The following is a 57,671-nucleotide window of genomic DNA, read 5'->3' on the forward strand; positions in this document are numbered from 1 at the left end:
CTCGTGCTTCCACGTAGAGAAAACCGAGGGGATTGCCCGTGTTCTGGAGATGATCGCGTACTTGTTCCGTGAGAACCCCCCGAACCGCGACCGGCTGATCGACCTGAACGCGATGGAGCTGCTCATCCAGATGCTCCAAACCGCCTCGCGTCCCCTCCTGATCGGCGAGTTTCCCCGCAACACGTCCGCCGGTGGGTTGGCCGCAGCGGTGCAGTACATCCAAGACAACCTGGACCGGCACATTTCAATCGATGAGCTGGTGGAAGAGGCCTGCATGAGCAAGTCCAGCTTCTATCGGCACTTCAGCGACGAATTCGACATGTCTCCGCTGGAGTACATCACAAGGGAACGGGTCGTTCGGGCCCGAGAGTTGTTGGCGGACGCGGAGAACACCGTGACCAACGTAAGCCATGCCCTGGGCTTCAGTAGCACGAGCCATTTCATCGACATGTTTAAAGAACATGAGGGCGTTACCCCGAAGCAATATCAGATGGATCTCCTAGGTTAACCTTTACGTCTAGCAGGAAGCGCTTCCGCGGTCCGTTGTGATCGAGGGGCCTTCACCCCATCTCACCCGTCATTTCCTGATCTATGTCCTCCATTACGCTGTTCGGTGCCGGAAGCTGGGGCACGGCCCTGTCCGTGCATCTCGCCTCGGCGGGGCGCGACGTCGTGCTGTGGGCGCGCCGCCCGGAAGTGGCCGAAGAAATTCGTCGTACCTCCCACAACCCCACCTACCTGCCCGAGCTCCTCATTCCGTCCTCTGTATACATCACTACCGACTTGAAGACGGCTGCGGGGGCCTCCGATCTCTGGGGCATGGCCGTGCCGTCTCAGCAGCTTCGAGCGCGGGCCGAGCACCTCCGTCCGCACGTGCACGAGGACGTGCAACTCGTGGCTCTGTCAAAGGGCATCGAGAACGAGACGTTGCTCACGATGTCGCAGGTTCTCGACGATGTGTTCGAGTCGGTGCCGTCGAGCCAGATCGGGGCGTTGTACGGGCCTAGTCACGCGGAGGAGGTTGCCGAAGGGCGTCCCACGGCTGTTGTGGCGGCTGCACCGGACAAGGAAGAGGCCCGGCGCATCCAGAAGGTGTTCATGACTGAGCGCCTGCGCGTATACATGAACACCGATGTGCTCGGGGTCGAAATTGGAGGCTCCGCCAAAAACGTGCTTGCGATCGCGGCGGGGATTGCCGACGGGGTCAGCTACGGTGACAACGCCAAGGCAGCACTCATCACGCGTGGGCTGGCTGAGATCCGGCGCCTGGGCCAAGCACTGGGGGCCGATCCGCAGACCTTCTCGGGCCTGGCGGGCATCGGCGACCTTGTCGTGACGTGCATGAGCGAGCACAGCCGCAACCGGTACCTGGGGGAGCAGATCAGCACGGGAAAGAGCCTCGATAAGGTGCTCAACGAAATGGCGATGGTGGCCGAGGGGGTGCGAACGACGCGCTCCGTCTACAACCTGGCAAAGCATCATGGGGTTGAGATGCCCATCACGGAAGCGGTGCACGCCATACTGTTCGACGACAAGAGTCCCCGAAAAATGGTAAAGCGCCTCATGACCCGATCGGCCAAGCACGAAAACTGGCTGCCGACCACCCTGGAGCAGTAGGGCGTCGCGTCAGGGGGGGCGTTTCTAGGTTCACTTCTTTTTTGACAGACCGTTCGTTCCATGTCGCACGCACTGTCGGACGCCCCAGCGTCGTCTGGTGCCCTGGCGTCGGTCATGACGCTTGAGCAGTTCATTCTCGACCGCCGTGACCGCTTTCCACAGTCCACGAGGGCGTTTGCGCGGCTTCTGCGCGATGTGAGCGTGGCGGCCAAGATCATTAACCACAACATTCGTCGGGCGGGCATCCTCGACGTCATGGGGGAAACCGGTACCGTGAACGTGCAGGACGAGAAGCAGAAGAAGCTCGACGAAATTGCCGACCGGGAGCTCGAGCGTGCCCTCCGCCGCGGCGGTGAATGTTGCCTGATTGGCTCGGAGGAGCAGCCGGAAACGGTGTCGCTTTCGCCGCACGGGAATTTTCAGGAGCGCTTTGCGGTGTTCTTTGACCCGCTCGACGGATCGAGCAACACGGACGTCAACGCGTCGGTGGGGACGATCTTTAGCGTCTATACCCTTCCTGAAGACATCGACGAGGAAGACTCCCTCGACGTCACCCTTCGACCCGGGGCTGAGCAGGTGGCGGCCGGGTACGTGGCCTACGGCTCGTCTACCATGTTTGTCTTCACGACCGGGAATGGGGTCAATGGCTTCACCCTGGATCCCGGCATCGGAGAATTTTTGCTGACGCATCCGGATCTCCAGATTCCGCAAGAGCGGGCCATGTACTCGATCAACGAGGCGGATATTGAGGACTTTTCCCCGAAGCTTCGTGCCTTTCTGCAGTGGCTGAAGACAAAGGACCCGGACACCGGAGCACGCATCCGGGCCCGCTACATCGGCTCGTTTGTGTCCGACTTCCACCGGAATTTACTGACGGGCGGGCTCTACATGTATCCCGCGCGGACGAACTACCCAAACGGGAAGCTGCGCCTGATGTACGAAGCCAACCCCATGGCTTTTCTCGTAGAGCAGGCTGGGGGACGGGCCTCCACCGGCCACCAACGTGTCCTCGATCTTCAACCCGAGGGGGTGCATCAGCGCACCCCGCTGTTCATTGGGAGCGCACCGCTGGTGGAGGCGGCGGAGGCCTACCTGCAGGACCGAGAAGAAGAGGTTCCCCGTGTGGCCTGAACGTTGCCCAAGACGGGGCGTACGGACAAAATGCGCCCATCTTACGACCGTGCTCCGCCTCGCATGTCCAACGAGCCGCCTGCCCCGGCGATTGACCCGCCGCAGAAGCCCCTCGACGCCATGCATACTCCCGAGGACCTCGACCGCTCCTTCGAGGGGTGGTCCGAAGACGTCTTCAGGATGCTAGATCGGCTCCGCGCCGAGCCGCACATCAACCAGTACAAGGCGGAGAAGCCGGGCGTCACGGAGTTCCTGAAGGATCCCTTTCGGCGCTATCGGGACGACTTGGTGGTCAACTGGGTCCTCCCAAACCGTCTTGGATTCGAGACCGAGAAGTACGTTTTCAGCCGCCTGCTCAAAAATGACTTTGGCGCCGGGGGCTGCAACGACAACCTATGGATGTCCTTCTACCGGCCGGAGACGCGCCGCCTCGAAGATGTTCAGATCACCCACCGCGTGTCCCCGGATGGATTCGCAGTGGGAATTTATGTGGGGGCTCACGCCACAGACCTCTTGACGCAGGCGACGTCGCGAATCCACGACGCCCCCGGGATGTACCTTGACCTTGTAAACCCGTTATTGCAAAATAAAAACTGGCGGTTTCATACGCACGGCAGGGCGGGCGGAAGCAAGACGAAGACCGTGTTCGACGCCCCACTGGACCAAGTCCCGGACAGTGTGGAGGGGGCCGATGGGATCCACGTGCGTCACTACATTGGCCGCGAGGAGACGCTCCACCTCGGCGCGGAATTGGTCGACCGTGCGCTCGATCTGATCCTCGACGTGTGGCCGATCTATCGGTTTTACTTGGCAGAGGGAATGGGAAGAGGGAGCCCTGCTGAGAAGTAGGGGGAGGTTTGGGTTGTACATTGCCTAGTTGTGTACCGCGCACCCGTTCATCCCCCGTGCGCTACGCGAAATTCGTTCTTCCATTGGCAATCGTCCGGTTCTGCTTCGTACGTTCTGGCCGAAACGTGCCACCGCCAATTCAACGCCCCCTATGTCCACCCTCCTCCAGGTCACCACCGACGGTCCCGTTCGCACTCTCTGTCTGAACCGACCGAACAAGCGCAACGCCCTGAACGCAGAGCTCGTGACGGCTCTGCTGTCTGCGCTGGACGAGGCGGAGCAGGAAGAGTCTGTCCGGGTCATCGTTCTTACCGGGGCTGGCTCGGCCTTTTCCGCCGGGGCGGATTTGTCTTCGCTCCGGGCCATGCGCGACGCCGGGCTCAGGGAAAACCAGGAGGACTCTCGCCACCTCGCGGAGCTCTTTCGACGGGTCTATCAGCACCCAATGCCCGTTATTGCAAAAACAAACGGGCACGCTATTGGAGGCGGGTGTGGACTCGCGGCCGTCTGTGACTTTGCATACGTGTCGAGGGATGCAAAGCTCGGGTTTACGGAGGTGCGCATCGGGTTTGTGCCGGCCATCGTGATGGTCTTTTTGCGGCGCAAGCTGGGGGAGACGCAGACCCGAGATTTGCTGCTTCGGGGACGTTTGGTGGAGGCGCTTGAGGCGGTGGAGATGGGGCTCGTGACCCGAGCTGTTCCCGGGGAAGAGCTGGACGGGGCGGTGGACGACCTTGCCCACGAGCTGGCGCGGGAAACGAGCGGCTCAGCGGTGGCCCTGACGAAACAGATGCTTGCGCGAGTGCCGGGCATGGGACTCGATGAGGCGCTCGATTATGCTGCCCAGATGAACGCCTTCGCCCGCGGTACAGACGACTGCCAGGCCGGCATCGAGGCCTTCCTCAACGACGAGGCTCCTCCCTGGACACAGGCAGCCCAAGACTGAGGAACGGGCCATGGGGCGACAGGTACGTATTCGTCCGTCCGGTTGCTATCTTGGGGCAGGCACACAATTTTTTTATGCGCAGGGGTACGAACTTCAGGGTGGAGGCATTACCTTCGGTAGGTAGAAGGGGTTGACCCACCGATCCGTGACCACTTTGCTTGACCACTACTGCTTAGACTTATGGGTAAAAATGTTGCAGAAAAGCTCATTGACAGCCACCTCGCCAGCGGAAGCTTTGATGGCCTAGAGGTGGGGGAGGAAATTGAGCTCGAGATGGACCAGACCCTCACCCAAGACGCCACCGGCACGATGGTGATGCTGGAGTTTGAGGCGATGGGAATCCCTCGTGTCCAGACCGAGCTTTCGGCCCAGTACGTTGACCACAACCTCATTCAGTCCGACTTTAAAAATCCGGACGATCATCTCTTCCTCCGCAGTGCGTGCAAAAAGTTCGGCGCGTGGTACAGCCGTCCGGGCAATGGCGTAAGCCACCCGGTGCACCAGGAGCGATTTGGAAAGCCCGGCAGGACGCTCATTGGATCGGACAGCCACTCGCCCGCCGCCGGAGCCATCGGTATGCTCGCCATCGGAGCTGGGGGGCTCGACGTTGCCATGGCCATGGCCGGTAAGCCGTACACCATCAACATGCCGGAGGTCTGGGGCGTGAAGCTGACTGGCGAGCTGCCCGACTGGGTGAGTGCGAAGGATGTCATTCTGACCATGCTGGAGCGGCACGACGTGGACGGGGGCGTGGGGCAGATCATTGAGTACTACGGTCCAGGGCTCGACAGCCTCAGCTGCATGGACCGTCACGTAATCGCCAACATGGGAACGGAGCTGGGCGCGACCAGCACCGTCTTCCCTTCCGACGATGAGGTCCGAGCCTTTCTCCGTCGTCAGGGCCGCGAAGACGCCTTTCAGGAGATCAAGGCCGACGCGGACGCCACGTACGACGAGCACGAGGAAATCGACCTTTCGAAGGTGGAACCGAAAATCGCAAAGCCCAGTAGTCCGGGCAATGTGGTGTCGGTCCGAGAGGTCGAAGGCAAAGAGATCTATCAAAGCTATGTTGGATCGTCGGCCAATCCTGGCTTCCGTGACTTCGCCAGCGCCGCTGAGATTGTAGACGACCACCAGGTGCACGACCGGGTGTCGTTCGACGTGAATCCGACCTCGCGGCAGATCCTGGAGAACCTGATGAACTCGGGGCATCTCCAGATGCTCACCCGCGCGGGTGCTCGCATCCACCAGGCGGGTTGCAACGGATGCATCGGCATGGGGCAGGCCCCCGCCACCGGCCAGATCTCGGTGCGCACGGTCCCACGCAACTTCCCAGGCCGCTCCGGCACGAAGGAGGATGCAGTGCACCTCGTGAGTCCCGAGACGGCCGCTGCCTCGGCGCTCACGGGCAAGATTACCGACCCGCGTGACCTGGCGGACCTCTACGACATGGAGTACCCGGACGCGGAGACGCCGGATCAAATCCGCGTCAACACCGACCAGCTCGTCGAGCCCCTCTCCGCGGAGGAGGCAAAAGACGTGGAGCTTGAGAAGGGGCCGAATGTTGTCTCGCTCCCCGAGTTCGAGCCGCTCCAGGATTCGTTCGACCTGCCGGTGCTTCTGAAGGTGGGCGACGATATTTCCACCGACGAAATTATGCCGGCCGGCTCGCGCATTCTGCCATACCGCTCCAATATTCCGAAGATCTCGGAGTTCGTCTTCACCCAGGTCGACGAGAGCTTCTTTGACCGCGCCATGGAGCACCAGGACAACGGCTTCGCCGTGGTTGGGGGCACGAACTACGGGCAGGGCTCCAGCCGAGAGCACGCTGCCATCGCGCCGCGGTGGCTCGGCACCCGCGTCAAGATCGCCAAGAGCTACGCCCGGATTCACCGGCAGAATCTGGCGAACTTTGGCATCCTGCCGCTCCTGTTCAAGGACGACGAGTCGTATGACAGCATCGAGCAGGGCGACACGCTGCAGTTCCGCGATCTGCGGGACCAGGTACAGTCTGGGACGGACGTGGAGCTCGCGAACGCCGACAAGGAGGAAACCTACACTGTGGAGCACGACCTGTCCGACCGAGAGCTCCAGATGGTGCTCGAAGGCAGCCAGATTAGCGTCGTGAAGAAAGAGTTTGCCGGGGTCGAGGCGTAACGCCCTTTTGGCCTGGCTTTGAGACGAACGGGGAAGCCCGCGGTGGCTTCCCCGTTCCGTATTCGGGGGGCCGTTCGTAGCTTTTGGGCTGATGGGATTCTCGGTCTCGAATGGGTGACGACACGCACACATCGGACTTGCCCCGCCCATTCCATGACGACTGGTCCCGCCGTCACCGACCCGCGGCGCGGGCGCTCTGGCACTGGCACTCGGCCCTCGTAGCCCCAACCGTCCCCCAAGACCGAGACCCTGAGTCCTTCTTCGACGAAGAGCGCGCACGGGCCGAGGCGGGCACGTTGCTCTGCGGGGTGCCCGACGAGACGGCCTCGGCCGCCTACGAGGCGTGCGAGATGCACAGCCTGCCTCTCGACTGGCTCGGGGCGCAGGTCGAAGCGGCTCGACTCCTCGCGGGAGAGACGCGCTTCGAGCAGGCCGACCAGCTGGACACGTTCGTTCGGCTCTGGGCCGTGCCACACGCCCGCCTTCTCGCGCACCTGGCGGACGTGACCAACTCGGTGCAGATTGGCTGGGTCGACGAATTGGCCCGCGGGTTTTTCCATCTGGGGCACCTGTTGCGGTTGCCCGTCGACCTGGAGCACGGGTGCCTCTTTGTGCCCCTAGAAGAACTCCGCCAGTACGATGTGTCGGTGGAGCGACTCCGAACGGGCCCGGTCAGCGAGGGCGCTCGTCGGTTGCTCTGGAAGCAGTGCGTTCGGGTGCGCGACGCCCTGCAGCGCGGACGGGCCCTGGCCGATGACCTTGGGATTCGTCAGCGCTACGCCCTTCTTCGATACTGGCACGGGGCCCTTGCCCTACTGGACGAGCTCGACCGGCGCGACTACGACCTCTGGTCGGCCCCTATCGAACTGTCGCGGGTCCGCCGGTTGGAGGTGTATCTGCTTATGCTCTTTGGCCGCCGGTAGGGGGCGGTCCACCATTTTTCCCCAATCACAGCACGGACGATCATGACGACCTATAAAGAGGCAGGTGTTGATGTCGAGGCCGGTGAAGAGACGGTCGATCGCATTCGGTCAAGTGTCCAGGATACATTTACCCCCGGTGTGTTGGCGGACATTGGGGCCTTCGGGTCGCTTTTCGAACCGGACCTGGAGGGGATGGACGCGCCGGTGCTCGTTTCGTCCATCGACGGGGTCGGCACCAAGCTGAAGGTGGCGTCGCGTGCCGGGCGCTACGATACCGTGGGGCAGGACCTGGTGAACCACTGTGTGAACGATGTGGCTGCGTGCGGAGCCCGGCCGTTGTACTTCCTGGATTACTATGGGGTGGGGACCCTGGAGCCCGACACGGCGGAGGCGGTCGTGGGGGGCTTCGCGACGGCCTGTGACGAAACCGAGTGTGCACTGGTGGGGGGCGAGATTGCAGAGATGCCGGATGTGTACGGCGAGGGGGATTTCGATCTCGTGGGAACGGTCGTTGGGCTGGTGGACAAGGGAAAGATCGTCACGGGCGAAGAGGTAGGCCCCGGAGACGTGCTGCTCGGGCTGCCGTCGACGGGCATCCACACCAATGGCTACACCTTGGCCCGGAGTGTCCTCTTCGACGCGTACACCGTGAATGATTGTCCCTCCGAACTGGGAGGGAGATCGGTGGGAGAGGCACTGCTTCGTGTCCATCGCTCGTACCTGCGCCCGATCCGCTCCCTCGTGGAGTCCGGCTTGGCCAAGGGGCTCGCCCACATTACCGGCGGCGGGCTTCCGAACAACCTCGGGCGAGTGGTGCCGGAGGGGAGCACAGCGGTGGTCGACTACGACGCCTGGGACCGCCCGTCCATCTTCTCGTTGATCCAAGAGCTCGGGGACGTGCCGGAGGCCGACATGCGACAGACCTTCAACCTTGGGGTGGGTTTGGTGGCTGTGGTGCGGGCAGATGACGCCGCCGACGCTGTCGGGCAGCTCAAGTCCATGGGCGAATCACCGATTCGGATCGGTCGAATCGAAGCCGCGGCGGAGTCGTCCTAGTCGCCTTGGGAGGCGCCACCGCGCCGTCCGGGCCGGCTTCACCGGAACACTTGGCGCCAAAAACGAGGTACGATAGGCACTAAATTACGGAGGCGCACCGACGCCGATGTCGTCCTGGATGCGCGTCCCGTTCTCAATTCGCTCAACCGCCATCGGGGTGTCAACATGTGGTCGCTGATTGTCATCCTGCTTATCAGCTATTTTCTCGGGTCCGTTCCCGGAGCATTGTGGTCCAGCAAGGCCCTGCACGGGGTCGACATCCGCAATCACGGCAGCCACAACTGTGGGGCCACCAATGCCTTTCGCGTGGTGGGCTGGCAGGCCGGCGCGCTGGCGACGGTCGTAGACTTCGGAAAAGGCTTCCTCGCGGCGGGGGTCGTGGCGTCGGTGATTCGCATTGACCCGATTCCGACGGGCCTGTCCCTGTTCGGATGGGACTCGTTCGTGGTCTTGGGGCTGCTTGCCGGAATCGGAGCGGTGATCGGTCACATGTATCCCATCTTTGCGCGGTTTGAGGGAGGAAAGGGCGTGAACACCGCGGCCGGGATGCTCTTTGCGCTCACGCCCCTCACGATGGCAATCACACTCGCGGTCTTTGTGACGATCCTGCTCACCTCGCGGTACGTGTCGCTGTCCTCCATCACCGCTGCCGTCGCGTTCCCGACCGTTGTGGCCCTTCGTCGCTTCGGGTTGGGGGCGGACCTCGATCCGAGCCTGTTCGTCTTCGGAGGGCTTCTTGCCCTGGCCATCGTCGTGGCGCACCGGTCCAACATTCGGCGCCTTCTGAACGGCTCCGAGAGTCAGATTAGCTCCTTCGAGCCGGCCCAGGGCATGCTGGGGCGTGGAGAGCTCTAGCGGGCGCGCTGCGTTCCTGCCGGGCTCTCTACGGTGAGAAGATCGCCATCGGGACTTGCTGCCCGGCCCGGGCTTCGCCCCAGTGTCCATGTCTTTGCATTCAGACGTCTTCCCATGTCGACTTCGATTACGCTCTTCGGGGCCGGAAGCTGGGGAACGGCCCTTGCCGTGCACCTGGCTGCCGCGGGGCGCGACGTGACCCTCTGGGCCCGTCGCGAAGAGGCGGTCGAGCAGATGCGGACAACTCGCCGCAACCCGACGTACCTCTCGGACATTGAGATTCCGTCGTCCGTGGATGTGACCTCGGACCTTGAGGCCGCCGCGAGCGCCTCGTCCCTCTGGGCCGTGGCGGTGCCCTCGCAGAGCCTGCGCAGCGTGGCCACCCGAATTGCGCCGCTCACCCGTCCCGGGACGACCGTGGTTTCGTTGGCCAAAGGAATTGAAAACGATACCCTGCGAACGATGTCGCAGGTCTTGGCCGAAGAGCTGACAGGGATAGAGGCTCAGCAAATTGGAGTGCTTTACGGGCCCAGCCACGCGGAGGAAGTGGCCGCAAGTCAGCCGACTACGCTCGTCGCGTCCGCCCCCACCGAGCCGCGCGCAGAATGGGTCCAGGACGCCTTCATGACCGAGCGGCTTCGGGTCTACGTAAATACCGACGTGGTGGGGGTTGAGATTGGAGGCTCCGCGAAGAACGTCCTCGCGATTGCGGCGGGCATGGGGGATGGAGTGGGGTACGGGGACAACGCCAAGGCGGCCCTCGTTACCCGTGGCCTCGCCGAGATGCGGCGTCTCGGGGTCGCGATGGGGGCCAAGCCTCAAACCTTTGCTGGGCTGGCGGGCATCGGTGACCTGCTCGTGACCTGCATGAGTCAGCACAGTCGCAACCGGCACCTGGGGGAGCAGATTGGAACCGGCAAGACGCTCGACGAGATTGAGTCGACGATGGACATGGTGGCGGAAGGGGTTCGCACGACCCAATCGGTCCGGGGGCTGGCCGAGCACTACGACGTCGAGATGCCCGTCACAGAGGCGGTGCATCGCGTTCTGTTTGAAGACCAGCGTCCCGAAGACATGGTCGACGAACTCATGACACGCTCGGCCAAACGGGAGCATGGGCTGTCACGTAGCCCCCAGGGGGCCTCTTGACTCTTCTGATCCTGGCCGTGTCGAACCGTTGTGCAAATTTTGAGCGATTGGTGCGGTCAGAAGATGGGGGGCATCAACTCTGGTCTCTCGTCCCGTTCACGGATGCACTGGCCTGATCCCAACCCCGACTGTACCTACTCATAGTTCGTCTGCACAACTGGTATGACGCGTCGGGAACTGGAACAGCTCGTCGATTTGGGGGAGGGCATCAGTGTCGAGTTCAAGCGTCGGGCCCCCCGGCCTCAGCGCATTGCGAAAGAGGTAGTCGCGCTGGCCAATACCAATGGCGGACGCATCGTACTCGGGGTGAACGACGACGGGACCATCACGGGCGTCGAACATACATCTGAACAAGAGTTCCTTTTCCGCCAGGCCGTGACCGCCCACTCCCGGCCTGTTGTAGAGTATCGAACCGAGCGGATTGTCGTGGAGCCCCGGTGCGACGTGCTCGTCGTCACGATCCCGGAGAGCAGCACCAAGCCTCACGTGGTGGTGGAGGACGAAGAGACCCCCGCCGAAGAGGGGCGGACGTACGTGCGGGTGGAGGCGAGTAGCGTCGCGGCCAGTCCCGAGACCATCCAGGAGCTTCGCGAGCAGGAAGACCAGGCGGGAGTAACCTTCGAATTTGGGGAGACGGAGTCACTACTCATGCGGTACCTGGATGACTATGGCCGCATTTCTGTGTCACAGCTGGCTCAGCTGGCCGACATCCCGCGGGAACGGGCATCTCAGACGCTGCTCCGTCTCACAGAGGCCGACCTTCTGCATCTTCATCCCAATGAGGACGGCGATTACTTCACCCTTAACTACTGATTGTAAGACATCCAGCGGTGCGCCACTCTAGACAAGGCACTGTCCCTGAATTCCTTCTAAAAGGTTCCGTTATTGCATAGAAAAATGATGTTTTTAGAGATGAACAAGAGGGCCTCCCTTGCACGCTTCCCCACGTGTCCTTTGGAGAAGCGATTGGCGGATGAACGCTCGTCTGCGTGCTGATCATCTGCGCAGTGAGGCCTGTTAGCTCCGGTGGCCCGATGGAAAACGCTCAAATCTTCCGAAACGCCAGTCAGTGGGAGTTGTATCTCCGAAAACGTGTGAGTAAACTATGTGTGCGCCGTCAACATCCGTTATTGAACGCCGCTGATGCCTGTTACCGAGACCATTCCACTTCACGAGACCGCCCGCGAGCGGTACCTGAACTACGCCTTGTCCGTCATCACCAGCCGGGCACTGCCGGACATCCGCGACGGCCTGAAGCCGGTGCAGCGACGCATCCTCTTTGCGATGTTCGACAGTTTGAATCTGTATCCGTCTAAGCGCCACCGCAAGAGCGCGACGGTTGTGGGAGAGACGATGGGAAAGTACCACCCCCACGGCGACAAGGCCATCTACGACGCCATGGTGCGCATGGCCCAGTCGTTCTCTCTGCGGGCGCCGCTGGTCGATGGGCACGGCAACTTTGGCTCGCTCGACGGCGACAGTGCGGCGGCGATGCGCTACACGGAGGCCAAGCTGCAGCCCCTGGCCATGGAGATGCTGGAGGGGCTCCGCGACGAGACGGTCGACTACCGCGACAACTTTGACGGTTCCTTGGAGGAGCCGGTCGTGCTCCCCGCCCGCGTCCCCAATCTCTTGGTGAATGGAGCAAGTGGCATCGCGGTGGGAATGGCCACCAACATTCCGCCCCATAATCTCGGCGAGGTGGTCGACGCGGCCCTCCACATGATCGAGGCGCCCGACGTGACGACCTCGACGCTCGTCCGCGAGCACATTCAGGGGCCGGACTTTCCCACGGGGGAACGCATCCTGAACACGCAGGACGAACTCGCAGAGATCTACGAGACGGGCTCCGGGACGATCGAGATGCGCGGGGCCTACCGGACGAAGGGGAAGACCCGCGCCATTATCGAGTCGGTGCCCTATGGCGTAGACAAGAGCAAGATCGTCGAGGAGATTGCTGACCATATCGCCGAGGAGAACGTTCCGCAGCTGTCGAATGTGCGCGACGAGTCGACCGACGATGTGCGCATTGTGCTGGAGCTCAAGCGTGGCTCCGATACAGAGGCGGCGATGGCCTACCTCTTCAAGCACACGAAGCTCCAGAAACGATTCCACGTCAACCTCACCTGCCTCGTGCCGACCGAGAGCACGGACGTGAAGGCCCCGAAGCAGGTAGACCTCCGCGCCATTCTTCGGTACTTCCTCGACTTTCGACTGGACGTCGTGACCCGGCGTCTACAGAACGAACTGGAGGACCTGGAGGCGCGGATCCACATCCTAGAGGGCTTCGAGACGATCTTCGACGCCCTGGACGAGGCCATCGAGATCATCCGAGCCTCAAAGAACAAGGCCGATGCCGCCCAGCGGCTCATGCATCGCTTCCAACTCGACGAGGAGCAGACCGACGCGATTCTGGAGACGCAGCTCTACAAGCTCTCGCAGATGGAGGTTGAGGCGATTCGGGACGAACTGGGGGAGAAGCGGGCCCGGGCGGAGGAGATCCGTCGCCTGCTCGACGACGAAGATGCACGCTGGGGCATCGTTCAAGACGAGCTTCAAGACATTCGTGACGAGTACACGGACGAGCGCCGCAGTACCATTGCCGGCCCGGAGGCGACCATGGAGTATACCGAAGAAGACTACATCGTCGACGAGGACGTCCACGTCATTGTCACGCGGGACGGCTGGGTGAAGCGGCAGGGCACGTATTCGGACTTGGAGGCCATCCGCACCCGAGACGGGGACGAGGTGGGCTGGGCCCTGGCCGGGTCGACCCGCGCCACCGTCGGCTTCTTTACGAACTACGGCACGTGCTATACCACCCGCATCACGGAAATTCCGAGCACGACTGGGTACGGCGACCCGGTCCAAAAGCTGTTCTCGTTCGACGACGGGGAGCACGTGGTCGGCGTCATCAGTTTCGAGGGCCGGGCACTTCCGGACCCGGTGCCGCCCGAGCCGAGTGAACAGGGGGATCTCTTCGATCCGGACGACCCCGAGGCACCGGATCAACCCTATGTCGTCGCCATCAGCAAGGGCGGGCAAGCCACCCGCTTCACCCTGGATGGCTACCTGGAGCCCTCGATTAGTACGGGCCGCAAGTACATGCGACTGGAAGACGGGGACGAGGTGGCCCGTGTCCACTGTGCCCGTGGCGACGAGAACATCTGCCTTGCCTCGCACGACGGGCGGGCGCTGGTCTTTCCTGTGCATCAGGTCTCGGTCTACAAGGGCCCTGCTAAAGGCGTGCGTGCCATCCGTCTTGAGGACAACGACCGTGTGCTCGACTTCAGCCTCAGCACCCGGGCTCGGGAGGGGCTCAGGGTAGAGACGAACAACGGGCGGGACGAGATCGTGCGCACAACGAAGTTTGACGTCACGAATCGGGGGGGCAAAGGCACGCTCGTGATCAAGCGGGGCTACTTCGCGGAGGTGTTTCCGAAGCCTGTGGAGGTGTCCCTGAGTGAGGCCGCATAGACGTAGGAATCACGATTACGAGAGACCCGCTCACGAAGCACGACGAATTCTAGCATATGCCAACGACGTACACCGGCGAAGACATCGACGTCCTCGAAGGCCTCGAACCGGTCCGCAAGCGGCCGGGCATGTACATTGGAGGCACGGGGCGCCCCGGCCTTCATCACATCCTGTGGGAGGTGGTGGACAACGCCGTCGACGAGGCCACCAACGGGTACGCTTCCCGGATTGAGGTCGTCTTGCACGAGGATGGGGAGAGCATCTCCGTGTCCGACAACGGGCGCGGCATTCCGGTGGACGACCACCCCGAGAAGGGCGTCCCTACCGTCCAGCTGATTCTTACGACGCTCCACTCGGGCGGCAAATTTGACGCCAGCAACTACATCACGTCCGGCGGCCTGCACGGGGTGGGTGTCTCGGTCGTCAATGCCCTCTCGGAGGAGCTCATCGCGACCGTCAAGCGCGATGGGCAGGAGTACCAGCAGCGCTTTCGGCAAGGCACACCGGTGACGGGGCTGGACGTCACCGACGGGGATGCGCGCGGGACCGGAACAGAAATTTACTTCTGTCCCGACCCGGACATCTTTGAGTCCGTCGAGTTTGACCCGTCCTGGATTCGGGAGCACCTGGAGGTGAAGACCTATCTGAACCGGGACCTGAAAATTATCTTCCGGGACGAGACGAGTGGCGAGCGGCACCGTCTGCACCACGAGGGGGGCATCCAGGAGTACCTCACGCACCTCGTGGAGGATCTTCAGGTGAGTCCGATTCACGACGATGTCTTCATGATGGAGGACGATGACCTGGACGGGGACGGCCGCCTTGAGGTTGCGCTCCAGTGGACCGACGCGCCGAAGGAACAGCTCCATACGTTCGTCAACGGCATTCCGACGGAGGACGGCGGGACCCACGAGCAGGGGCTCAAAAGCGGCATCCGGTCGGTGGTCCGGTCGTTCATGGACACGCACGACCTCGTGCCGCACCGGTTGGAGATTAAGGGCGACGACACCCGAGAGGGGCTCGTGGCGATCGTGAACCTGTTTCACGTGGACCCACAGTTTCAGGGGCAGACGAAGGACAAGCTCAACAACCCCTCGGTTCGGTCGCAGGTCTCGGGGGCCCTTCGCACCGAGCTGGAGCAGTACCTGAACGACCACTCGTCGACGGGGGAGGCCATTGCATCGCGGGTTGTGCAGGCGGCGAAGGCCCGGCGGGCTCGTCGATCGGCATCAGGGGGAAGCGGCGGGCGGTCGGGCTCCACGTCGCGTCTGCAGCTGCCCGGCAAGCTGGCCGACTGCTCGTCGAGCACCCCGAGCGAGTGTGAGCTCTTTATCGTGGAGGGCGACTCGGCCGGTGGGTCGGCCAAGCAGGCGCGCGACCGGAAGACGCAGGCGGTCTTGCCCCTTCGTGGGAAGGTCCTGAACGCCGAGCAGGCCACCCTCGACCGGGTGCAAAGCAATAAGGAACTGTCCAACATCGTGCAGGCACTGGGCTGTGGCATCGGCGATGCGCTGGACCTGTCCGACCTGCGTTACCGAAAGGTCATCCTCCTGATGGACGCGGACTCGGACGGGCATCACATCGCTACGCTCCTGCTCACGTTCTTCTACCGGTACATGCGGCCGCTCATTGAGGGGGGGTTCGTGCATATTGCCCAGCCGCCGCTCTACCGCATCGAGGCGGGCAAGGAGACCCACTGGGCGCTCGACGAATCCGACAAGGAGCAGGTCCTGGATAAGGTCCGGAGCGACGGCCGCAATCCCAATGTCGACATTCAACGCTTTAAGGGACTGGGGGAGATGATGCCCAATACACTGAACGAGACGACCCTCTCGCCCGAGGGCCGCCGCCTGCTTGAGGTAAGCATTCCCGACACCGAGCGGATGGTCACGGAGCAGACGATCACCGAACTGATGGGGCGGGACAGCTCGGCCCGGTTCAAGTTCATCATGCAGCACGCCGCGGAGGCGGACGACCTGGACGTGTAGTCTTCCCTCATGGTGTGCTGGGGACGGGCGATGTGCTTGGAGGAATGGCCTGTCGAATGCGCCCCGGCATAACGAGCGTGTCAGAGGCTGGAGATTGGACGCCGCGGCTGACCCTACGTAGCATCAGGGTGCCTCGTACCTGTTTTGAGAGCACGTGGCGAAATCCAGTTCCTACATATAGAGTACGAGAGAAAATACGCGGGGAGGGAACACAGAAATGAATGTGGACGTGACCGCCACAGAGCCATCTCGACATTCCGAATCTGTGAAGCCCAGTGGAAAGCCGCCCGTGTGGCGTTGGGCCACAGGAATCTGCTGAACTTCTTTCGCTGTGCAAGGTACTGTTGTAGCGGAAATTGAAACAATAGGCTCGTAGCTCAACCTGGTAGAGCAACGGACTCTTAATCCGTGAGCTGAGGGTTCGAATCCCTCCGGGCCTACCTCCAAGTGAACGTTGAACCGGTCCCATGATGGAGCCCCTGCCGTCTCGAACAGCGTCGAGACGGCTTTCGTGTTGGGACCTGGTCGCGTGTGTTTAAGCCTCTCTGGCCTTTCGCCCGTCCTTGACGCCGGGTGTTTTGAGTGCGAGATGAAAGTTGCGATCTTTCAGAGGGATCGGCAAGGTGCCTCAATGTCCGCCGATTTTTGACTCTGTCCATCAATGTTACGGCTTCATGAGACCAATTTCGGCCTGAAGCTCGTGGCACACACACAATACTCTTCCAACCAACCCGAAATCGCATGCGCAACCGGTCTGCTCGAGCCCACACCGATGAAAAATTCAGTAGCAGCAAGGACAAATCCCTGCGAGAGTATGGTGGCTTTTACACCGGGATGGCAACTACCTTCGCCGGGGCACTCCAAACCTCCCGCGATGCTGTCGTTGAGGCGGTAGATGGTTCGGATCCCGTTGACACGTTTATTTCGGTCAATGGCAACAGGGGAACGGACGCACCCGGTGGGAGCACCAATCGAATTAAGTCTGACGAGCACGACCTGACAGGTGTAGACCGGGTGTTTATTGCCGTTACGAAGGAGCAGTTCGAGGTGCTCGCGGACCGAGTTGGGGCCGATGTAAATATCGAGTAGGAGGCCCTACGAAAGATAAATCTGCGAGGCGAACTGAGACTGCCAAGGGCAATTCCCGCCCGACGCTCGCCTGCTGCGTTCAAGAGCTCTGTTCCGCGGTGTCTCTCGCCGGGGTTGTACTGAGGTCTCCCTGTATGGTGTGTTCTTAACGCCACCTTGCAGCTACACTGAGTCTCCGTCTCGATAGTTGTTCTGGCCGGAGGGGGGCAGTGCCTCTCAAACACAGTGCCCCTTCAGACCACGGTTGTCCGATAAGAGGCTTCTCGTGGGTTGCTTTGCTGACTGGTCTGCGATTGGGACAAGACGAGTCTCCTTCTTGCTTTGTCTGCATAAGAAGCTCGAATCCGCAGCCTGAGCCAATCTGGCCCTTGCTTGTGGGTCGGAGAAGCGTCGGAAGACAAAAAGCTTTCACTGGGTGTTGGGAAAAGGCCCCGATCACCAGTGCATCGGCCTTTTCCTTTCTGGTTTGCAGCAAATGTGTCAGGAACCACGGTCTTCCTCGTGGCAAAGCTCGTTTAGCATGGTCGCCCACTGGTGGAGACGATGAATCTGTCCGCGTTCGACACCCTGATCGAGTGCGCGCTGGATGCTCTCCTGAGCAGCGGACTCAGGCGAGTTGGTGACATCCAAATCAGGCGTCTTATTGGTTGCTTCCATGTCGGCGTTGAAATCGATGAATGGGGATCGAGGTTGCTCACTGTGCACAATGACATATTCTCACCTTCCCTAATTCTCTGGACCCGTGACGAGTTGTGATCCCAGCGTCACGTAAACGCTTCCTCCGAAGAGACTTCATCTTGGGGGTGTCGCATTCACATATCCATCACTTCCAGGGTCTTCCTCTGTTGGGCATCAGAGGCTTTTGACTGCTTGTGTGCGGCGGGGCAATGCTCCAAAAGTGGGCGGGCAACGCCTGCTTTGAGAAAACGAGTACGGGTCAAGAGCTTGCTGCACGACAAAAATTCAAAGGGCCAGTGCCCTGCGTCAATCACAGGCAAGACGGGTCATTCTGACGGAGCCTGCGACGAAAGAATCTCTTCGAAGAGCGCGGAATCTGCAGAAAAAGGCACGTCGTCCCGGGGCTTGTCTCCGCTGATGCCAAAGAGGTCCTTCGACGTTGCTCCGTTCCGCTCGAAGACTGCCCCGCTCGCTTTTTCTCTTCTGGCAGACCCTAAGGAAAACAGGGGTGAGCACTTTTGATATCTGTTATTGCAAAGAGCATATTTAATCGTTTACCGTTAGCAGCTCTGTGTACGAGGTAGAGCTCCGACAACCGGGCACACCTCCACTCGGTCTTCCGACCAATCGGGTCTTTGCTACCTCGGTGCTAGGTAGATCAGCATAAGTATGTTAACCGGAAGTCGATTCTGAGCGACCGACGAATAAAAGAAGGAGGGAGTCAAAGGGGCTTGCAGGGTCATCTTCCGGGAACCTCTTCGGACCAAGCGGAAGCCACCTGCAGAGGCCGGTTCTGACAGTGTGCGAAGAGATTCACTCCAGGTTAACTGGCTCACAACGTCGAGCTTCAAAGTCAAGATCAAGCCTGTTCAGTCGGCCTTTCGAAGGGATCAACCGTTGGGACTGGTCGTAGCACGTGACTAGTGTATCCTCCGGGCCGCCGCTGGAGGCTCGTGTCGTTCCTGCAACGAATAAGTGCTTTCCATGCCGTATCCGAAGCAGATGGTTCAGCCGATGCGTCAAGAGCTGACCCAGTTGGGCGTCGAGGAGTTGCGTACGCCCGATGAGGTCGATGCTGCCTTTGATCAGGCCGACGATGAGACGCTGCTGCTCGTGATCAACTCAGTCTGTGGCTGTGCTGCGGGCAACGCCCGGCCGGCTGTGTCCAAGGCGAAGGAGGCGACAGAGCAGCACCCAGACCACTACGTTACGGTGTTCGCCGGCCAAGACCTTGAGGCGACGGAGCGGGCCCGGGAGTACCTCCCAGGGATTCCTCCGTCTTCCCCGTTCTTTGCCCTCTTCCGAGAGGGTCAGCCCGTATATGTGGTGGAACGGAAGCACATCGAGGGCCGAAACGCCGAGGTCATTGCACAGGATCTGCTGGAGGCATTTGACGCATATTGTGGCGAGGAAGTCCCTCCCGCAGACGCCCCTTCGCGTCCCGACCCGTCTAGCTCCGGAGACGGACTTCCCTCCACCTTTCAATCTATTACCTAGGCACACGAACCGGAACGTGTCAGGGAAAGGACGGAGCGCTCTGTTTGGTCGATTTGCCGCCCCCCTATGCCCGACGACCACACGCTCGAAGAGGCAGCAGAGGCGATTCTCTTCGCTGCCGATGAACCCGTGTCGGCGTCCCACATCGCCAGGATCATGGCCGACGTAACGGGGCACTCAGAGCCGTCGGAAGACGATATCGATGCGGCGATCGACCGGCTCAATGCGGCCTACGAAGAGCACGGACGCACCTTTGTGGTAGAGGCGTGGGCAGGAGGGTACCGGATGGTCACTCGTGCCTCCTTCTCTTCATTTGCAAAGGCCTTTTACGTGGAGGAGCAGGAGACGAACCTCTCGCGCTCCCTCATGGAAACCCTTGCGGTTATTGCCTACCGCCAGCCGGCCACGCGGCCAGAGGTAGACTTCGTGCGCGGTGTGAACTCGGACTACGCGATCCGGAAGCTGTTAAAGATGGATCTCGCGAGTGTGGAGGGACGAGCTGACTCTGTGGGACGGCCGCTTCTTTACGGCACCACCGACCGTTTCCTCGAGCAGTTTGGGCTCGATGCCCTCGACGACCTTCCCACCCTCCGAGAGGTCGAAGACCTGCTCGACGACCCGGCCTTCGACGACGAACGGGCCAAGCTTTTGCAACTTGATCGGGAAGAAGGCATCTCGGTCGATATGATAGACGCCGAGGGCATTGATGCCTCCGACGACGAAGACTCGTCCGGATAGGCCCGCCCCGGCACGCCGATTTACCGTGAATCAGTCTCTGTGTCATGGCCACCGATTCCTCCAACCGAGAAGGCATGCGGATCAACAAGTACATCGCGCATGCGGGCGTCTGTTCTCGTCGAGACGCGGACGACCTGGTGGAGCAGGGACGGGTTCAAATCAATGGGGAGAGGGTAACCCAGCACGGCACTCGGGTACAAGAGGGACAAACCGTGAGTGTGGACGGGGAGGAAGTTTATCCCCTCGAATTTGAGTACGTGCTCCTCAACAAACCGAAGGATACGATAAGTACCACCGATGATCCACGAGATCGCCAGACGGTCCTTGATGTGATCGGGGTGCCCAGTGACAACCCGTCTGGCCTTTTTCCGGTGGGGCGGCTGGACCGAAATACGACCGGGGTGCTCTTGGTGAGCAACGATGGCGACCTCGCCCACCGGCTGATGCACCCTCGGTACGAGATTCCCAAAATTTACTACATGCGTCTCCAGGATCAGGTAAAGCCCCATCAGCTCGATTCGCTGAGGCGGGGGCTGGAGCTTTCCGATGGACAGGCAGCGGCCGATCAGGCCGCGTACCTCGATCCGCAGCGCAAGACCGATGTCGCTCTCGAATTGCACGAGGGCCGCAACCGTCAAATTCGTCGCATGATGGAGGCGCTCGGGCACACCATTGTGCAACTGGAACGGTCCAAGTACGCTACCCTTGTCACCGGCCGCCTGCAGCGTGGGGAGTGGCGCCGACTGGACCCCGAGGAAGTTCGCGAGCTCTACCAACGCGTTGATCTTCAATAATCCTCCCAATTCCCTTCTACCAATGTCCAAACCGGTTACAAACGGCGTCTCCGACACGGCCCCCGATGATAAGATCAAAACCGAAGGCCTGACCTACGACGACGTGCTTCTCGTCCCAGGCCACTCCGAGGTCATGCCTCGAGAGACGGACACCTCCGCCTGGCTGACCCAAAACATCAAGCTCAACGTTCCGGTCCTGTCCGCGGCCATGGACACGGTCACAGAGGCGGACATGGCGATTGCGTTGGCCCGTCAGGGAGGGGCTGGAGTGCTTCACAAGAGCATGTCGATCGAGGATCAGGCCGCTGAGGTTCGCCGGGTGAAGCGGTCGGAGAACGGAATGATTCTCGATCCGATCACGATCTCGCCCCACGATACGGTGGGGGACGCCCGAACCATGATGGCCCACTATTCCATCGGGGGCATCCCGGTCGTGAACGAATCGGACAAGCTCGTGGGCATTGTGACAAACCGAGACGTTCGGTTTGAGCTAGATGGCGACACGCCCATCCATGAGATGATGACGGCCGATGATTTGGTCACGGTGCCGGTAGGAACGACCCTGGATGAGGCCATCGACATCCTGCAGGAGCACAAGGTTGAAAAGCTCCCGGTCGTGGACGAGGAGGGCTACCTGAAAGGGCTCATTACATTCAAGGACATCCGCAAGCGACGAAAGCATCCCCATGCGTGCAAGGATGAGCACGGCCGGCTGCGCGTTGGGGCGGCCGTGGGCGTGACGCCCGACGTGATGGACCGCGTGGCGGCCTTGGTGGAGGTAGGGGTGGACTTTGTGGTTGTTGACACGGCGCACGGCCATGCCGAAGGGGTCCTGGAGACGGTCCGGCAGATCTCGGCCCGGTTTGAGGAGGAGGTTGAGATCGTGGCGGGCAACGTGGGGACGGCCGATGGCACCCGTGCGCTCATTGAGGCAGGGGTGGACTGTGTCAAGGTCGGCATCGGCCCTGGATCAATCTGCACAACCCGCGTGGTCGCTGGGGTTGGGGTGCCCCAGCTGACCGCGATCATGGAGTGTGCCGAGGAGGCTCGTCCCGACGGCGTGCCCGTAATCGCTGACGGGGGGATCAAACAGACCGGCGACATTCCAAAGGCCATGGCGGCCGGGGCCAGCGCCGTCATGATTGGAAGCCTCTTCGCCAGCGTTGAAGAAAGCCCTGGCGAGACGATCATATACGAGGGGCGTAAGTACAAGAGCTACCGCGGCATGGGCTCGGTAGAAGCCATGCAGGACGGAAGCAAAGATCGGTACTTCCAAGACGCCGAAGACGAACTCCGCAAGTTGGTGCCCGAGGGGGTCGAGGGCCGTGTGCCATACAGCGGAAGATTGAGTGAGGTGCTACACCAGATGAAGGGCGGGCTCCAAGCCGCGATGGGGTACTGTGGCTGCGAAGAGGTTCGAGAGTTGTACGAATCGGCCCAGTTTGTTCGGACCACCGCCGCGGGCCTTCGGGAAAGCCACCCACACGACGTGGAGATCACGAAGGAGTCTCCCAACTACTACTCGGGACCGTCCACGCGAAACGAGTAGGAGCAGTCCTTTTCACGTCTCTGGGTTCATCTTCTTGGTCTGCCTCAAATGCCTAGTCGCATCTCTCGTGTTCGTGACCGCCTCCATGGCCTTGAGGTGGACGCTGCCCTCCTCACATTCCTGCCGAATGTTCGATGGGCCTGTGGGTTTACAGGGTCCAGTGGCCTCCTGATTGTTGGTTCTGAATCGGCGTCGTTCGTGACGGATGGGCGCTATACAGATCAGGCCCAGGCCGAGGTGGAAGGCGCCGATGTCTACATTGCACAGAAAGGGCTCTCGGAGTGCGTGGTGGAGGAAAGACTACTAGAGCCGTTTTCGCGTGTGGCCTTTCAGGCAGATCACGTCAGCGTTGCTCGCCGAGATGCCCTTGTAGAAGACCACGAGGACGTACAGTGGATCCCGGAGACGAGTCTGCTAACTCGCCTCGTCGCATCCAAAACTCAGCGCGAGGTCTCTCGTGTTCAGGCGGCGCAGGCAATCACCGACGAGGTGTTTCGCGAGGTTGTCGACCTCATCGAGCCAGGGATGACGGAGCGGGAAGTTGGGGCAGAAATTGTCTACCGCCACCGAGCGAAGGGGGCCGAGTCGATGTCGTTTGACCCCATCGTGGCCTCGGGACCCAACGGCGCCCGACCTCACGCCCACCCCACAGGCCGGACGCTGCGAGAGGGAGAGATGATTGTGATCGACATGGGGGGGGTTCGGGAGGGATACGCCTCCGACATGACAAGAACGGTGGCCCTGGGTGATCCGGGCGACCCGGCGAGGCACGGATACAATGCGGTACTGTCGGCTCAAAATGCCGCGCTTGACGCTGCACAGGCGGGCATGACAGGAAAAGAACTGGATGCGGTGGCCCGAGCGTCTCTCGAAGAGGCCGGACTGGCAGAATATTTCACGCATGGGCTTGGCCATGGGCTCGGGCTTGAGGTGCACGAATGGCCCCGTGTCTCGCACACAGCGGACGACGAACTCCCGTCTGGGGCGTGTGTGACGATCGAGCCCGGCGTATACGTCCCCGAGCAGCAGTATGGCGTTCGGATCGAGGACATTGTTGTTCTTCGAGAAAACGGCTGTGAGAACCTGACTCAGACCCCGAAAGAACTGTTGATCCTGTAGGAAATATACTCCTGTTATTGGGGGTGGAAAACAAGAGAGCACACCGCTGATGAGCAACAGGTGCTGGGAACGTAGGGGGGGCGTAACGTTCAGCAGTAGAAACACCATTAACCCCTGGGGCAGGGCCTCTTCTTTTCACTCCCTGGGCTACCCTAGGTACGATGTCGGGCACTCATCGGGGCCGTTTCACCTCCTGGACCCTCCTGTTTACCGGCATTGTTCTTCTGTCGGGGCCTCTGTGGGCCGCGTTTGAGTCCACCTGGCCCGTCTTGGTTGGGGCCTCGTTCCTCGGAAGTGCGGGCTTGTGTTTGCTCTGGCGCCGTGATGCCCCGTCGATGCGAGAGGTCTTGTGGGGTGCGCTGATTCTTCGGGTGGCCTACCTTCCAGTCGGGCCGGGATTGACCGACGACCTGTTCCGCTACATCTGGGACGGCTGGCTTCAATGGGAAGGCATCAACCCGTACAGGTACGTCCCGTCAGACCCTGCTCTTACTTCTTTTCAGGACACGACGCTCTACGAGAAACTCAACTCGCAGTCCTACTACAGCGTTTACCCTCCACTCTCGCAGCTTGTCTTTGCCCTCGGGGGGCTGTTCTACGACGGGAGCTGGACGACGTCGTACTACGTTCTGAAGGTCCTGATCATGGCAGTGGAGTTTGGAGGTGTCGTCCTGCTTGCACGCCTGACGAGTGCCCGCAATGTGCTTCTGTATGCCTGGAATCCTCTGGTTCTCATCGAGACGGCGGGGCAGGGCCACACCGAGGCGCTCCTGGTCCTGTTGCTGCTAACGGCGGTATGGGCGGTTCGACAGCACTGCGGAGCATGTGCATCGTTGGCCATTGCAGGGGCCGGACTCGTCAAGATCTACCCATTTGCACTGGGGCCGTTCTTGCTGCGGCGCTTCGGGTGGCGGGCCGTGTGGCCCGGAGGGCTTCTGGTGGTAGGGCTGAGCCTTCCGTACGCGGCCCCGTATGCTCTTCCGCACATCAAGGCATCGGTCGACTTGTTTGCGAAGCTGTTTGAGTTTAATGCCGGGCCGTACTACGCGACCAAGCATGCCCTCTGGGCCTGGACGGGAGCGGACTGGAGCAAGACGATAGGGCCGCTTTTCCGGAGACTTTTCTTGATCTCCCTGCCGGTGTTGTACGGACTGGACGCGTGGTACAAATGGTCGTTTCGCCGTGCGTGTCTCCTTGTCATCGGTGCGCTGTTCGTCCTCAGTACAACCGTGCATCCGTGGTATCTTCTGCCTGTGATCGCGCTCGGGGTCGCGGGCCCACGGCCGTCATGGCACTGGCTCTGGCTGGGGACCTGCTCGATCGGAACGTACCTCTTCTACGTGGACGGGCCCTATTGGGTATGGATTTGGATGGGGTGGGGTGGGGCCGCCGTCATCGCTTCGGTCCGCCAGTATACAGTGGGCGTCCACCACCATGTGCTAGAGAACTACCGGGCCGAGTCCGCTGCGGAGTGATCGGAGTTCAACGCCGTTGCCAGGATCGACACGAGTTCCTCGGCACCCGTCTCGGGCGCGGATCGCCAGTGGTACTCGTCGTACCGGCGAAACCATGTAAGCTGACGTTTCGCGTAGCGGCGTGTGTTCCGCTTTACGAGTCGCACCATCTCGTCGTAGTCGATTTCGCCATTGAGGTGCTGTATGGGCTCCCGGTAGCCAATCGTGCTTAGTGGAGGCTCATCCAACTGCACCCCATCGATGTCCATGACGTTGCGAACTTCCTCCAGAAGCCCCGCGTCGAGCATCCGCTCGACACGCCGGTTGGTGCGGTCGTACAGCTTTTCCCGATCGCGGTTGAGGACGACCGTGACGTAGTCGAACGGCGGCTCTGGCTGGGTCTCGTAATAGTGAGAGAGCGTCCGACCGGTGCCGTGGTATACCTCGAGGGCACGAATCACCTTCTGGGTCTTGGTCGGATCTGTCTCGGCCGCCTGCTTCGGGTCTATCTCTTCAAGCTCTTCGTAGAGCGCGTCTCGGCCCTCCGACTCCAGCCGCCGATTCAGTCGCTCGCGGACCTCTGCGTCCACGTCCGGAATGTCTGCCAGGCCGTACTGGAGGGCATGCAGATACAGCGTCGCTCCCCCCACGACGAGGGGGCGGCGGCCTCGTGCAAGGATGTCTCGAATCCGCTCGTTGGCCGCTTCCGCGTACGCCCCGGCCGAGAATGGTTCGTGGAGGGACCGTTCTCCGATAAAGTGATGGGGCACGCGGCGGCGGGCCTCAGGAACTGGCTTTGCCGTCCCAATCGTCAATTCCTCGTACACCTGTCGGCTGTCGACCGAGACGATCTCGGCGTTGAGTTGCTCGGCGACATCGAGGCTTAGCTCCGTCTTGCCGACGGCCGTGGGCCCGGCAATGGTGAGAATGGGATCGGAGGAATCGGGCGCAGGCAGAGACGCCATCTCTCTGAGGGTCAGGTCGGTAGAGCGGGCGAAGGATTCCTCAATACCTGCGTCCAAGAAATGGTTTCGGGGTAGGAATGTGAGACGCCGTTTTGGAGGGCGGTCCTCTCGTCAACGAGTATCTGGAGTACACAAAAAAACCCCGCCGTCGGAAGATCCCGACGGCGGGGAAGATCCAATCTCCTTGACAACAGTCAAAGGACGAGACCGATGCTATGCGCTGGCCGTGGCCGGCTCCACCATCTCATTGACGTTGAAGCCTTCCTCTTCGGACTTGGCCTTGGCGATGTTGTAGATGATCACACCGTATCCGGCCTTCGCAAGAACGTCCGCGATCGTGTATCCAACCTGAAGCGCCACGATGGTTCCCGGTGTGCTGCTCGGGAACGCCTCCGGAAAGGCCATCGGGATCATGTAGGCAATGGGGTAAAAGCCCCATGTGGCCAACAGCAGCAGACGGGCGTTGCCCAAGAGGGTGGCTACGCGGCTGCTCTGTCGCTGGATCGTGTCGCCCAACTGGGTGAAGAGGACATACAGAATGTACACGAAGGGGAGGGTGCTGAAGAAGCCCCAGAGCCCACGGGTGCCGAAGAGGCTGGCGTCACCGCTCACCTCTCCAGGGTATCCGAGCACGATCATCAGTGCCGCCGCGAACCCGAGCTTCGCAGCCAGCGGGCCTCGCTCATTCTTCGGCAGGCCCATCACGAGCACGAGTTCAACGGTGAGAAGGGGCACGGTAAGGAGCCAGTCTACGTATCGGTAGGCGTCGTTGAAGAGCTCACCGGTCGGCTCGTACATTCCGGCAGCCGCGTTGAGGGCATATGCGCCTTCCCAGCTATTGAAGATCCGGAAGTAGTGGTAGCCGGCAATGAATACCACCAGCGCCGAGACCATCATCGAAATCCGATACTTCGGCGCCAGGTTGTTGCGGGCCATGACAAAGAACACGAAAGACGCCGTCATGGTCGCGACGGTGAAAGAGAACATGTTGTACACCAGGTTATATTGGCCCGGTGTCAGGGTGGGAAGCTCTTGTAGCATGGGTAGATTTGGGTTGTTTGGGTGATAGTGTGAGTGAGCCCGAACGGCCCGCTGGGGACGCTCGGAATCATCTCAATTGCCTCTGCCAATGGAAAGCTGGGCGTACGCTCATTTTTCCATTGGCAAGTACATATGCGGTGTTCATGCATCAGTATAACTGTGAGGCCTCGCGACCGCCAACAAAAACATACGGGACAACTTCTCAAATTGTGAGGGAGAAGTTACATGTTAGGGTATGGATAGGCGTGTTTCCTTCTCTGGGGCAAACGCTTTGTGAGACCCGTATAGAAACAGGAGAATCCCTTGCACAACCAAGAGATTGGTGAACAGAAAGAACAACGCTTCTTCGAGGGGAAGCCCAAGGAACGAAGCGCCAACCGTGTACTCGGGCGCGATGGTCCAAATTTTGGACCGAATGGCCACGGTGTCTGCTCCCCAGAGATAGAGGGTCGGAAGACCTGTCGTGACGAATACGCTGCTGCGGAGGGCCCAGAGCGTCTCTCCATCGTAGAGCCACATCCCTGCCAGAATGGGAGGGGCCCAAACCAGAATGAGGGCCAGGTATAGCGTCGACGGCCGCCCGTCCATCAGGAAGAACGCCCCAAGTCCAGTGAGTCCCGCGAACACTGCGGCCCCCGTCCAAGACGCCCATGAGGAATGCGCTTTGGGGACGGGGGGAGATCGATGTAGGTACTGGTAGAGAAACAAACCAGTCAGAAACGGCTGAAGCACAAAAAACATGTACTCCTCGACAGGCACGTACCCGATGGTTCCCACGACCCGGTTTGCCCCGTACCACCAGACTTCTTGGGCAACGAGGTAGTTGTCCCAGGGGGTTGTGTACGTGAGTGCGATCAAGCAAACGACCGGGATTGCTAGATCCACACGAAGGTCATTTCCCATCTGCCTCGGGCGCCGATGCAGGGCCATCATGCCCAGGATCGGCGGTACCAGAAAGACCAGATGGAAGGAAAGGTAGCTCATTTCGTCGCGGTCTTTGTTATCGTGATGGAATGTTATGCCACGCTGTCAAGCACAACACGTGCGGCGTTTCGCCCCGATGCGCCCATGATTCCCCCGCCAGGGTGCGTACTTGCCCCCGTTAGAAACAGGTCGTCCACGGGGCCCTGGTAGTTTGACGATCCAAACAGGGGGCGTGCCGAGAACATCTGGTCGATGCTCATCTCCAGGTGCATCACATTCCCCCGGTACAGCCCCAAGTGATCCTCAAGCCATTCCGGATGCTGAAACAACTGGCCCACAATGGACTCGCGCGTTCCCGGGGCGTAGCGCTCAAACTGTGTGAGCAATGTGTCGGCCACGCCCTCGGCAATGTCCGGCCACGTATCCCCACTGGCTAGTTCGTAGGGGAAATATTGTCCCCAGAGCCAGAGCACTTCTCCTCCCGGCGGGGCCAGCGTGTCATCCGCGGCGGAGAACGTCATGGCGATCAGGGGCGGATCCTGTGCCGGCCGACCGGCCAAGTGATCCCCGTATGCCGCTCGCAGTTGCGTCATGTCCCGACACAGCAACTGCAGTCCCGTCCGTGCCTTTTGATTGTTGGAGGCTGCCGAATAGGAGACGGGCTCATCAAGCGCCAGACGCATCATGGCCCCAAATCCGTTTCCAATCCGGAGCCCATCGGCCTCGTCGGGACGGTGTTGGGCGGGGAGGAGGTGGTCGAAGGTCTCTTTCGCGTGGGTGGCCGAACACACAGTCCGACTGGTATAGGAGGTCCCATTGACCCGGATGCCCTCGGCTCGTTCATGGTTGACGAGAATTTTCTCGACGGGTGCGTCGGTGTAGATGTCGCCTCCGTGGGCTTCGATGTGGCGTCGAAGCGCCTGGGTAAGCTCTCCAGAGCCGCCCTGGGGGCGTGCCACCCCGCCCTCGTGGTACAACGGGTGCCAAAGCGCGAAGGGACCCGTCAAGGGATCCGTTGGCGGGGGGCCCGACTGGGCCGCCATCCAGGCAATGGCCGTTCGCAGCTTCTCTTCTTCGAAGTATGAGCCGAGCACCTCCTGGTACGGACGGAGAATGTGCCGAAGTTCTTCCTGCCAGGGAAGCGGAGAGCTTGCCCCACGTATCAGGTGCTTGCCCAGCTCCAGGGGACTGGGGGAGGTCAAAAATATGTCCCGCATGGTGCGGGCAAATCCAATCCAGTCCGTTACAAACTTGCGGTAGGCCTCTCCCTCACCGGGAAAGAGCCGCTCCAGATGATCGACGGTGCGGTCTAGGTCTCGGTAAAAGTAGATCACGTCGCCGTCCGGGAAGGGGGCGACGAACATGGGGTCGAGCTCAATGTAGGTCAGACCGTATTGCTCAAGCTCGAGCTCATCGACAATGGGAGTCTGGCGGATAAGGATGTGGGCGCTGCCTCCCAGGTCGATCTGGTACCCGGGGAACAGTTCTTTGGTGGACACTGCCCCTCCAACCATCCCGCGTTCCTCAAAGACAGCGACCCGATAACCAGCCTGTGCCACGTACGCACTTGCAATCAATCCGTTGTGCCCTGCTCCGATCGTAACCAGGTCGTAGTCGGTGGACATAAATATGTCTTGCTAAGGGGGGAGTGAGATACTACAACAACAAACCACTCAGACACGTCATTTTCACGGTGCAGAGAGATAAATTCCGAAACTGTTGTCTCGTTTGTCCGTGGACATCAAAGCGTAGTGAAGGTCTTGTACCACGTGACGATTGGCGTCCGCTCACGGCCTTGCCCCTTAGTCTCTCCTCGCCGGCCATGAACTGGATCTACCAGGTTCTTAGCTTCTTCGTTGCCTTCGGTCCGATTATCCTCGGGACGCTGCTCTGGCATTTCATCTGGAGTGACGACTCGGGCTCGTCGGGCGGGCCGCCGGGCGGGCCGCGATGGCACCCAGCCCCCCCACCGCCATCCTTCTCTGGGGACCGGCGCCCTCAGCACGATCGCCCCATTCGTGCCCCTGACTACCCAGAGCGAACGTCTGCCTAGGCCCATCCGTCCGATGACTCTCATCGACATCTCTCAGAGCGTTTCCCCCGCAACGGCCGTGTGGCCCGGCGACCAGCAGGTCGAATGGACCTGGACCGCTCGCCTTGGGGAGGAGGATGCATCCGTCAACTTGGGCTCTATTCAACTGAGTACACACACTGGCACCCACGTGGACGCGCCGTTTCACATTGACGATCACGGCGCAACGACCGATGATCTTCCCCTCGACGCATTCGTCGGGCCTGTCCAGGTTGTCGAGGTCGAAGAAAGCGCTTCCTCGATCCGCCCCAGTCACGTTGATCAGTTGTGCGAGGACGCGGCAGAGCGCGTTCTCTTCAAGACTTTCCCCGGTGCTTCTCCAAGTGGTAACTGGCCCGATGCTGTGGTGCCAATCGACCCAGACACCATCCGGTTTCTTTCGGACGGGGGAACAGTGCTTGTTGGCACGGACGCGCCGTCTGTGGACCCACTCGATAGCACAGATCTGCCCGCCCACCACGCGTTGATGAATACCGGGATTGTGAATCTCGAAGGCCTTGCCCTTGCGGACGTGCCGCCGGGACAGTATCGTTTGATTGCACTCCCTCTCAAAATTGCTGAGGGCGATGCCGCTCCTGTTCGGGCCGTGCTCCGTCGGCCGACCGCTCAATAGCGTGTGGCGACGGCCTCTCGGCTCCCCTGCAACTCTTCAGCCTGCTATCCATCACTTCCAACTGCACCTATGGACCTCTTCAACCGCGGTGAACTGAAACGCCTGGCTCAGCTGGACGGTGATCTCTGCATTTCGCTGTACATGCCAACGCATCGTTTCCGCTCCGACTGGTCCCAGAATACAACTCGGTTCAAAAACCTCTTGCGGGATGTTCGGGATCAGCTCCGCGAGCAGGAATACCGCGAGTCTGCCATCGACGACATTCTGGGCGAGGCCCGCCAATTGCTTGATCGCCCCGGGTTCTGGCGTGGGCTGAGTGAGGGTCTCGCCGCCTTCTTGACGACGGACACGTCCGAGTTCTACCGCCTTCCGCTCCCGTTCGATGAGGTTGCAATTGTTGAGGACCGCTTCCACCTGAAGCCTCTCTTCCCAATGATTGCGTCGAACAATCAATACTACCTGCTGGCGCTGAGTCAGAACGACGTTCGTCTCTATCAAGGAACGCATCAGGCCATCAGTGAAGTGGAAGCGGCCGAAATCCCCTCCGATATCGTGTCGGCCGTGCAGCAGTACGATGCTCCTCCTGAGCAGGGGACGCAGTCTCACACCGAGGCGACACCGACCTCTCCGGATGGGAGCGATGCCAGTCACATGCGCCACGGACACGGATCGTCCGAGGATCAGAGCCGCGAGCCGAAAGATCAGCTGAAGCGGTTTTTCCGGCGCATCGACGAGAGCGTTACGGATTACATTGGAGGAGAGAACGCGCCCCTTGTTCTCGCTGGTGTGTCTGAGTACCTACCGCTCTACAAGGGCGTGAACAGCTTCCCCCACCTCGTTGAAAGCGATATCGTCGCGGGAAATCCGGAGCAGTTGGACCCGGAGGACCTGCACCATGAGGCCTGGTCGGTGGTCGAGTCGGTCCTGGAGTCGGTCCAGCAAGAAGAACTTGACCGCTTCGAGGATTTGTACTACGAGAATGCCGACCTTGCCTCCGATGACTTCCATGAAATCATTCCCGCCTGCGCATATGGTCGCGTGGATGCGCTCTTCGTTCCTCGGGGCCAGTATCGATGGGGACGCTTCGATCCCGAGAGCAACACAGTGCGCGTTCATGACTCACAGGAACCCGGGGACGGGGATCTTTTGAATTATGCCGCTCTCAAATCGTATTTGAGTGGAGCTGCGGTACACGTCCTTTCGCCCGAGGAAATGCCGGGCGGCCGCAGCGTAGCGGCAGTTTTTCGGTACGAGGCGGATGTTACCGCCACCGAGACCAACTGACGGCTGCCTCGGCCGTGTGCCCGATCCTGAGACTCACTCCTGAAAAGCACTCCGTTCTGAAACCCGAGGAGCATAGCTTACCAGCTGCATAGACTAACGATAAAATGTTTTATCACGAATACTGATGGACCCGGATCTCGTAGACTCATTTTTGAACGGCCTGTCGTCTCACCAGACGCGCCGGGCGTATCGGACGGACCTGCGCAAATTCTTCCCGGAGAAGCAAAGGGTGGCTACAGAGCTTGTTCAATCCGTCGAGGTTGACGACATCCGTGCCTTCATTCACACAATGCGTGCTCTCGGTCACGCTGAAGGAACGCAACGGCGACGACTCGCTGCACTCCGCTCGTTTTTCGATTGGGCAATTGCAGAAAACATCCATGACCGCAACCCGGCCCGGCATCCTGAAGTCCAGCCCATGCCGTCTACGAAAGGAACCTCGTCCACGCGCGCACTCACAAAATTAGAGGTGCGAGACCTGCTGGAGGCTGCCGGAGCGTCGAATCGGGCGGGGCTCCGGAATCAGGCGCTCATCCTGACAATTGTGTACGCGGCGCTGCGACGAAGCGAGATTGCAGGCCTCATGGTCGAGGATCTCCGGCCGCTCGGCCGCTACTGGATCCTCGACCTTGGCGACACCAACACGGAGAGTGCGTACGTTCGGATCCCGGACCAGGTCGCCCGTGTGATCGAAAGTGTACAAGATCAATACGAAATCTCCTCCGGACCGCTCTGGCGATCAGTAAGCCATCGGACCCACGGCGAGCCGTTGTCCCCGGATGCGATATACGCAATTGTCCGCAGTGCTGGAAAAGCCGCCGGTGTGGGGGCCATTGCGATTGACACACTGCGGCGCACTGGGCTACGCCTTGCGTCGGATGGCGGCGCGGACCTTCCACAAATTCAAGCCCATGGCCGATTCGGGGATCCAGCGTCGGCGGCCCGTATTCACAACGCAGATGGTGTAGACGGAACGCTTCAAAACAGTGCGGCGGTGCACATCCGCATCGACGCATCGGAGGTGTTGGTAGGTGCCTGACCGGCCCAGTCGGCCTCTGGCCTGCCATTTAGAACAACGGGATCTAATATGCGTTATGTTGCGTTTTTTAGGATCGTCGATTTAGTTGCCTCAAGGGCTCCAAAGCAGTTGCCGGCAAGCCTCGAGAAGGGCTCCGCATGTGCGTGGTGTGCAAAAGCAGCCTAGCCGCTCTATGTTATCCAGTGCCTTTCGCTCTTTTCGGGATCTCCGGCAATTACAGAAAAAATACCCCGCAAAGGCTCCACACTCTGGCCGAAAGGTCGGTCCAGTGTTGTTCGTCGCTCACGTCTCACAAACTGTTGCTCGGTCCATGCCTAGTTCGGAACCGCGGTCAGAACCTCAACTTACGCAAGGCTCGGGCCGGGAGCGTTCCGTGCCGGGTGTCTCGCAGAGGGACGACAAACGCCTTCCATACAATGCCCCCTCCGATGAACAATGTTCGGTTGAGTCCGACGAGGTGCTCGTCCAGCGCTGGCTCGCCGAGAAAAGCGCTCGGACGCAGGAGGAGTACGCCCGCGACCTCGAACAATTCGTCGAGTTCGTAGACCTTCCGCTCCGGTACGTCACGCTCGGTCACCTACAAGAATACCGTGAGTACCTAAAAGACGGGTACGCACGGTCTTCGCAGAAGCGAAAATTGTCGGCGATCAAGAGTCTTTTCACATTCGGGACGAAGCTTCGTTACTTTGCCCACAACGTCGGGGCGGCCCTCTCCACCCCGTCCGTCCGCAACGATCGCGCCGAGCGGATTCTCTCGGAGGCGGACCTATGGGCCCTCCTGCGCGACGAGCGCGACCTGCGCAACCACGTCCTGCTCCGTCTCTTCTATGCGTCCGGGGGTCGCATCTCGGACGTGGAAGATCTTCGGTGGCGCGACTTGAAAGACCGGCCGGACCTGAACGGGCCGGACGAGCGGCCCGGGGGCCAGGTCACATTCTTCGGGAAAGGCGGCAAGACCCGCGCCGTTACCTTGTACAGCAAGGTGTGGAGCCTGATTGTCCGCCTGCGAGAAAACGAACAGTCTGAAGGCTACGGAGCCACAGACGACCCCGTCTTCCGATCACAAAAAGGCGGATGCCTCTCGCGATCCCAGATCTGGCGGATTGTGAAAAAGGCGGCCGTGCGGGCCGGCGTCAAGCTTACTGAAAAAACTGCGTCGGACGGGTCTGCCAAACGAGACGAGAATGGAGGCCCGATCATGACGTCCAAGGTGTCGCCCCACTGGTTCCGACACGCCCATGCATCGCATGCACTACAGAAAGGAGCGGACCTGGAGCTCGTCCGCGAAACCCTGGGGCACGAGAGCATCGAGACGACCAAGACGTACCTTCATGCCCAACCGGGGAAATCGTCTTCGTACTACGTCGATGAGGCACCGGACTTTAACGGATAGGGACACTTTTTGCCGTTGCACAAGGGGGGCTTGATCGATGAGGATTGCTCATTGACCCACCTCTTCCAACAACGTGCCAACCATACATCACCTCAGACGGCTGTTCGCATCCTGACCCCCACACTCAGCTCGACACGTGAATCGTGAGACCAGCAGGTTCTTTGAGGCCCGTGACGAACCTCATGAATTATGATGGAAGGCATGATTTTTATCAACGACTTTTGGAAAAACTGAGTCCGTCCCCTAAACGTTCGGGATCAGTAGTGGTAGGGAAAACATCTTTCTGAAGAAGAAGACCCAAGTCGAATCGCATTCTGATACGCAACCACGGCGCATGCACTTCCATCCCATCGTTGTTGGGGCCCTCTACCCTGGAATTACCCGCGGTCTGAGTGCCGATCTACTTGCTGCCCAGGCACTTTCTGGCACCGCGTACCCGGTCTGCACCTCCCACGTGGTCGCCGGAGACGGGCTGGTCACCGACGTACTCGATGTCCCAACGGACACGGTGTCGGCACAACTGGAACACATATTTGAAACCCGACGTCCCTCCAGCGCGAAGGTCGGCATCATCGGCGCCACGCCAACCGTGGATCGCGTCTTCGACCATCTCCGCTCGCTGGAAGGACCTGTGGTGTACGACCTCACCGTGAGCGGCCCCAGTGGGGAAGACATTTTGGAACAACAGGGACTGGAGGCGATCATCGAGCACCTCAGCGAACCCGACCTCGTCACAATCCGCCGCACAGATGCCGCCTTGGTGGCTGGCATGGAGATTCCCAGCCTGGACGACGCCCAAGTGGCCGCCCAGCGGATTGCTCAACAGGGGGCGGATCATGTCCTCGTGCGGTGCGGGAAACTCCCCACCCATTTCTATGAACAAGAGGGGTCGCCTCCGGACTACGCGCTCGACTTGTTCTTTGACGGCGACGATTTTGCTCTTTTCGAAGCCCCCTACCTTGACAATCTTGAGTCGCACCACGGTGCCTCGAGCGGGCTTCTACTTCCCCTGCTTCACCACCTGCAGGCTGGGGTGGACTTGGAACCCGCTTTGCAGAAAGCGAAGGGGCGGGTCTCAGAAGCACTCCGGGCCCGTCAACAAGACGAAGGGGGAAACCCGGATGCTACCTTTTTTGCGACTCTGCAAGAAGAGCCCACCACGGCTGAGGTGCAAGACTGAAGGACCATCCTGTAGAGAGAGACCACTCTCCGGCCGAGTTTCCCCCAACGACCCAAAAAGGCTTTTGCGCCTCCCCGGCGTTGCAGTGTTGGCGCGCACTGGCCAAACGCTCCCGGCCTCTTTTCTCCTTCCAACCTGGTACCAGCTTCATGCCCAAAGACGCGAAAGACGACCCGAGCCGGCCCAAGGCCACCATCTACGATGTAGCCGATCATGCTGGGGTAGCCATCTCAACCGTTTCTCGGGTGCTGAATGATTCCGAGGACGTCGCCGACCAAACCCGAGACAAAGTGGTGCGTGCAATTCAAGAGCTGCAGTTCCGGCCGAATCGGACCGCAAAGTCTCTGGCCCAGCGCTCGACCCGAACAATTGCCGTTGCGCTTCCCACGTTTACAACCCCTTTTCACAATGAGTTACTGAAAGGGGTTCGTGATCGTCTCGACCATGAGGATGTGGACCTACTCCTCTGCGACCTAGAATGGGAAGCCCCAAAGCGCTCCCTCCGGAGCTTTCTGGAGGGAGGGGCCATGGACGGGCTCCTTCTTGTCGGCGTCACTCCGGACGAGGAGCTCGCCGATGAATTGAGGATGCTCGGGGGATCAGTGGTCCTCGTGGGAGCTGAACTGAACGACTTCGATTCGTTTTACTGGGAAGACCAGACCGGCGCCGAGCTTGCGGTCAATCACCTCATCGACCAGGAGTACGATCGCATTGGGGCCATCACGACTCCTCACAAGAACCGCGTTCGGAACGAGCGGATCGCGGGATACCGACAGGCCCTGGAGGAGGCGGGAATCGAATTTGATCCGGAGCTCGTGGTGCACGGACACACCCGCAAGCACGACGGATTCAGTGAAGAGTCCGGCTACGAAGCCATGCAAGACCTCCTGAGCCTCGACGAACCTGTTGACGCTGCCTTCGCAAGCAGCGATGTTCAGGCGATCGGGGCGTGGCAGGCCCTGCGAGAAGAGGGACTCGAAGCGCCCGACGACTTCGCATTCGTGGGATACGACGACATCAAGGTGAGTCGCTTCATTGGCCTGAGCAGCGTTGCCCAAAACATGCACAAGGTGGGGAATGAGGGCACCGACCTTCTTCTGGACCGGCTTGAAAAGCAAGGGCCTGAACAGTACGCATCTCGCCTGGTGGAGCCGGAGCTTCACGTCCGAAAGTCAAGCCAACAACCTCGGTAGCGTTCCCCCGGCCTCCTCCCCATCGTTCGGCCTGTCGGAGCGTGCCGGTGGGTTTGTGACAAGGCGTTTTCTCATCTCGATTTTATTCTCCAAGTGCGGCGGAGCACCGATTTATGGACCCCCATGTGATTGAGGATCAGCTCGACCATACCATCGAACGAACTCACTTCGACGATCTCGGACGGCCCTACCACGGGAAGGTTCGGGACAGCTATCGACAAGGAGATCGGCGCATCCTGGTCACGACCGACCGGATCTCTGCCTTCGACCACGTTCTTCCCCAGACCATTCCGTTCAAGGGACAGATTCTCAACCAGACGGCTGCGTATTTCTTCGAGGCGACGGAAGACCTTGTCCCCAACCACGTCCTCTCTGTCCCGGACCCCAATGTGACAGTCGCGAAGGAGTGCACGCCCATTCCCATCGAGTTCGTCGTCCGGGGATACCTGGCGGGACACGCCTGGCGGGAGTACGACCGGGGAGCACGCACCCTCTGCGGCCAAGAGTTGCCAGAGGGACTCCGCGAGAGCGAACAGCTGCCCGAGCCGATCCTCACTCCCACCACCAAGGCCGAAGAGGGACACGATCAGGACATCACCCGAGAGGAGGCACTTTCGGGCACGGACCTCGACGCTGCCACCTACGATCAGCTCGCAGAGTGGGCCCGGGCGCTGTACCAAAAAGGCCACGAGATGGCCAGCGAGCAGGAGCTTCTTCTCGTCGACACGAAGTATGAGTTTGGACGCACCCCTGAGGGGAATCTCATGTTGATCGACGAGGTCCACACGCCCGACTCATCCCGATACTACTACGCGAGCGGATATGAAGACCGCCTTGCGCAAGGAGAGCCACAGCGACAGCTCTCCAAGGAGTTCGTCCGGGAATGGCTCATGGATCAGGGCTTTCAGGGACGGGCCGGGGACGAGATGCCCGCCCTTCCCCGTGCCTTTCGAGCAAAGGTGACCCGGCGCTACGTGGAGCTGTTCGAAAAGGTTACCGGCCAGACATTTGAACCGGACACCCATTCCAACCCCAAGGAGCGCATCCGCACCGCTCTGGACGACCACGCCACTCAGGAATCACACTGACCGGCCGACTTCGTCCCCCGTTCCGACTGTGTAGCGTACACATCAGGTCGCCGGTCTCCAAGTACATCATTGTGATCGTTGATGCGGCGGTCTCGGGCCTCGTGGGGATCAAGCTCGACCTCCTCCACCACGTCTTCTGATTCACCGGCCCGATTCAAAATGGCCCCGGAGGGGCCGCATATCTCACTCATTCCGATAAATTGAAGAGAGTCCTCCCCCTTGGTTTCACTCCCGTATCGATTGGCCGTGATGGTGAACACGTGATTCTCGCGGGCCCGGACCGGCATGGAATCGGGACAGTGTGGAAGAACCAGGTTGGACGGGTGGGCAATCACATCGGCTCCCTTCATGGCAAGTGTCCGGGCCGCTTCCGGAAAATACCAGTCGAAGCATACCATAATGCCCAAACGGTACGGCTTTCCCTCCGAGGTCTCTTCGGCAAAGACTCGAAGCCCCAGATCCCCGGGCTCAAACAAGGTCGTCTCCTCGTAAAAGAGATGGACTTTCCGATACGTATCTACCTCACCGCCGGGACGAACGACCACTGCACTGTTGTAGAAGCGGTCGCCTTCACGCTCAGCCACTCCCGCCACGAGCACGGCCTCCAACGACTCGGCCCAGGACTGTAACGCAGAGACAGACTGGCCATTGGGAATGGGCTCGGCGACCTCTCGGAGGTCGTCCTTGGACTGAAAAAAATATCCGGACGTGAAGAGCTCAGGCAAGACAATCAGGTCCGCCTCAACAGAGTGAAGCTGTGACTCCACTGCAGCAAGGTTCTGATCCACCTCAAGATATTTCGGGGCAAATTGGAGGTAAGCAGCTCTCACGGGGACTGAGCTTTATGGGATGGATGTTCGCTACTGAGGTGCCCTGCCTTTCCAAGCCTCTATACCAAAATTTTTATTATTGAATTCCAATAACGGTAACTAAGACGAAGTACCCGGACTACGATCCATTTAACCCTTGAACGGTCCGCTTCAGGGCATCGAAGTCCGGCTGCTGGCCCGCATCGTCGAGGATTTCAGCGTGCCGAATCGTACCGGATTGATCGACGACAAAGGCCGACCGTTTGGCGATGCGGTCCAGCCCCATGTCGGTGAAGTTGTGATCGTACTTCGCCCCGTAATCCGCACAGACGTCTGCGTTGTGGTCGCTCAAGAGAGGGAACTCAAGCTGTTGCGTGGAGCGAAACTCCGAGAGGACGGCCGGGGAATCCGTCGAGATTCCAGCGACGTGCGCTGGTTCAAATGAGCCCAGATCATTGTTCACCGTGTTCAGTTCTGTCGTACACACACGGGTAAACGCGCCAGGAAAAAACAGAAGGACAACGGGCTGATCGAGGTGGTCAGACAGTTCCCAGGGTTGTGCTTCGTCCGTATGGAGCGTGAAGTTGGGAGCACGGTCTCCTTCGGAGAGCGAGTCGGTCGTGGTCATGAGGTACACAGGATTGTTGAAAAAGGATCGCTCAAGGTCCAGATGCGCCTGTTTATTCGAAGCGGATGGCCTTTACGGGTTCAACCCGCGCCGCGACTCGGGCCGGAATGTAGGCGGACGCTCCACACAGCAAGATCGTCACCACCGCCACCAACAAAAAGTCAAGCGGGTTGAGTCCGATGGGTGCCGTGGTCATGTAGTATGCCTCGGCTGGGAGCGAGACCAGTCCAAAGTGCTTTTGCAGAAGGGCGAAGCCAAGGGCCAGGGTCGTTCCGATACTCGTCCCAATGCCCCCAATCAAAAGACCCAGGACGAGAAATAGCCGCTTCAGCGTGCGCCCCGACGTGCCGAGGCTTTTCAGGACGCCAATCTCGCGGGTCTTCTCAAGGATGAGCATCAGCAGCGTCCCAATGATGTTAAAGGCAGCGACAATGACAATTACCCCAATCACGAGCGGAATGATGCTCTGCTGCAGATCGACCCAGGCAAAAAGGCCCGCATACTGCTGGTAGATGGTACGGGCAGACACCGGAAAACCAAACTGGTTCTCGATCTGGGCCGCCAACGAATCAATGCGGGAGGGATCCGAGACTGTGACGTTGAGGCGACTCACCGACGGGGAAGAGAGAGCTCCTAGCTGTCGCGCGGTGGAGGCGTCGCCAAAGACGTATACGTCATCGATGTCTTGAAGTGACGTGTCATAAATGCCACGAACTCGGAACTGTGTGACACGGGGCCGTTGTCCTCCCACGGACCTCTCATTTTCTCTCTGCTGAAGGGCAAACGCCGTCACGAGGTCTCCAACCTCCAGGCCGAGTCGAGCGGCCATCTCCTGCCCCACGACGAGCCCCGGATCCCCGCCGTCGGTCAACTCGACGGCGGGGTCACCAACTGTGACTCGTTGTTCCAGGTGGGTAGGAAGCCGGTCCATTCCCAGCAGCACCGCCCCGTCAATCTCGTTCTTCGAGTGGCGGAGCAGCACCGGCTGCTCCACCACGGGCGACACTGCGGAAATGCCCCTCATCTCACGGAGCTGGGCCCGAAGAGAGGTCCCCTGGTCCAGGGGCTCGTCCTGCACGTAGCTGGACACCTGTATGTGGGCCCCAAACCCAACAATTTTCTCTTCGATCTCTTCACTAAATCCCCGAACGATCGCGAGGGCAAGGAGAAGTGCCGCGACCCCGAGGGCAACCCCTGCAACGGCCACGTAGACGACGAACCGGAGAAAACTCCGCCCCTCCTTTCGTCCTTCGGCCCCCCATAGGTACCGGAGAGACATGAAGCGCTCAAAACGGGCAGGCACGAACCGAAAGCACGAAGTGTGAGAGACAATAGCAAAGCAGTGGATCGGATCCGCTTTCGCTACAGGACTGCCGGAAAGAAGATCCGACCGACGACGTCCAACGAACATGCTCAGTTCTCCACCCGTACCTGGGTTGTAGATTACGTCTCCTACACAATCCCTCTCTACGCTCCCTGCCCATGAACAACGCTTATCCTGAAAGTCCCACTCCCGAGAATGAACCGGTTCGCTCCTACGCCCCTGGGTCAGCCGAACGGCGATCCGTTCAGGAGCGACTCGAGGAGTTGCGGAATCAGACCATCGACATTCCGGCATTCATTGGCGGAACCCCCACCTACACGCCCTCGACCTCCGAGGTCGTTCCGCCCCACGATCATCAGCATACGCTCGGGCACGTGCATCAGTCCGGAAGTGACGCCGTCGACGACGCGATCGACGCAGCCCTGGCGGCGAAGGCCGAGTGGGCCGCCATGGACTTTTCGGACCGGGCTGCCATCTTTCTTCGTGCCGCCGACCTGATTGCGGGCCCCTACCGGGACACCCTCAACGCGGCCACCATGTTGGGACAGGGAAAGAGCATTCACCAGGCGGAGATCGACGCGGCCTGCGAGCTTATCGACTTTCTTCGGTTCAACGTTCACTACGCGGAGCAAATTTACCGCAACCAGCCAAATGACTCGGAGGGCATCTGGAACCAGATGCAGTACCGGCCGCTCGAAGGCTTCGTGCTGGCCGTGACGCCCTTCAACTTCACCGCCATCCAGGGAAACCTTCCAGCAGCCCCGGCCCTCATGGGCAACACGGTCCTGTGGAAACCTGCCTCTCGATCGGTGTACTCGGCATTTTTCTTCTACAAGATTCTGGAAGAGGCGGGGCTGCCTCCCGGCGTAATCAACATGCTCCCCGCCGATGACGGCGCGGCAGTAGGAGATCCCGCCCTCCAATCTGAGCACTTTGCAGGCCTCCACTTCACTGGATCGGTCGGGACGTTTGACCACCTCTGGTCCACGATCGGAGACAACCTGGACACCTATCGTACCTATCCGACCATCGTCGGGGAAACAGGGGGCAAAGACTTTATTGTTGCCCATCCGTCTGCTCACGTCGAGCAACTTGCCACTGCCGTTGTACGCGGGTCGTTCGAGTATCAGGGACAGAAGTGCTCTGCGGCCTCTCGCCTCTACATGCCCGAGTCGATCTGGCCGGACGTCCGACACGAAATTACAACACAGCTGGACGAGGTGAACGTCGGTCCGCCCGAGGACTTCACGAACTTCTTGAACGCGGTCATCGATCAACGGGCGTTCAACAAAATCGTGGGATACATCGAACAGGCCCGTGAGTCCGACGACGCCGAAATTATTTACGGCGGAGACTCCGACGACTCGACGGGGTACTTCATCGAACCCACCCTCATCCGCGCCCACGCCCCGAAAGAGACGACCATGTGTGAGGAGATCTTCGGCCCCGTAACAACGGTGTACGTGTACCCGGATGAGGAATTCGCCTCTACCCTCTCCCTCGTGGACGAGACCTCGCCCTACGGACTGACGGGATCGATTTTTGCCCGGGACCGTGCGGCCATCACGCTGGCAGAGGACGTTCTCGAACAAGCTGCCGGCAACTTCTACATCAACGACAAGCCGACAGGAGCAGTGGTGGGCGAGCAGCCGTTTGGCGGAGCCCGGCGCTCGGGCACCAACGACAAGGCCGGATCTGCCTACAATCTCATGCGGTGGGTCTCCCCCCGGGCCATCAAGGAAAATCTCACCCCGCCGACCCACCACGGATACGCCTGGAATCAGCCCGACGCTACAGAAGCAGCAGAAGCTCCACACGGGGCCGGAGACGGAGCGGTTGCGTAGGAAACCCGGGCGGCGAGAACACTGCAGACTGTCCTCTCTTTTCATGGGATCGTCCCGATGGACGAGGCTACCGTTTTCGAGAGTAGTCACCATCCCGAGGGGAACTCGTGGGGGCGGGTCTACACACGGTTCCTCCCCCGTCCCCTCGGGGTGTGTACCCTGCCGTTGATGGTGGGCGCCACCACCTCCGCTCTCCTCGAACAGCCCATCTGGGCGTATCTCGTGTGGGGACTTCCCGCAGCCATTGCCCTGGCGACAGTATGGACGCACTTTTCTTTGAACCGCACCCTGGCCGAGGTAAGTTTTCGCCCTGGCCAGGCAGCCATTCGGAGCGTCTACGACGTCCTCGTTGATCAACCTCGGGACTGGACGCCCATTTTCAACGTCCGCACGACATCCTTCGACGTAGAACTTGCAATCGGCCGGACGACATACCTGCTTCAGGCCACTCAGTGGCCCAAGTTCCAAGCCCTCCGCAATGCAGCCCAAGAATCGCTCTGTGGGTCCTCGCTTTCTTAGCGAAAAAACGTGATTCGCTTAATTCATTTGCAATAACGGAATTAAACGTGATGTCGACCTTGGAGATCGACCACGGCGCAACTGTATCCGTACGGGAACAGCTCGTCAACCAGCTCCGCTATCTCATCGCGTCTGGGCACTACAACACCAACGACACACTTCCCTCAACCCGCTCGTTGGGCGACCAGCTCGACATCTCGTTTCACACGGTCCGGAAAGCATACCAGGAGCTGGAAGAGGAGGGTCTTCTCAACTCACAGGTCGGAAGTGGATACACCGTTAAAGAGCGGACCCCTCTGCCCAAGAGTGAGCGGATGGAGCGCGGGGCCAAAGTGGTGAACAATACGCTGCAGCAGCTGGTGGGACTGGGTCTAAGCGACGTGGAAATCGAATCGCTCTTTCAAGAGCAGGCCACTCTGCTCGACCACGCCGGTCTGGAACGCAAGCTGATTGCCGTGGGCCCTCACGACGAACTGAACCGCATGTGCGCCGACCAGCTGGGCACCGCCCTTCAGAAGACCGTTCTCCCAATCTCACTCTCTCGGGTCGAACGCCACAAGGACGCGGACTTTGCCTTCTCCCCGTACCCTCATCTGAAAGAGGTGCTGGAAACCCTCTCCCGCACCGATACGATGGGATTCTCGACCCATCTTTCCCCCACCGTTCTCGAAACGGTGGCCCGTCTCCACAACCGGGAGACGCTCGGACTGGTGACGCGCCGCCAGGAGACCATTCCCCCGCTTTCCGAAGAGCTCCGATCGCACACGGCGTACGACGGACAGGTGATCGCCGCGTCGATTGATCGCGAAGCGGACCACCTGCAGAGCTTCGTTCGGGAGACGGACCTGCTGCTCGCAACCCCGGCGAGCCAACGTCGCCTTCGCCCCTATCTAGACGAATCTGTCCACGACTTCGAGGAACTGAAGCTACTGGTCAGCAAAGATTCCACGCAGGCCATCGCCGATGCAGTGCCGGCGTAGCCGCCCTCTACTGCTCTTCTGACGACGCCTCTTCATCCTCAGATTCAGTGGCGGCGGGGCCCTTCGTGACAGGAGCACTCCCCCTCCCGTTCGGGGTCGCCGGCATCCTTCCACCGGCCGAAGAGGGGGACGAGTGAGGGGACGCATCCGCAAGCTGAGGCCGGGGTTCTTTCCGTGAACGCTCCGCCGACGACGCCTCCGGTTCAATCCAGCCCCCCCACGCGTCTTGGCTGTAGACGATGGACACGTTCATGTACGGCTGCTCCGCCCGGAGGGACACCACCTCGAAGTCCGGTTCGGCGGATGTGTCTTCCTGGTCGGGGTACTTCACCCGCACGTGGTAGATGCCGAGCAGCATCTTTAGGAACGTATCTTTGATCCGGCGGAGGTCTCGGAACGTGAGGTCCGTATTGTCGAGCTGCCCATCATCGATGCGCTCGCTGAAGAGAAGATCGATGAGGTTTTCGAGGCGACGAGGCGAGGGGTCCTCGAGGCTCCGGCTCGCCGCCTCCACGGAATCGGCCAGCATCAGAATGCCAGTTTCTTTCGAGTCCGGCTTGGGCCCAGGGTAGCGAAACTCGGACTCGAGAACAGATTGGTCCGTGTCCGCCGCTTGGCTAAGGGCCTTCTGGTAGAAATATTCGATGCGTGCCGTCCCGTGGTGCATCGGGATGAACTTATGCACCTGTGCCGGCAGTCCGTCGTCCGTCCCCATCTCGAGTCCCTCCTTCACGTGGCTGGCAATGATGAGGGCACTCATGCGAGGCTTCAACTCGTCGTGCGGGTTCGACATGGTGCGCTGGTTTTCCACGAAATACTCCGGCTTCTTCATTTTGCCGATGTCGTGGTAGAGCGCCCCCACCCGGGTCAGTAGTGCATGCGCCCCAATCCGGTCGGCGGCCGCCTCGGCGAGGTTTGCAACCTGAAGCGTGTGGTTAAACGAGCCGGGGGCGCGGAGGCTCAGCTCTTTGAGCAGTGGGCGGTTTGTGTCGGACAACTCCAGCAGCGTCAGGTCCGTCGTGATGTCGAAGGTGCGCTCCAGCGCCCAGAGGAACAGCGAGGAGGTGATCGTAATGGCGGAAGCGATCGCCGCGTAGGCCAGATCGGGAACCACGCGTTCGAAGGAAAGGTCAAGATACAGCCAGGTCGCAAGAAGGACGAGCGTATACCCTACGAAGGCCAGTCCGCCACTCACGAAGAACTGCCCCCGATTTTTTATGTCTCGGACGCTGAAGATGCCGAACGCCCCGGCGAAAAAAGCGGCGCTCGTGTATTCGAGATCAAGCCCGAGCATTTGTCCTCCGGTCAGGGCCAGGACCAGCGTTCCAATGAGGGCAATTCGAGAATTGAAGACAATGGTCAACAGAACCGACGCAAGCGGGACGGGCACCACGTACAGGGACCAGGGGCTTCGTATCGCGATCCCGTAGAGAGCAATGATGAGTGCAAGAACCACCGACATCAGAATCAGGTCCCGGTTTTTGGACCAGATGTTGGGTCGGAGGAGGTAGAGGTAGAAAAAGAGGAACCCGAAGCCGAGCAGGGTAAAGAGCCCCTCCCCCCCTAGCTGCTTGAGCACGATGCTGGACCCAAGCTGATCGCTTTTCGCCCGTTCGAGGGAGGTCAGTTTGCGCTTGATTTCTTGCGTCACTCGCTGCCCAGTGCGAACGATTGGCTCTCCCTTGTCCACACCTCCTTGAATGGCAGTCACCTTCTTGGCACGCCGCTCGCGTTCCTGCATTGTGTCCTCACGCAGGTATTGAAGCGAGGGAACGAAGATCGCCCGAAAGAATGATGAGGCGATTCGGGAGTGCTCTCGGTTCGCGGAGAATTGCTCACGAAGCTGGCGCTCGGCGTAGTCGAACGCTTCGTTGAGGCCGTAAAGATTGTTCTTGTCCGCCCTACGCTGCGTCTGATCTCGCTGGTTCCGGACAATGATCCTGTCGGTCCGCACAGAGTCTCGGGGCCGGTTCATGACACCGAGACTGAGAAGCTGCCCCCCCACCTCAAACGCCGCGTCGATCAGACGTCCGTACAGACGGGACGACGTCTGATCGGAGGGCCGCCGAGAGGCAGAGCGAAGGTCTTGCACCTCGTCCGCGTGCTGGGAGGCCAGGTACTCCCACTCGGAGGCGCTCAGCGTCACCTGAGCATTTCGGCGGCGCCGTACGTACTCCAGCGAATCCTGGCGGGCAGTCTCCGATTCTCCCTGCTGTCGATGATAGCGATAGCTCGCGTAGGTCCCCAGGATGCGATTCAGTTGGCGGCGTAGCGTGTCGCGGTTTTGCACGAGTTGCCGCGACGCTCCCTGAACCTCTTGAAAATAAGGAGGGGTATTGTCCCGAACGGTGTCCCGCCGGGCCTCCACACGCTCGGGGTCGAGGTAGACGGGAAATTTGAACGGAGCACTGAGGGTTGACTGGCTCCATGTGTCGCCCACCTCAACCGTATACTCGTAGAAGTCTCCGCGTGGGAACGCCGCGACGGTCAAGGCCACGAGCCCCAGAAACAGCCCTCCACGCAGGGCCCACCCGCGCCAGGCCGCGGTGGCCTCAGAGTCATCCCCCGTTTCGAGATCATCCCCCACGGGTTGAGGCGCCCGCCGGCTCCAACCAAGCAACTCAAGAAGTCTCATAGTGGACCATGAAACCAGTAGAACGAGTGCCGTGGGTCCTCAAAAGTCCGGGAACCAGGACGCGGCCGAGCAAACCCCAAATGCAGGGGAAACACGGAGGATCCCCTCACATGTGCAAGAGGATCGCTACGGCTCTGGGTCGGACGGTCCTACGGACAGGGTGTCTGAGGCTGGAGTGGCCTCTCTCAGCTCGATGGTATCGGGAGCGTTCGGAACCGAGCCGGGAGTGCCACGGAGCGTATCTGCAAACTGCTCGGCCGTGTCCCGGCGAATGATGACACGCCCTTGATCATCGGTCGAGGTGATGGGGTACCGGTATCCTTCAAGAAGAAGCTGCAGGCTGTCGAGCTGATTCTGCAGCGTCACCCGTTCCCTGAACGGAAACACGCGGGCCTCTCCCGCCTCAATCCAGTACGGGCGCCGGAGGTTGTCGTCCTGCTGGACCCGAAGCTCACGAACGTCCGCGGTTGCACGGACCGTGACGTAGAGGGTATCCCCGAGCGTGATTTCGGCCGGGGCCCGCCGGGACCTCTGCTGTACCGATGCCATGGTGTCGGCCGGAGTCTCGGCAGACGGAGGATCAGCCTGGGAGGCCGAGGCGGCTTCTACGGGTTCACTCCCCGATGAGGCTGGGGAAGCCCCTTCGTCTTGGACGAAGTAGTTTGCCAGCCCCCCTGCCAGCGCGAGAAAAAGGAGGATTCCCACGGTCGCAAGGAGTTTGCCCCGATGGGTCGAGACGAAGGCCTTCGAACCTTCGGAAGGGCGGGCGGTCTGTGACGGCCCGTTTCCCTTTGTCGGACGGGGGGAGCTCCCACTCGTCTCTTCTTTCTCCGGCAGATCCGAAAAGTGCTTGGGGACCTCCTCTGTTTCATGAGGCGGCGACTGTTCCTCGCGGGGCGAAGGAGCGGGCTCTTCTTGATCACTGAGGGCATCGACCGGCGGCTCCGACGAAGAATCTTCAGAAGAATCAAGCGTCGACCCGGCCGTTGCATCTTGAGGAGAGGGGCCTGAAGGGCTCTCTCCAGCTTCGGGTGCGTCCTCCGACGCTGGGGGAAGATCGGCCGTGTCGGCTCTCTCGTCCCCTTCCTCTTCGGAGGCATCCGGCACAGGGGCGTCCGTGTCGTCTGACTCCCCCTCTGCCGACGGCGGTGCGTCAAGAAACGCGGCTGCAAGCTGGTCGTCGTACGCGTCCGAAAGGGCAGACTCAAGGTGGCCCACGACTGTTTCCGCAGGCAGCCCAACGGCCTTGGCGTAGGCACGGACGAATGCCTTCAGGTACACCTCATTCATCCGTGCTTCCTCGTGCAGGACACCGTTTTCGAAGGACTTCAGGTGAGAGGCATGAACCTGCATTTCCCCTCGGACCGCAGCGAGCGACACGCCCCGGTCCTCACGAATATGGCGCAGGTCGCGCGCAAGTCGCTGCAGGGCAGGAGTGTCCAGATCATCGGGCATGGTGACAGAGAGAGTCGGTGGGAGGTCCCGGGCCCAACGTCAGTCCCCATCGAACGGAGGCCTGCCGACGGAGCCAATCGGCAAACCTGCAAAGCAAAAGGCCGTTCCGCCGGCGCAATCCGGGGAAACGGCCCTAAAGAGCAAAGAGTCGGGACGGCCGGATTTGAACCGGCGACCTCATGTACCCCATACATGTGCGCTACCGAGCTGCGCCACGTCCCGTGTGTAAATGTACGACTTCATATGACACAAACCGCTGTGGGTTCGCATCGTGGGCCCCAAATAGGGGCCCATTCCCTGTGAGTTCTCAACGAAGGCCGCTCGATGAGAGTTCGGCCCGATGAGGCTAGCTCTCATCGGATCCCTCCAGAGAACGGAGTGAAGACTGAACATCGACTTCACCATGTAGCGTCCGGTGAACGGGACACTTGTTGGCAATCTCAAGGAGCCGCTCACGTTGGTCCTCGCTGAGAGGGCCCTGAACCTCAATTTCCCGTTTGACGCGGTCCACTTTTCCCTGCTCCGTCTCGCAGTGATCGCAGTCGTCCGCGTGAACCTTGTCGTGGGACAGGCGGACAATTGCCTCGTCGAGCGGCCACTCTTTACGGTCGGCGTACATGCGGAGCGTCATTCCCGTACAGCTGCCGAGTGCCGACAGCAGGAAGCCGTACGGGGTAGGGCCGTCGTCGTCTCCCCCCACGTCCTCGGGCTCGTCCCCAACCAAGGAATGAGAACCCGCTTGAATTTCGGTGCGGTACCCGTTTCCTGTGCGCGTCACCACGTCTTCGTCCAGCGGCTCGGGCTCAGAGCGGGACGGGTCGACATACTTTTTGGCCCAGGCCCCCAGGACCACCCCCAAATACTCGGCGTCCGACCGGTCCGTAAGAAGGTGATTCGCATTGTCGAGAGAGACGAAGCTCTTTGGGTGCTTGGCCGCCTGAAAAATCTTGGCGGCGTTGTCCACTCCGACGGTCCGGTCGACCGGCGAGTGGAAGATTAGCAGGGCCCGGTCGAGGCTCTGAATGGTGTCCTCCATCTTCGTCGCGGCCAGGTCATCGAGGAATTGCTTCCGGATCGTGAAGGTCCGCCCCGCCAGCCGGACGCGCGCTTCCCCTTTCTCTTTGATATCCGCCACCGCGTCCTGGAGGTGTTGGGTGACATGTTCAGGATCGTACGGAGCCCCAATGGTGGACACAGCCTGCACGGAGTCAAGCCGCCGAGTGGCCTGGAGCACCGCCGCGCCGCCCAGCGAGTGTCCCACTAGGATGCGCGGGGCCTCATAGTGGTCGGCAAGGTAATCGGCCGCCGCAATCAGATCCTCCACGTCGGAGGAGAAATTGGTGTCCGCAAAGTCTCCCTCGCTGTCCCCGAGCCCAGTGAAGTCAAACCGGAGGACGGCAATGCCACGGCGGGTCAGCGCCCGGCTGATGGCCCCGACGGCTTGCAGATCCTTAGAGCATGTAAAGCAGTGCGCGAAGAGAGCAAACGCACAAGGCGACTGGCCCTCGGGCCGGTCAAGCCGAGCGGCCAGGGCATTTCCATCATCATTTTCAAATCGAAGCTTCTCGGACATAGGGGGAGGGGACAATCTTTTTCAGAACGAACGGGGAGAAAAGAACCTAGGGCGTCGTGCGAGATCTCAGGCTGAGCGAAAAGTCACGTGTTTCGGTGGGGACTCCGTGGTCAAAGCTTCGCTCGAGAAACATGACCTGTCCGCTGCGATGAACGAGAAGGACGGTCGAGGCGCGGGTGCCGTACGCCTCGTCCCCATCGATAAACGGCGGCGAGAGCATCCGTTCCGTTTTCAGTCCCACGCCCGTGCTGGGGAGCCTGTCGTCCGGGGCGGGTTCACGGTCGTCCAGGATATCGAAGAGGACGTCGGCAGAACGGCCTCCCTCATCACAGAACGCCTCCAGCCGCGAGGTGCCCCGCTCCACCTTCGGCCACGGGGCGTCGAGCCGAGCGTTGCTCATGCCGTGAATTCCGGAGGGCACTGCCCGAGGGATGCCGTCCCGATTTGTAAAGTAGCGTGTGCTCTCGGGCGTTCCAACGAGCAGGTTAAACCCGTTGTACCGGTCCGCCTCCGCTTTCACATTTTCAAGGTACGCATCCGGAGCGGGCTCGTCTCGCAGGTAGTCCGCCACGAGCCTTCCCCGGGACGGGGCGTCGTTCGAGGAGGGCCGCTCGTCTCGCACGTTGGTCACCGTCGCCCAGTGCCCCCGCCGCGTGATGCCCAGCCACGTCCCCCCTTCCTTCAGGTCGCGCCCAGCCAGCACGTGCGGCGCATCGTCCCAGAACCCAGCCGGAGCCGTCGGGCGCTGGTAAAACTCATCCCGGTTTCCCGCGAAGATGAGGGGGTACTCTGGATGCACGTCGTTTGCGAAGAGGATCAGGCACATGGCGCGTCCGTGAGGTAAACCGGTGAGAAGACAGGACTGCTGCGGCAGATTCGTCCGGCGTCTACGTGTCGCCTCGCTTCTCCACCGCAAATAGACGCGGGGGGTCGTTGCTCCAATTCGAGAACTGGTAGGACAGAGCCCGGAACCGATTCTGCGGCAGCGCCGACACCCAGGCCTCGACGGCCCGGGCCTCCGCCTCCCCCCCGTCGTGTCCGGTGTAGACGACCACCGTGAGGACGCCACCATGCCGGAGCTCTTTTGCACCGGCCTCAAGGGCCTGACGAGTGGTCTCGGGCCGTGTGGTCACCGTATGATCGCCCCCGGGTAGGTAGCCCAGGTTGAACATGATGGCATCCACCTCTCCCCGTTCCGTCCCGCCCAGTTCGTGGGCGAGGGTCTGGTGGCCCGCGTGCACCAGGCGGACGGTCCCCTCCAGGCCCTCTGCCTCCAGGCGTCGCCGCGCCGCAGTCAGGGCGGCCTCCTGGACGTCAAACCCCACGACGGTTCCAGACGGCCCCACCGCCCGTGCCAGAAATGCAGTGTCGTGCCCGTTTCCGACCGTGGCGTCCACCGCAAGCCCTCCCTCGTCGATCGCACGCCCGGCGAGGGTGTGTGCATAGTCCAAAATCGACGAAATGACCATGTGGGCTGGGGGTATGCTACAGGCTTTGCGAGTACCCGGGACACGAAAGGCCCTCGAAACGGTGCGATCAGACTCCTCGAATTTTGCGGAGACAAGGAATCTAACGCCTCATCAGTCCGTGGGGACCTGTACGTAAATCGTGCTGAGACTTTCCGCCTCTATGTCCGTCTTTGTTGACCTCGACGCGCGAAGCTATACCGTCCATTTCAATTCCCTTGCTACTGTGCCGTCGCTACTAGAGGACACCGGACTCTCGCCGGGGCGGTGTCTTCTCGTCACCGACGAAAATGTAGCCCGTCACTACAAAACGCCACTTGTCAGGGGCCTTTCCAACGCGGGATGGACGGTGCGTTCCATTGTCCTTCCCCCCGGGGAGCAGACCAAGTCGGCCTCGTGCCTTCACCGCCTCTACGAAAACGCTCTCACCTGGGGCATCGACCGGCAGACCCCGGTGCTCGCCCTTGGGGGCGGCGTTATTGGGGATCTCGCAGGATTCGCCGCAGCGACCCTCCTGCGCGGACTGCCCCTCGTGCAGTTGCCCACCTCCCTCCTCGCCCAAGTCGATGCATCGGTGGGGGGCAAGACGGCCATCAACCACGAAACCGGAAAAAACCTGATTGGCGCTTTTTATCAGCCCGACGTCGTCTGTGCCGACCCACATACGCTCGACACCCTGCCGATGCGAGAATACACCAGCGGAATGGCGGAGGTGATCAAACATGCCCTGATCCGTGCCCCTGCACTCTTCGAGACCCTGGAGGAGCACCTGGTTTCTGTAATGAGCCGAAAAGATCGAGAAACCATTTCGGCCGTGATTGAAAGCGCCGTGAGCGTGAAGGCCAACGTCGTCAGCGCCGACGAGCGGGAAGAGGGACAACGTGCCATTCTGAACTTTGGGCATACCTTCGCTCATGCCCTCGAACGGGTGGCGGGGTACGGCACGTTTACCCATGGGGAGGCCGTCGCGCTCGGCATGCGAGCAGGTCTCTACCTCTCCCATCAGCGTCACCCCGAGGCACTCCCCCGAGAGCGGCTGGACCACGTGCTCCGTGCGGTGCCGATTGAGTCCGATCCCTCCACGCTGTCGTTCTCCGACCTGTACGCGGCAATGTCGGCGGACAAGAAAAATGAGGGCGACACCATTCGCTTCGTGCTCCTTGAACAGTTGGGGGAGGCGTACGTGACCGGCAGTGTGACAGAGGCCGACGCCCGTCACGCATGGCGGTTTGCCTGTTCAGACTGAACCGCCCTCTCCCGCTCCGCCGGGGCAACGCGCCAGTGCCCGGCGGTCGCCTCGGTAGCACCTTCCCTCTTCTCCGGCCCGGCCCGTCCTCGTGCCCAACTCACCGTCCCGTCGCTCACTGACCGAACCGCTTTGGCGGGCCCTCCGCGTGGCACTGGGGGCGATGCTGGTGGGAGCCGTCCTCGTCGTAGGCCTCACGCGGACGGAGGTCGGCCGCGATCAGATCCGTCAGCAAGTCGAGGCTCAGTTCAACCAACAATTCCGGGGGACCCTTTCGGTCGACTCTTTGAGCGGCACCCTTCTCACCACCATTGAGGCAAGCGGGGTGCAGCTCTACGATCCCTCTGGCACCCTCGTGGGAACCGTCGAGGCGGTTCAGGCGACGCCACAATGGGCCAACCTCTTGTCCACGGAGTTGTCCATCCAGTCCCTCACTCTCATTCGGCCTCACCTTCTTCTGCGCCGGGACTCTGCAGGGGCGTGGAATGTCGCACATGCTTTTCGTCAAGTGTCTCCCTCCTCGGGAAACACCTTCGACATAACATTCGCGGACATTGAGGTTCAGCAAGGCCGCGTGACCACGTCCCGGGCCGGGCCCGCCCCCGAACTTGTCCAACGAGGCTGGCTCTTCGACTACACGCAGACGACCGTTGCGAACCTCTCGTTCAGCGCCGTTGCCCAACGGACGAGCACGAGGAGCTCCGTTGAGCTTCGCAATGCATCGTTTTCCGTGCCGGGCGAGGACCTCCGCGCCACGTTCGTCGAGGGACGGGCCCAACGCACCTCGGACGGCTGGTCGATCACGGACCTGGATTGGTCACTGGGGACCACGCGCATTCGGGGAGAGGCTTCTGTTCAAACGACCGCGGCTGACGGAAGCTCGCCCCAAATCTCGTTGCGTCTGGACCGGAGTCGGATCGACCACGACGAAATCCGACGCCTCGTCCCCCGGCTTCCACTCGCGGACGTTGTCACCCTCGAAGGCACGTTGGGGGGCACCACGCGTCGGCTCAGTGCGGACGACGTGACGATCACCCACAATGGCTCCGTCGCCACCCTCAACGGAACCCTCCAGCGTGTTTCCGACGGGCTCGCGGTGGATCTTCGTCTTGGAGAAAGTCGGCTCGTTCCGAAGGACCTCTGGGAGGTATGGCCGTCCGCCCCACAGCTGCCTCCCGTTGCGGAGAGCCCGTTTAGCCTCACCGCATCGCTGCGGGGGACGACGGCCCCTCCAGACGCCGGTGCTCGGACGTTCGACCTTACGACGCGCCTTGCGATAGACAGTCCACACGGGGCCGTCCGGGGCTCACTGGACGTCGCCCGGTCGTCGCCGTCCGACCTCAGCTACAGTGCCTCGCTCGTGGCAGACAGTCTCAACCTTGCGCCCCTGACCGGTCGACCCGCCCTGACGAGCCGACTGTCAGGGCAGGTCGAGGGCAGCGGGGCTGGCACGCAGCTCGGCATTCTTCAGGGCTCGGTCGACGTGTCCCTCACGGACTCTGAGATTGCCGGTCGTTCGTTTGCCTCCGCCGACGGCTCACTCGCAATTGATGGGGATAGCAGCGGGGGCACCATGAGGATCCGACAGGAGAATGGAGGGCGTTTGTCTATCGAAGGAGCGACTCAATCCCTCGATCGCCACCCCGCCTACCGGGCCACGGCCACAGGCTCCAATGTCAACCTAAAATCCCTTCTGGGACCCAGTGCCCCGTCCACGCAACTCAATGCACGCTTGTCTATCAGAGGTGCCGGCAAGACGTGGCAGGCCGTCACCGGGACGGCGGCCCTCCAGGTGGACAGTTCTCGGATCAACCGTGGGGACAGTGCAGTTGCGTTGCCGCCGCACTCCGCCACCCTCCGCGTGGCCGACCGCACCGCCGACCGTCCCCGTGTCGAGCTGAGCGGCTCGGCACTCCGTCTCACGGCCGACGGCACCTCACTCGGGCCGGCTCTCTGGACGGCAGCCCGAACCTGGGGCACGAAGCTCCGGGATGCGGTTCGGCGCGAGCGCAGCAAGCCCGCTCCTTCTCGTCAACGGTCGTCCATCCAGCCGTCCCTCTACCTGCCGACCGACATTTCCCCCCAAGAATCTTCCCGGCTTCAATCTTCCCTCCAAGCCGAGGCACATGTTCGGGTCCTTCAGCCCAAGATCGTAAGTGCCTGGTGGGGGGCCTTTCCGGACGAGGCCGACAACCTTACCGCCAGGGCTCGCCTCTCTGTCGGTCCCGATAGCCTCCATACCGCAGGACGCGTCTCGGCCGATTTCATCCGGTCCGGCACCAGGACCGTGACCGACCTGAGCGCCGGATACGACGTGTCCAGTGATATTGGGGCTCCCCTTGCACAATCAACGGTGGCGACGGCCACGGTATCGGCCACCCGGGCCGCACTGGGCGGTCCCCCCCTCACAAACGCCGCCGTTGCCCTCACCTACGGCGGCCGCACCGGCTGGCTCCAAGCGCAAGCAGATAGCGTCGGGGTTGCCAGTTCTGTGCGGCTATCCGGGGGGCTTCACATCACGCCCAGGACCAATGAGCTACGCCTTCAGGACGTCTCGGCGACCACCAACGGCAACGAGTGGACCAATGCTTCATCTGCCTCCCTGCGGGCCTACTCGGGCGCCGTTGTTCTGACGCCACTCACAGTACAGCAGCCCCATCCCGACACCTCTTCTCTGCAAAAACTTCGGATCGGCGGCACCGTCTCGACGCGCCCGTCGGACACTCTAACCGTGGAGGCCCAGCACGTCTATCTTCCTCCCATCTCACAGGCAATGGGACTGCCGCAACTCATCGGCGGCAACCTGAACGGCACGATGCGTTTTCACGGTGGGCTGGACGCCCCCAACCTGGAAACCGAGTTGGGGGTGCGGCGCCTCTCCTTCGACCGTCGGGTCCTGGGCTCTGCTCGCCTTCGCCTGGCGTACACGGCCCGATCTCCAGATCTCCGCGTGAACGGGCACCTCCGCTCAGAAGCCCGAGACCTGGAGCAGCTGACGGGGCCGGACCTGGTCCCCGAGGGGGCACGAGCGGTCGAGCCCAACGACGTCTCTGTGTCTGGTCGGGTGCGGCTCCCCGAATGGGCCCGTGTGGGAGATCTTGAGCGAACCTCGGCCCTCCCTCCGGAAGAAACCCTAGATCTTTCAGTGGGGGTCACACGTGCGGACCTCTTCTTCTTTCGGTACATCTTCGAGGAGCGCGTCGCGGGCATGCGCGGATTCGTCACCGGGCCGCTCCACATCGGGGGGCGAGTGCGCGACCCTGAGTTTGAGGCAGACTTCGACATCGTGAACGGGGCCGTTCAGCTGCCGGTCTTTGGGCTGTCCTACGAGGTGGAGGGGCCTGTGGCGGTGGACGAACGCGGCATCCACGCCCGCACGCTCCAGGTCCGAGACGATGAGGGCACTGCCACCGTGGACGGGAGCATTCTGTTCAATGACTACCAGTATTTCTCCTTCGACCTGTCGGCCGCACTAGACGGCATTACGGTAATCGACGTATCGCAGGCCGAGGACCTTCCGTTTTATGGCCATATCCGGGGCTCAGGCCCCTTGCATCTCAACGGCCCTCTTCCCGACGCTACCCTCTCGTCAAACACGGCACGGACGACGTCGGACAGCGAGCTCTACATCCCCGTCTCCGGGCGAACGGTGGAGGAGGACACGGGCTTCATCGTCTTCGCCGACTCCACAGGCCGCCCCCCCTCCGTATCACAGCCAACACGCCGCCCCAACATCTTGGCGGACCGCCCGGAGGGCGTTCCCTCTTTCGTGGAGGGCCTCAACCTTGACCTCAATGTCATCGCTCCGGACGAGTCGACGGTTAACCTCGTCTTCGATCCACTGGTGGGCGATGTGGTAACGGTCGTTGGCTCCGGCCGGGTGCAGTTGCAGCGGAGGGAAGGCGATTTTTCGGTCTACGGGAGCTTCAATGCGACCGGCGGCACCTACCTGTTCACGGCCGGGGAGGTCTTTGTGCGTCGCTTTGCCATCAGCCAAGGCACCATCACCTGGGACGGCAGCCCCACCAATGCCCAACTGGATCTGGATGCCGAGTATCGCACCCGCGCCTCTCCCTCCGGCCTGCCGGGCTTCGACGGGTACAGTGGGCGCATCCCTGTTACGGTCCAGCTGGCCATCGCCGGCCGGGTGGCCTCCCCGCAGGTGGACCTCAGCCTGTCCATGACGCGCAGCGAAGAGCGAAACCTGATCGGCTCCGAAACCCTAGACGCCGCTCTCAACCAGCCCGCTCGGACCACGGAGTACGCCACGAGCGTGCTGCTGACGAACACATTTCTCTTGACCACCGAGTCAATCACCCAGAGTGGCACTCCCCGTTCCGGCGATGAAGGCGGTCAACTGACAACGGCGGGCAACCAACTGGCGTTCAACAGCGTGTCTCAGCTCGTATCGAGCCAGCTCAACCGATACCTCGGAGAGGCCCTCCCCAATGTGGACCTCAACTTTGGCGTGCAAGGGGAAGACCCGAGCAACCTGGACCTGATCTACGGGGTGGCCCTGCGCCTGCTCAACGAGCGCCTCATCATTCGGGGCGAAGGGGTGTATACCAACGACGATCCGACCGGCCCGGATGCCCAGCGCGCCGAGGGCCCCCAAGGCGAGTTCATGGTGGAGGTGCGACTCAGTCCCAGCGTCAGTGCCAAGGTATTCTACCGGCGCACCGGGGACGACCTGACCCCCAGCCGCGCCCTCACGAGCAGCCGGGGGGCCGGCGTGTCGTACCAGACCCAGTTCTCAACCTGGCAGTCGCTCCTCCACAGCGTGTTCGGATGGCTGCTGCCAGACGATGATCAGCCGGACGACGAGGCCCCCACCCCGGTTGCCCAACCGTCCCTCTCTCCCCCCGACTCGACCGCCTCGGCCGAAGCACAAGAGGCGTCCCCCACAGACGAGCCTCTGTGACTTTTTCGTGCGGTTCGAACGCTGACGGGCAGGCCGTCGTTGCGTTCTACGAGATTCATACTGACTCCTTTTTCTATCATAGAAATTTACCGCCATTACGGAGACGCAAGTTGACAGCCTTCGACAGGACATCCTCGCCTTTCTGCAAGCTCACCCCGACGACGCCCATCGCTCCCACGAGATTGCGAAGGCGCTCGACATTGAGGACAATGAGACCTACCTCCAGTTCTGTGACGTGCTCGCAGAGATGACCGCCCGCAAACTTGTGGAGCGCGACGGCCGGAAGTACAAGGCCAAAGCCACCACGCGTCAGCACACTGGGGTTCTCCAGTGTCACGACAAGGGCTTTGGCTTCGTTCAGGCCACGGATCAAGACGAGGAGTTCTTTATCCG

At 61.0% G+C, this 57,671-nt stretch carries 45 protein-coding genes, 2 tRNA genes and 1 pseudogene (1 of these 48 cut by a window edge); 35 read left to right on the forward strand and 13 right to left on the reverse strand.

The window, feature by feature from the left end; all coding sequences use genetic code 11:
• From B7R93_RS15935 to B7R93_RS12750, 21 genes are all read left to right on the forward strand, one after another.
• On the forward strand, positions 1 to 508 hold a 508-nt coding region (locus tag B7R93_RS15935), incomplete at its 5' end, for a helix-turn-helix transcriptional regulator (RefSeq protein ID WP_232798408.1).
• An 83-nt stretch (positions 509 to 591) separates the two neighbouring features.
• On the forward strand, positions 592 to 1,617 hold the full coding sequence (locus B7R93_RS12650) for an NAD(P)H-dependent glycerol-3-phosphate dehydrogenase (RefSeq protein WP_103021119.1): 1,026 nt from the start codon (positions 592 to 594) through the stop codon (positions 1,615 to 1,617).
• A 60-nt stretch (positions 1,618 to 1,677) separates the two neighbouring features.
• Positions 1,678 to 2,748 carry a class 1 fructose-bisphosphatase gene (gene fbp, locus B7R93_RS12655; RefSeq protein WP_103021120.1) on the forward strand — a complete coding sequence of 357 codons (1,071 nt, stop codon included), beginning with the start codon at positions 1,678 to 1,680 and terminating at the stop codon, positions 2,746 to 2,748.
• A gap of 63 nt (positions 2,749 to 2,811) precedes the next feature.
• Positions 2,812 to 3,597, forward strand: a complete 786-nt coding sequence (locus tag B7R93_RS12660) for a hypothetical protein (RefSeq protein ID WP_103021121.1) — start codon at positions 2,812 to 2,814, stop codon at positions 3,595 to 3,597.
• A gap of 151 nt (positions 3,598 to 3,748) precedes the next feature.
• Positions 3,749 to 4,543: an enoyl-CoA hydratase/isomerase family protein gene (locus B7R93_RS12665; RefSeq protein WP_103021122.1), complete on the forward strand. Its 795-nt coding sequence runs from the start codon at positions 3,749 to 3,751 to the stop codon at positions 4,541 to 4,543.
• A 180-nt stretch (positions 4,544 to 4,723) separates the two neighbouring features.
• On the forward strand, positions 4,724 to 6,700 hold the full coding sequence (locus B7R93_RS12670; RefSeq protein WP_103021123.1) for an aconitate hydratase: 1,977 nt from the start codon (positions 4,724 to 4,726) through the stop codon (positions 6,698 to 6,700).
• Positions 6,701 to 6,837: 137 nt separating this feature from the next.
• Positions 6,838 to 7,623, forward strand: coding sequence for a squalene/phytoene synthase family protein (locus tag B7R93_RS12675; protein ID WP_232798410.1), 786 nt, complete (start codon positions 6,838 to 6,840; stop codon positions 7,621 to 7,623).
• 42 nt (positions 7,624 to 7,665) lie between these two features.
• Entirely contained in the window at positions 7,666 to 8,679 is a 1,014-nt protein-coding gene (gene purM / locus B7R93_RS12680; protein ID WP_103021125.1) for a phosphoribosylformylglycinamidine cyclo-ligase, read from the forward strand.
• 165 nt (positions 8,680 to 8,844) lie between these two features.
• Complete coding sequence (gene plsY, locus B7R93_RS12685; protein ID WP_103021126.1) at positions 8,845 to 9,534, forward strand: glycerol-3-phosphate 1-O-acyltransferase PlsY; 690 nt, start codon at positions 8,845 to 8,847, stop codon at positions 9,532 to 9,534.
• 114 nt (positions 9,535 to 9,648) lie between these two features.
• Positions 9,649 to 10,683 (forward strand): NAD(P)H-dependent glycerol-3-phosphate dehydrogenase, encoded by a 1,035-nt coding sequence (locus tag B7R93_RS12690; protein ID WP_103021127.1) that lies wholly within the window; start codon positions 9,649 to 9,651, stop codon positions 10,681 to 10,683.
• A gap of 162 nt (positions 10,684 to 10,845) precedes the next feature.
• Entirely contained in the window at positions 10,846 to 11,496 is a 651-nt protein-coding gene (locus tag B7R93_RS12695; RefSeq protein WP_103021128.1) for an AlbA family DNA-binding domain-containing protein, read from the forward strand.
• Between the two features lie 330 nt (positions 11,497 to 11,826).
• On the forward strand, positions 11,827 to 14,160 hold the full coding sequence (locus B7R93_RS12700; protein ID WP_103021129.1) for a DNA gyrase/topoisomerase IV subunit A: 2,334 nt from the start codon (positions 11,827 to 11,829) through the stop codon (positions 14,158 to 14,160).
• Between the two features lie 56 nt (positions 14,161 to 14,216).
• A complete protein-coding gene (locus B7R93_RS12705; protein ID WP_103021130.1) occupies positions 14,217 to 16,148 on the forward strand; it encodes a DNA gyrase/topoisomerase IV subunit B in 1,932 nt (643 codons plus the stop codon).
• 366 nt (positions 16,149 to 16,514) lie between these two features.
• Positions 16,515 to 16,588: transfer RNA gene (locus tag B7R93_RS12710), tRNA-Lys, on the forward strand.
• Between the two features lie 394 nt (positions 16,589 to 16,982).
• A complete protein-coding gene (locus B7R93_RS12715; protein ID WP_232798413.1) occupies positions 16,983 to 17,237 on the forward strand; it encodes a hypothetical protein in 255 nt (84 codons plus the stop codon).
• Between the two features lie 1,662 nt (positions 17,238 to 18,899).
• Entirely contained in the window at positions 18,900 to 19,412 is a 513-nt protein-coding gene (locus B7R93_RS12725; RefSeq protein ID WP_103021133.1) for a BrxA/BrxB family bacilliredoxin, read from the forward strand.
• 66 nt (positions 19,413 to 19,478) lie between these two features.
• Positions 19,479 to 20,150 (forward strand): SMC-Scp complex subunit ScpB, encoded by a 672-nt coding sequence (gene scpB / locus B7R93_RS12730; protein WP_103021134.1) that lies wholly within the window; start codon positions 19,479 to 19,481, stop codon positions 20,148 to 20,150.
• Between the two features lie 44 nt (positions 20,151 to 20,194).
• Entirely contained in the window at positions 20,195 to 20,944 is a 750-nt protein-coding gene (locus tag B7R93_RS12735) for a pseudouridine synthase (protein WP_103021135.1), read from the forward strand.
• A 22-nt stretch (positions 20,945 to 20,966) separates the two neighbouring features.
• On the forward strand, positions 20,967 to 22,493 hold the full coding sequence (gene guaB / locus B7R93_RS12740) for an IMP dehydrogenase (protein WP_103021136.1): 1,527 nt from the start codon (positions 20,967 to 20,969) through the stop codon (positions 22,491 to 22,493).
• Positions 22,494 to 22,541: 48 nt separating this feature from the next.
• Positions 22,542 to 23,612: a M24 family metallopeptidase gene (locus B7R93_RS12745; protein ID WP_103021137.1), complete on the forward strand. Its 1,071-nt coding sequence runs from the start codon at positions 22,542 to 22,544 to the stop codon at positions 23,610 to 23,612.
• A gap of 161 nt (positions 23,613 to 23,773) precedes the next feature.
• Complete coding sequence (locus B7R93_RS12750) at positions 23,774 to 25,087, forward strand: MptA/MptB family glycosyltransferase (protein ID WP_232798415.1); 1,314 nt, start codon at positions 23,774 to 23,776, stop codon at positions 25,085 to 25,087.
• Here the strand turns inward: B7R93_RS12750 and miaA are convergent.
• From miaA to B7R93_RS12770, 4 genes are all read right to left on the reverse strand, one after another.
• On the reverse strand, positions 25,060 to 26,031 hold the full coding sequence (gene miaA, locus B7R93_RS12755; protein ID WP_103021138.1) for a tRNA (adenosine(37)-N6)-dimethylallyltransferase MiaA: 972 nt from the start codon (positions 26,029 to 26,031) through the stop codon (positions 25,060 to 25,062). The genes B7R93_RS12750 and miaA overlap by 28 nt on opposite strands.
• A 213-nt stretch (positions 26,032 to 26,244) precedes the next feature.
• Positions 26,245 to 27,072 (reverse strand): bacteriorhodopsin-like, encoded by an 828-nt coding sequence (locus B7R93_RS12760; protein WP_103021139.1) that lies wholly within the window; start codon positions 27,070 to 27,072, stop codon positions 26,245 to 26,247.
• Positions 27,073 to 27,300: 228 nt separating this feature from the next.
• Positions 27,301 to 28,056 (reverse strand): lycopene cyclase domain-containing protein, encoded by a 756-nt coding sequence (locus tag B7R93_RS12765; protein WP_103021140.1) that lies wholly within the window; start codon positions 28,054 to 28,056, stop codon positions 27,301 to 27,303.
• A 32-nt stretch (positions 28,057 to 28,088) separates the two neighbouring features.
• Positions 28,089 to 29,621: a phytoene desaturase family protein gene (locus B7R93_RS12770; protein ID WP_103021141.1), complete on the reverse strand. Its 1,533-nt coding sequence runs from the start codon at positions 29,619 to 29,621 to the stop codon at positions 28,089 to 28,091.
• A 441-nt stretch (positions 29,622 to 30,062) separates the two neighbouring features.
• Between B7R93_RS12770 and B7R93_RS12780 the strand changes: the two genes are divergently transcribed.
• From B7R93_RS12780 to B7R93_RS12810, 8 genes and pseudogenes are all read left to right on the forward strand, one after another.
• The gene (locus B7R93_RS12780; RefSeq protein ID WP_103021143.1) at positions 30,063 to 30,701 is read left to right on the forward strand and encodes a cyclase family protein; all 639 of its coding nucleotides are present in this window, start codon (positions 30,063 to 30,065) and stop codon (positions 30,699 to 30,701) included.
• Between the two features lie 69 nt (positions 30,702 to 30,770).
• Complete coding sequence (locus B7R93_RS12785; protein WP_103021144.1) at positions 30,771 to 31,985, forward strand: baeRF7 domain-containing protein; 1,215 nt, start codon at positions 30,771 to 30,773, stop codon at positions 31,983 to 31,985.
• 124 nt (positions 31,986 to 32,109) lie between these two features.
• Positions 32,110 to 32,349: pseudogene (locus B7R93_RS16240) on the forward strand (site-specific integrase); the annotation flags it as partial.
• Between the two features lie 54 nt (positions 32,350 to 32,403).
• A complete protein-coding gene (locus B7R93_RS12790; RefSeq protein ID WP_232798499.1) occupies positions 32,404 to 33,024 on the forward strand; it encodes a tyrosine-type recombinase/integrase in 621 nt (206 codons plus the stop codon).
• Between the two features lie 310 nt (positions 33,025 to 33,334).
• Positions 33,335 to 34,417, forward strand: a complete 1,083-nt coding sequence (locus B7R93_RS16375) for a tyrosine-type recombinase/integrase (RefSeq protein WP_423815899.1) — start codon at positions 33,335 to 33,337, stop codon at positions 34,415 to 34,417.
• A 334-nt stretch (positions 34,418 to 34,751) separates the two neighbouring features.
• Positions 34,752 to 35,597, forward strand: a complete 846-nt coding sequence (gene thiD, locus B7R93_RS12800; RefSeq protein WP_103021147.1) for a bifunctional hydroxymethylpyrimidine kinase/phosphomethylpyrimidine kinase — start codon at positions 34,752 to 34,754, stop codon at positions 35,595 to 35,597.
• 149 nt (positions 35,598 to 35,746) lie between these two features.
• Positions 35,747 to 36,790 (forward strand): LacI family DNA-binding transcriptional regulator, encoded by a 1,044-nt coding sequence (locus B7R93_RS12805; RefSeq protein WP_103021148.1) that lies wholly within the window; start codon positions 35,747 to 35,749, stop codon positions 36,788 to 36,790.
• 113 nt (positions 36,791 to 36,903) lie between these two features.
• Positions 36,904 to 37,878 carry a phosphoribosylaminoimidazolesuccinocarboxamide synthase gene (locus tag B7R93_RS12810; protein WP_103021149.1) on the forward strand — a complete coding sequence of 325 codons (975 nt, stop codon included), beginning with the start codon at positions 36,904 to 36,906 and terminating at the stop codon, positions 37,876 to 37,878.
• On the opposite strand, the gene B7R93_RS12815 is transcribed toward B7R93_RS12810, so the two are convergent.
• The 3 genes from B7R93_RS12815 to B7R93_RS12825 all read right to left on the reverse strand — a co-directional run bounded on the left by B7R93_RS12815 (position 37,863) and on the right by B7R93_RS12825 (position 40,618).
• Positions 37,863 to 38,708 (reverse strand): nitrilase-related carbon-nitrogen hydrolase, encoded by an 846-nt coding sequence (locus tag B7R93_RS12815; RefSeq protein ID WP_103021150.1) that lies wholly within the window; start codon positions 38,706 to 38,708, stop codon positions 37,863 to 37,865. The two genes, B7R93_RS12810 and B7R93_RS12815, sit on opposite strands and share 16 nt — an antisense overlap.
• A gap of 118 nt (positions 38,709 to 38,826) precedes the next feature.
• Entirely contained in the window at positions 38,827 to 39,315 is a 489-nt protein-coding gene (locus B7R93_RS12820; protein ID WP_103021151.1) for a redoxin domain-containing protein, read from the reverse strand.
• Positions 39,316 to 39,367: 52 nt separating this feature from the next.
• Positions 39,368 to 40,618, reverse strand: a complete 1,251-nt coding sequence (locus B7R93_RS12825) for an ABC transporter permease (protein ID WP_232798416.1) — start codon at positions 40,616 to 40,618, stop codon at positions 39,368 to 39,370.
• Between the two features lie 179 nt (positions 40,619 to 40,797).
• Between B7R93_RS12825 and pruA the strand changes: the two genes are divergently transcribed.
• From pruA to B7R93_RS12840, 3 genes are read left to right on the forward strand one after another with little or no spacing between them, the layout of a single operon-like run.
• Positions 40,798 to 42,483 (forward strand): L-glutamate gamma-semialdehyde dehydrogenase, encoded by a 1,686-nt coding sequence (gene pruA, locus B7R93_RS12830; protein ID WP_103021153.1) that lies wholly within the window; start codon positions 40,798 to 40,800, stop codon positions 42,481 to 42,483.
• A gap of 57 nt (positions 42,484 to 42,540) precedes the next feature.
• The gene (locus B7R93_RS12835; RefSeq protein ID WP_103021154.1) at positions 42,541 to 43,002 is read left to right on the forward strand and encodes a hypothetical protein; all 462 of its coding nucleotides are present in this window, start codon (positions 42,541 to 42,543) and stop codon (positions 43,000 to 43,002) included.
• Between the two features lie 50 nt (positions 43,003 to 43,052).
• Positions 43,053 to 43,982 carry a GntR family transcriptional regulator gene (locus B7R93_RS12840; protein ID WP_103021155.1) on the forward strand — a complete coding sequence of 310 codons (930 nt, stop codon included), beginning with the start codon at positions 43,053 to 43,055 and terminating at the stop codon, positions 43,980 to 43,982.
• A 7-nt stretch (positions 43,983 to 43,989) separates the two neighbouring features.
• Here B7R93_RS12840 and B7R93_RS12845 read toward each other — a convergent pair whose 3' ends face one another.
• The 6 genes from B7R93_RS12845 to mnmM form a co-directional block, all read right to left on the reverse strand.
• Positions 43,990 to 46,617: an HD family phosphohydrolase gene (locus B7R93_RS12845; RefSeq protein ID WP_103021156.1), complete on the reverse strand. Its 2,628-nt coding sequence runs from the start codon at positions 46,615 to 46,617 to the stop codon at positions 43,990 to 43,992.
• A 126-nt stretch (positions 46,618 to 46,743) separates the two neighbouring features.
• Positions 46,744 to 48,072 (reverse strand): helix-turn-helix domain-containing protein, encoded by a 1,329-nt coding sequence (locus B7R93_RS12850; protein WP_103021157.1) that lies wholly within the window; start codon positions 48,070 to 48,072, stop codon positions 46,744 to 46,746.
• Positions 48,073 to 48,220: 148 nt separating this feature from the next.
• A tRNA-Pro gene (locus tag B7R93_RS12855) sits at positions 48,221 to 48,294 on the reverse strand.
• 124 nt (positions 48,295 to 48,418) lie between these two features.
• Positions 48,419 to 49,645, reverse strand: a complete 1,227-nt coding sequence (locus B7R93_RS12860; protein ID WP_103021158.1) for a bifunctional alpha/beta hydrolase/OsmC family protein — start codon at positions 49,643 to 49,645, stop codon at positions 48,419 to 48,421.
• Between the two features lie 46 nt (positions 49,646 to 49,691).
• Positions 49,692 to 50,471 carry an NRDE family protein gene (locus B7R93_RS12865; protein ID WP_103021159.1) on the reverse strand — a complete coding sequence of 260 codons (780 nt, stop codon included), beginning with the start codon at positions 50,469 to 50,471 and terminating at the stop codon, positions 49,692 to 49,694.
• Positions 50,472 to 50,532: 61 nt separating this feature from the next.
• On the reverse strand, positions 50,533 to 51,114 hold the full coding sequence (gene mnmM / locus B7R93_RS12870; RefSeq protein ID WP_103021160.1) for a tRNA 5-(aminomethyl)-2-thiouridylate-methyltransferase MnmM: 582 nt from the start codon (positions 51,112 to 51,114) through the stop codon (positions 50,533 to 50,535).
• 160 nt (positions 51,115 to 51,274) lie between these two features.
• Here mnmM and aroB point away from each other — a divergent pair, with 160 nt between their 5' ends.
• From aroB to rnr, 3 genes are all read left to right on the forward strand, one after another.
• Positions 51,275 to 52,357, forward strand: a complete 1,083-nt coding sequence (gene aroB / locus B7R93_RS12875; RefSeq protein WP_103021161.1) for a 3-dehydroquinate synthase — start codon at positions 51,275 to 51,277, stop codon at positions 52,355 to 52,357.
• Between the two features lie 91 nt (positions 52,358 to 52,448).
• A complete protein-coding gene (locus B7R93_RS12880; protein WP_232798418.1) occupies positions 52,449 to 57,278 on the forward strand; it encodes a translocation/assembly module TamB domain-containing protein in 4,830 nt (1,609 codons plus the stop codon).
• A gap of 130 nt (positions 57,279 to 57,408) precedes the next feature.
• A protein-coding gene (rnr, locus tag B7R93_RS12885; RefSeq protein WP_103021163.1) for a ribonuclease R crosses the window boundary here: on the forward strand, positions 57,409 to 57,671 show its start. 1,843 nt of this gene lie beyond the right edge of the window; the window shows 263 of its 2,106 coding nt (coding positions 1-263); the start codon lies at positions 57,409 to 57,411; the stop codon falls past the right edge of the window.

It is taken from the genome of Salinibacter altiplanensis (genome assembly GCF_002894645.1).
In the GTDB taxonomy this organism is placed as follows: domain Bacteria; phylum Bacteroidota; class Rhodothermia; order Rhodothermales; family Salinibacteraceae; genus Salinibacter; species Salinibacter altiplanensis.

Excerpts from the sequence above, each read along its gene's own strand:
- B7R93_RS12650 (WP_103021119.1), top strand. The coding sequence starts at position 592 with ATGTCCTCCATTACGCTGTTCGGTGCCGGAAGCTGGGGCACGGCCCTG.
- fbp (WP_103021120.1), top strand. The coding sequence starts at position 1,678 with ATGTCGCACGCACTGTCGGACGCCCCAGCGTCGTCTGGTGCCCTGGCG.
- B7R93_RS12660 (WP_103021121.1), top strand. The coding sequence starts at position 2,812 with ATGTCCAACGAGCCGCCTGCCCCGGCGATTGACCCGCCGCAGAAGCCC.
- B7R93_RS12665 (WP_103021122.1), top strand. The coding sequence starts at position 3,749 with ATGTCCACCCTCCTCCAGGTCACCACCGACGGTCCCGTTCGCACTCTC.
- B7R93_RS12670 (WP_103021123.1), top strand. The coding sequence starts at position 4,724 with ATGGGTAAAAATGTTGCAGAAAAGCTCATTGACAGCCACCTCGCCAGC.
- purM (WP_103021125.1), top strand. The coding sequence starts at position 7,666 with ATGACGACCTATAAAGAGGCAGGTGTTGATGTCGAGGCCGGTGAAGAG.
- plsY (WP_103021126.1), top strand. The coding sequence starts at position 8,845 with ATGTGGTCGCTGATTGTCATCCTGCTTATCAGCTATTTTCTCGGGTCC.
- B7R93_RS12690 (WP_103021127.1), top strand. The coding sequence starts at position 9,649 with ATGTCGACTTCGATTACGCTCTTCGGGGCCGGAAGCTGGGGAACGGCC.
- B7R93_RS12695 (WP_103021128.1), top strand. The coding sequence starts at position 10,846 with ATGACGCGTCGGGAACTGGAACAGCTCGTCGATTTGGGGGAGGGCATC.
- B7R93_RS12700 (WP_103021129.1), top strand. The coding sequence starts at position 11,827 with ATGCCTGTTACCGAGACCATTCCACTTCACGAGACCGCCCGCGAGCGG.
- B7R93_RS12705 (WP_103021130.1), top strand. The coding sequence starts at position 14,217 with ATGCCAACGACGTACACCGGCGAAGACATCGACGTCCTCGAAGGCCTC.
- B7R93_RS12715 (WP_232798413.1), top strand. The coding sequence starts at position 16,983 with ATGGCAACTACCTTCGCCGGGGCACTCCAAACCTCCCGCGATGCTGTC.
- B7R93_RS12725 (WP_103021133.1), top strand. The coding sequence starts at position 18,900 with ATGCCGTATCCGAAGCAGATGGTTCAGCCGATGCGTCAAGAGCTGACC.
- scpB (WP_103021134.1), top strand. The coding sequence starts at position 19,479 with ATGCCCGACGACCACACGCTCGAAGAGGCAGCAGAGGCGATTCTCTTC.
- B7R93_RS12735 (WP_103021135.1), top strand. The coding sequence starts at position 20,195 with ATGGCCACCGATTCCTCCAACCGAGAAGGCATGCGGATCAACAAGTAC.
- guaB (WP_103021136.1), top strand. The coding sequence starts at position 20,967 with ATGTCCAAACCGGTTACAAACGGCGTCTCCGACACGGCCCCCGATGAT.
- B7R93_RS12745 (WP_103021137.1), top strand. The coding sequence starts at position 22,542 with ATGCCTAGTCGCATCTCTCGTGTTCGTGACCGCCTCCATGGCCTTGAG.
- B7R93_RS12750 (WP_232798415.1), top strand. The coding sequence starts at position 23,774 with ATGTCGGGCACTCATCGGGGCCGTTTCACCTCCTGGACCCTCCTGTTT.
- miaA (WP_103021138.1), bottom strand. The coding sequence starts at position 26,031 with ATGGCGTCTCTGCCTGCGCCCGATTCCTCCGATCCCATTCTCACCATT.
- B7R93_RS12760 (WP_103021139.1), bottom strand. The coding sequence starts at position 27,072 with ATGCTACAAGAGCTTCCCACCCTGACACCGGGCCAATATAACCTGGTG.
- B7R93_RS12765 (WP_103021140.1), bottom strand. The coding sequence starts at position 28,056 with ATGAGCTACCTTTCCTTCCATCTGGTCTTTCTGGTACCGCCGATCCTG.
- B7R93_RS12770 (WP_103021141.1), bottom strand. The coding sequence starts at position 29,621 with ATGTCCACCGACTACGACCTGGTTACGATCGGAGCAGGGCACAACGGA.
- B7R93_RS12780 (WP_103021143.1), top strand. The coding sequence starts at position 30,063 with ATGACTCTCATCGACATCTCTCAGAGCGTTTCCCCCGCAACGGCCGTG.
- B7R93_RS12785 (WP_103021144.1), top strand. The coding sequence starts at position 30,771 with ATGGACCTCTTCAACCGCGGTGAACTGAAACGCCTGGCTCAGCTGGAC.
- B7R93_RS12790 (WP_232798499.1), top strand. The coding sequence starts at position 32,404 with ATGCCGTCTACGAAAGGAACCTCGTCCACGCGCGCACTCACAAAATTA.
- B7R93_RS16375 (WP_423815899.1), top strand. The coding sequence starts at position 33,335 with ATGCCTAGTTCGGAACCGCGGTCAGAACCTCAACTTACGCAAGGCTCG.
- thiD (WP_103021147.1), top strand. The coding sequence starts at position 34,752 with ATGCACTTCCATCCCATCGTTGTTGGGGCCCTCTACCCTGGAATTACC.
- B7R93_RS12805 (WP_103021148.1), top strand. The coding sequence starts at position 35,747 with ATGCCCAAAGACGCGAAAGACGACCCGAGCCGGCCCAAGGCCACCATC.
- B7R93_RS12810 (WP_103021149.1), top strand. The coding sequence starts at position 36,904 with ATGGACCCCCATGTGATTGAGGATCAGCTCGACCATACCATCGAACGA.
- B7R93_RS12820 (WP_103021151.1), bottom strand. The coding sequence starts at position 39,315 with ATGACCACGACCGACTCGCTCTCCGAAGGAGACCGTGCTCCCAACTTC.
- pruA (WP_103021153.1), top strand. The coding sequence starts at position 40,798 with ATGAACAACGCTTATCCTGAAAGTCCCACTCCCGAGAATGAACCGGTT.
- B7R93_RS12835 (WP_103021154.1), top strand. The coding sequence starts at position 42,541 with ATGGACGAGGCTACCGTTTTCGAGAGTAGTCACCATCCCGAGGGGAAC.
- B7R93_RS12840 (WP_103021155.1), top strand. The coding sequence starts at position 43,053 with ATGTCGACCTTGGAGATCGACCACGGCGCAACTGTATCCGTACGGGAA.
- B7R93_RS12845 (WP_103021156.1), bottom strand. The coding sequence starts at position 46,617 with ATGAGACTTCTTGAGTTGCTTGGTTGGAGCCGGCGGGCGCCTCAACCC.
- B7R93_RS12850 (WP_103021157.1), bottom strand. The coding sequence starts at position 48,072 with ATGCCCGATGATCTGGACACTCCTGCCCTGCAGCGACTTGCGCGCGAC.
- B7R93_RS12860 (WP_103021158.1), bottom strand. The coding sequence starts at position 49,645 with ATGTCCGAGAAGCTTCGATTTGAAAATGATGATGGAAATGCCCTGGCC.
- B7R93_RS12865 (WP_103021159.1), bottom strand. The coding sequence starts at position 50,471 with ATGTGCCTGATCCTCTTCGCAAACGACGTGCATCCAGAGTACCCCCTC.
- mnmM (WP_103021160.1), bottom strand. The coding sequence starts at position 51,114 with ATGGTCATTTCGTCGATTTTGGACTATGCACACACCCTCGCCGGGCGT.
- aroB (WP_103021161.1), top strand. The coding sequence starts at position 51,275 with ATGTCCGTCTTTGTTGACCTCGACGCGCGAAGCTATACCGTCCATTTC.